The organism is Ureibacillus galli, from assembly GCF_014836845.1.
GTDB lineage: Bacteria > Bacillota > Bacilli > Bacillales_A > Planococcaceae > Ureibacillus > Ureibacillus galli.
Map to the genome: position 1 here is coordinate 1 of NZ_JACSQA010000028.1, position 44,441 is coordinate 44,441.

Annotated in this window: 48 protein-coding genes and 1 pseudogene; 40 read left to right on the plus strand and 9 right to left on the minus strand. The window is 35.5% G+C overall.

Features of this window, described 5'->3' with window-relative positions; all coding sequences use genetic code 11:
• Positions 1-106: 106 nt before the first annotated feature.
• Positions 107-524 (minus strand): annotated as a pseudogene (locus H9636_RS14965) (universal stress protein).
• Positions 525-535: 11 nt separating this feature from the next.
• A complete protein-coding gene (locus H9636_RS14970) occupies positions 536-1,969 on the minus strand; it encodes a SulP family inorganic anion transporter (protein ID WP_191708377.1) in 1,434 nt (477 codons plus the stop codon).
• A 121-nt stretch (positions 1,970-2,090) separates the two neighbouring features.
• Here H9636_RS14970 and H9636_RS14975 point away from each other — a divergent pair, with 121 nt between their 5' ends.
• Entirely contained in the window at positions 2,091-2,639 is a 549-nt protein-coding gene (locus H9636_RS14975; protein WP_191708378.1) for a recombinase family protein, read from the plus strand.
• 65 nt (positions 2,640-2,704) lie between these two features.
• Here the strand turns inward: H9636_RS14975 and H9636_RS14980 are convergent, their stop codons facing one another.
• The gene (locus H9636_RS14980) at positions 2,705-3,463 is read right to left on the minus strand and encodes an SDR family oxidoreductase (protein ID WP_191708379.1); all 759 of its coding nucleotides are present in this window, start codon (positions 3,461-3,463) and stop codon (positions 2,705-2,707) included.
• Between the two features lie 150 nt (positions 3,464-3,613).
• Here H9636_RS14980 and H9636_RS14985 point away from each other — a divergent pair, with 150 nt between their 5' ends.
• The 8 genes from H9636_RS14985 (at position 3,614) to H9636_RS15020 (ending at position 11,778) form a co-directional block, all read left to right on the plus strand.
• Positions 3,614-4,177 carry a TetR-like C-terminal domain-containing protein gene (locus H9636_RS14985; protein WP_191708380.1) on the plus strand — a complete coding sequence of 188 codons (564 nt, stop codon included), beginning with the start codon at positions 3,614-3,616 and terminating at the stop codon, positions 4,175-4,177.
• An 86-nt stretch (positions 4,178-4,263) separates the two neighbouring features.
• On the plus strand, positions 4,264-5,976 hold the full coding sequence (locus H9636_RS14990; RefSeq protein WP_191708381.1) for an ABC transporter ATP-binding protein: 1,713 nt from the start codon (positions 4,264-4,266) through the stop codon (positions 5,974-5,976).
• Positions 5,977-6,075: 99 nt separating this feature from the next.
• The gene (locus tag H9636_RS14995) at positions 6,076-6,885 is read left to right on the plus strand and encodes a helix-turn-helix domain-containing protein (protein WP_191708382.1); all 810 of its coding nucleotides are present in this window, start codon (positions 6,076-6,078) and stop codon (positions 6,883-6,885) included.
• Positions 6,886-7,118: 233 nt separating this feature from the next.
• Positions 7,119-8,084 carry an iron-hydroxamate ABC transporter substrate-binding protein gene (locus tag H9636_RS15000; RefSeq protein WP_191708383.1) on the plus strand — a complete coding sequence of 322 codons (966 nt, stop codon included), beginning with the start codon at positions 7,119-7,121 and terminating at the stop codon, positions 8,082-8,084.
• Positions 8,085-8,161: 77 nt separating this feature from the next.
• Positions 8,162-9,169 carry a FecCD family ABC transporter permease gene (locus tag H9636_RS15005; RefSeq protein ID WP_191708384.1) on the plus strand — a complete coding sequence of 336 codons (1,008 nt, stop codon included), beginning with the start codon at positions 8,162-8,164 and terminating at the stop codon, positions 9,167-9,169.
• The gene (locus tag H9636_RS15010; RefSeq protein ID WP_318241033.1) at positions 9,162-10,193 is read left to right on the plus strand and encodes a FecCD family ABC transporter permease; all 1,032 of its coding nucleotides are present in this window, start codon (positions 9,162-9,164) and stop codon (positions 10,191-10,193) included. The genes H9636_RS15005 and H9636_RS15010 overlap by 8 nt, the downstream gene beginning before the upstream one ends.
• A 10-nt stretch (positions 10,194-10,203) precedes the next feature.
• Complete coding sequence (locus H9636_RS15015) at positions 10,204-10,989, plus strand: ABC transporter ATP-binding protein (protein ID WP_191708385.1); 786 nt, start codon at positions 10,204-10,206, stop codon at positions 10,987-10,989.
• Positions 10,990-11,004: 15 nt separating this feature from the next.
• Complete coding sequence (locus H9636_RS15020) at positions 11,005-11,778, plus strand: alpha/beta hydrolase (RefSeq protein ID WP_225230255.1); 774 nt, start codon at positions 11,005-11,007, stop codon at positions 11,776-11,778.
• Positions 11,779-11,829: 51 nt separating this feature from the next.
• Here H9636_RS15020 and H9636_RS15025 read toward each other — a convergent pair whose 3' ends face one another.
• Positions 11,830-12,240 (minus strand): YugN family protein, encoded by a 411-nt coding sequence (locus H9636_RS15025; RefSeq protein WP_191708386.1) that lies wholly within the window; start codon positions 12,238-12,240, stop codon positions 11,830-11,832.
• Between the two features lie 104 nt (positions 12,241-12,344).
• Positions 12,345-13,133, minus strand: a complete 789-nt coding sequence (locus tag H9636_RS15030) for a serine/threonine protein kinase (protein WP_191708387.1) — start codon at positions 13,131-13,133, stop codon at positions 12,345-12,347.
• A gap of 386 nt (positions 13,134-13,519) precedes the next feature.
• On the opposite strand from H9636_RS15030, the gene H9636_RS15035 reads away from it, so the two are divergent.
• Both H9636_RS15035 and H9636_RS15040 read left to right on the plus strand, forming a co-directional pair.
• Positions 13,520-13,945 (plus strand): MarR family winged helix-turn-helix transcriptional regulator, encoded by a 426-nt coding sequence (locus H9636_RS15035; protein ID WP_191708388.1) that lies wholly within the window; start codon positions 13,520-13,522, stop codon positions 13,943-13,945.
• Between the two features lie 51 nt (positions 13,946-13,996).
• The gene (locus H9636_RS15040; RefSeq protein ID WP_191708424.1) at positions 13,997-15,154 is read left to right on the plus strand and encodes an MFS transporter; all 1,158 of its coding nucleotides are present in this window, start codon (positions 13,997-13,999) and stop codon (positions 15,152-15,154) included.
• A gap of 380 nt (positions 15,155-15,534) precedes the next feature.
• On the opposite strand, the gene H9636_RS15045 is transcribed toward H9636_RS15040, so the two are convergent.
• Positions 15,535-16,191 carry a hypothetical protein gene (locus tag H9636_RS15045; RefSeq protein ID WP_191708389.1) on the minus strand — a complete coding sequence of 219 codons (657 nt, stop codon included), beginning with the start codon at positions 16,189-16,191 and terminating at the stop codon, positions 15,535-15,537.
• A gap of 330 nt (positions 16,192-16,521) precedes the next feature.
• On the opposite strand from H9636_RS15045, the gene H9636_RS15050 reads away from it, so the two are divergent.
• From H9636_RS15050 to H9636_RS15080, 7 genes are all read left to right on the plus strand, one after another.
• Positions 16,522-16,965, plus strand: a complete 444-nt coding sequence (locus tag H9636_RS15050) for a hypothetical protein (protein WP_191708390.1) — start codon at positions 16,522-16,524, stop codon at positions 16,963-16,965.
• Between the two features lie 160 nt (positions 16,966-17,125).
• Complete coding sequence (locus H9636_RS15055; RefSeq protein WP_191708391.1) at positions 17,126-17,617, plus strand: DinB family protein; 492 nt, start codon at positions 17,126-17,128, stop codon at positions 17,615-17,617.
• Between the two features lie 238 nt (positions 17,618-17,855).
• Positions 17,856-18,689, plus strand: coding sequence for an alpha/beta fold hydrolase (locus H9636_RS15060; protein ID WP_191708392.1), 834 nt, complete (start codon positions 17,856-17,858; stop codon positions 18,687-18,689).
• Between the two features lie 198 nt (positions 18,690-18,887).
• Complete coding sequence (locus H9636_RS15065) at positions 18,888-19,604, plus strand: carboxymuconolactone decarboxylase family protein (protein ID WP_191708393.1); 717 nt, start codon at positions 18,888-18,890, stop codon at positions 19,602-19,604.
• A gap of 16 nt (positions 19,605-19,620) precedes the next feature.
• On the plus strand, positions 19,621-20,307 hold the full coding sequence (locus H9636_RS15070; RefSeq protein WP_191708394.1) for a CoA transferase subunit A: 687 nt from the start codon (positions 19,621-19,623) through the stop codon (positions 20,305-20,307).
• On the plus strand, positions 20,300-20,935 hold the full coding sequence (locus H9636_RS15075) for a 3-oxoacid CoA-transferase subunit B (RefSeq protein WP_191708395.1): 636 nt from the start codon (positions 20,300-20,302) through the stop codon (positions 20,933-20,935). Before H9636_RS15070 ends, H9636_RS15075 begins: the two co-directional genes overlap by 8 nt.
• 13 nt (positions 20,936-20,948) lie before the next feature.
• Positions 20,949-22,139: a thiolase family protein gene (locus H9636_RS15080; protein ID WP_191708396.1), complete on the plus strand. Its 1,191-nt coding sequence runs from the start codon at positions 20,949-20,951 to the stop codon at positions 22,137-22,139.
• Between the two features lie 19 nt (positions 22,140-22,158).
• Here H9636_RS15080 and H9636_RS15085 read toward each other — a convergent pair whose 3' ends face one another.
• The gene (locus H9636_RS15085; protein ID WP_191708397.1) at positions 22,159-22,479 is read right to left on the minus strand and encodes a DUF3870 domain-containing protein; all 321 of its coding nucleotides are present in this window, start codon (positions 22,477-22,479) and stop codon (positions 22,159-22,161) included.
• 140 nt (positions 22,480-22,619) lie between these two features.
• Between H9636_RS15085 and H9636_RS15090 the strand changes: the two genes are divergently transcribed.
• The 7 genes from H9636_RS15090 to H9636_RS15120 all read left to right on the plus strand — a co-directional run bounded on the left by H9636_RS15090 (position 22,620) and on the right by H9636_RS15120 (position 28,142).
• Entirely contained in the window at positions 22,620-23,951 is a 1,332-nt protein-coding gene (locus tag H9636_RS15090; RefSeq protein ID WP_191708398.1) for a short-chain fatty acid transporter, read from the plus strand.
• A 59-nt stretch (positions 23,952-24,010) separates the two neighbouring features.
• Positions 24,011-24,625: a hypothetical protein gene (locus H9636_RS15095; RefSeq protein ID WP_191708399.1), complete on the plus strand. Its 615-nt coding sequence runs from the start codon at positions 24,011-24,013 to the stop codon at positions 24,623-24,625.
• 19 nt (positions 24,626-24,644) lie between these two features.
• Positions 24,645-25,526 (plus strand): 3-hydroxyacyl-CoA dehydrogenase NAD-binding domain-containing protein, encoded by an 882-nt coding sequence (locus H9636_RS15100; RefSeq protein ID WP_191708400.1) that lies wholly within the window; start codon positions 24,645-24,647, stop codon positions 25,524-25,526.
• Positions 25,516-25,773 carry an alcohol dehydrogenase catalytic domain-containing protein gene (locus H9636_RS19490; RefSeq protein WP_191708401.1) on the plus strand — a complete coding sequence of 86 codons (258 nt, stop codon included), beginning with the start codon at positions 25,516-25,518 and terminating at the stop codon, positions 25,771-25,773. The genes H9636_RS15100 and H9636_RS19490 overlap by 11 nt, the downstream gene beginning before the upstream one ends.
• 141 nt (positions 25,774-25,914) lie before the next feature.
• Positions 25,915-26,568, plus strand: a complete 654-nt coding sequence (locus H9636_RS15110) for a zinc-binding dehydrogenase (protein ID WP_191708402.1) — start codon at positions 25,915-25,917, stop codon at positions 26,566-26,568.
• Positions 26,569-26,582: 14 nt separating this feature from the next.
• A complete protein-coding gene (locus H9636_RS15115) occupies positions 26,583-27,266 on the plus strand; it encodes a cyclase family protein (RefSeq protein WP_191708403.1) in 684 nt (227 codons plus the stop codon).
• Positions 27,267-27,614: 348 nt separating this feature from the next.
• Positions 27,615-28,142: a DUF2179 domain-containing protein gene (locus H9636_RS15120; protein WP_191708404.1), complete on the plus strand. Its 528-nt coding sequence runs from the start codon at positions 27,615-27,617 to the stop codon at positions 28,140-28,142.
• Positions 28,143-28,244: 102 nt separating this feature from the next.
• Here the strand turns inward: H9636_RS15120 and H9636_RS15125 are convergent, their stop codons facing one another.
• Entirely contained in the window at positions 28,245-28,868 is a 624-nt protein-coding gene (locus H9636_RS15125) for a DUF1643 domain-containing protein (RefSeq protein ID WP_318241035.1), read from the minus strand.
• Positions 28,869-29,177: 309 nt separating this feature from the next.
• Here H9636_RS15125 and H9636_RS15130 point away from each other — a divergent pair, with 309 nt between their 5' ends.
• The 8 genes from H9636_RS15130 to H9636_RS15165 all read left to right on the plus strand — a co-directional run bounded on the left by H9636_RS15130 (position 29,178) and on the right by H9636_RS15165 (position 37,384).
• Positions 29,178-30,416, plus strand: a complete 1,239-nt coding sequence (locus tag H9636_RS15130; RefSeq protein ID WP_191708406.1) for a Zn-dependent hydrolase — start codon at positions 29,178-29,180, stop codon at positions 30,414-30,416.
• 31 nt (positions 30,417-30,447) lie between these two features.
• Complete coding sequence (gene hydA / locus H9636_RS15135; RefSeq protein ID WP_191708407.1) at positions 30,448-31,866, plus strand: dihydropyrimidinase; 1,419 nt, start codon at positions 30,448-30,450, stop codon at positions 31,864-31,866.
• 27 nt (positions 31,867-31,893) lie between these two features.
• Entirely contained in the window at positions 31,894-33,261 is a 1,368-nt protein-coding gene (locus tag H9636_RS15140; protein ID WP_191708408.1) for an NAD(P)-dependent oxidoreductase, read from the plus strand.
• 17 nt (positions 33,262-33,278) lie between these two features.
• Positions 33,279-34,559, plus strand: coding sequence for an NAD-dependent dihydropyrimidine dehydrogenase subunit PreA (preA, locus tag H9636_RS15145; protein ID WP_191708409.1), 1,281 nt, complete (start codon positions 33,279-33,281; stop codon positions 34,557-34,559).
• A gap of 55 nt (positions 34,560-34,614) precedes the next feature.
• Positions 34,615-34,827, plus strand: coding sequence for a hypothetical protein (locus tag H9636_RS15150; protein WP_191708410.1), 213 nt, complete (start codon positions 34,615-34,617; stop codon positions 34,825-34,827).
• 168 nt (positions 34,828-34,995) lie between these two features.
• Positions 34,996-35,781, plus strand: a complete 786-nt coding sequence (locus H9636_RS15155) for a DUF2087 domain-containing protein (RefSeq protein ID WP_191708411.1) — start codon at positions 34,996-34,998, stop codon at positions 35,779-35,781.
• 28 nt (positions 35,782-35,809) lie between these two features.
• Positions 35,810-36,154 (plus strand): GIY-YIG nuclease family protein, encoded by a 345-nt coding sequence (locus tag H9636_RS15160; RefSeq protein WP_191708412.1) that lies wholly within the window; start codon positions 35,810-35,812, stop codon positions 36,152-36,154.
• Positions 36,155-36,361: 207 nt separating this feature from the next.
• Positions 36,362-37,384, plus strand: coding sequence for a hypothetical protein (locus tag H9636_RS15165; protein ID WP_191708413.1), 1,023 nt, complete (start codon positions 36,362-36,364; stop codon positions 37,382-37,384).
• Positions 37,385-37,515: 131 nt separating this feature from the next.
• On the opposite strand, the gene H9636_RS15170 is transcribed toward H9636_RS15165, so the two are convergent.
• Positions 37,516-37,866 carry a thioredoxin family protein gene (locus H9636_RS15170; RefSeq protein WP_225230256.1) on the minus strand — a complete coding sequence of 117 codons (351 nt, stop codon included), beginning with the start codon at positions 37,864-37,866 and terminating at the stop codon, positions 37,516-37,518.
• A gap of 167 nt (positions 37,867-38,033) precedes the next feature.
• Here H9636_RS15170 and H9636_RS15175 point away from each other — a divergent pair, with 167 nt between their 5' ends.
• From H9636_RS15175 to H9636_RS15205, 7 genes are all read left to right on the plus strand, one after another.
• Positions 38,034-39,029, plus strand: a complete 996-nt coding sequence (locus H9636_RS15175) for a M23 family metallopeptidase (RefSeq protein ID WP_404817764.1) — start codon at positions 38,034-38,036, stop codon at positions 39,027-39,029.
• 193 nt (positions 39,030-39,222) lie between these two features.
• The gene (locus H9636_RS15180) at positions 39,223-39,750 is read left to right on the plus strand and encodes a YceI family protein (protein WP_191708416.1); all 528 of its coding nucleotides are present in this window, start codon (positions 39,223-39,225) and stop codon (positions 39,748-39,750) included.
• A gap of 241 nt (positions 39,751-39,991) precedes the next feature.
• Positions 39,992-40,975, plus strand: a complete 984-nt coding sequence (locus tag H9636_RS15185) for a ring-cleaving dioxygenase (RefSeq protein WP_191708417.1) — start codon at positions 39,992-39,994, stop codon at positions 40,973-40,975.
• A 17-nt stretch (positions 40,976-40,992) separates the two neighbouring features.
• Entirely contained in the window at positions 40,993-41,586 is a 594-nt protein-coding gene (locus H9636_RS15190; protein ID WP_191708418.1) for an NADPH-dependent FMN reductase, read from the plus strand.
• Positions 41,587-41,743: 157 nt separating this feature from the next.
• Positions 41,744-42,682, plus strand: coding sequence for a ring-cleaving dioxygenase (locus H9636_RS15195; RefSeq protein WP_191708419.1), 939 nt, complete (start codon positions 41,744-41,746; stop codon positions 42,680-42,682).
• A gap of 10 nt (positions 42,683-42,692) precedes the next feature.
• A complete protein-coding gene (locus tag H9636_RS15200) occupies positions 42,693-43,307 on the plus strand; it encodes a flavin reductase family protein (protein WP_191708420.1) in 615 nt (204 codons plus the stop codon).
• A 23-nt stretch (positions 43,308-43,330) separates the two neighbouring features.
• Positions 43,331-43,939 (plus strand): alpha/beta hydrolase, encoded by a 609-nt coding sequence (locus H9636_RS15205; protein ID WP_191708421.1) that lies wholly within the window; start codon positions 43,331-43,333, stop codon positions 43,937-43,939.
• Positions 43,940-44,441: the final 502 nt, after the last annotated feature.

Here is a 44,441-nt window from a genome sequence, read left to right on the forward strand (position 1 = left end):
AAACTATTACTTTTATTTTAAAAGAAAAAAGACTGTAGGCAAACTCGAAATTTCGAGTTTGTCTACAGTCTGAAAGGGCGTCTCAAATAAGACGCCCTTACTTTGTTTACTTTACTATTAATGCGGGACAATTTACCCGTTTCATTACTTTTTGACTAACACTACCTAGTACCATTTCTCGTAAGCTGTTTAAGCCACGACTACCAATAACAACTAAATCACTTGCTGTTCATTGGCATATTTTATAATTTAAGGTCCTGGAGTACCATGTAGAATAATCACCTTATAAGAAGTACTTGATTCGCGTAACAGTTGTTCTATTTTGGATAATTTTTTACGACGTTCAAAATTTAACGTGTCACTAGAAGAAGAATGTAATACGTCCAACTTTGCCTTTTCTAAGTCTGCAACATAAACTACATCAATGATAGAATCTTCTGAAAAGAATCGATTTTTATCGTCTCTTTTGCAACGCGGACAGCATTTTCAGAACTATCTGCCGCGAGTAAAAACTGTTTATACATGCGAATCCCCTTTAATGAGATGGCGACATTCCTTGTAATTTTGAAATGATTTTTTTACTTGTTGCATCTAATTCGATGATTTCAATTTGAATCTCTTTTTCCCTTAATAAATCTTCCACTTTTAATAGCGCACCAACGCCGGAATCATCCCAAATTCGGCTATTTGAGAAATCAAGTTGAATTTGTTTGCTCGTAATTTCAGCGTTTTTAAAGTAGTCAACAAAAGTATCAGTTGAGGCGAAGAAAAGCTGTCCATATACAATATACCTGTTTCCTACTTTTTTAATTTTGACTGAAGAAATTTTTACGACGAAGAAAATCGTACTTAAAATCACTCCAGCAATGACTCCTTTTGATAAATCATGGGTCCAAACAACGATGACAACAGTTGTTAACATGACGATGACGTCCGTTCGAGGCGCTTTAACCAAATATTTAAAGGAGCTCCAGTCAAAGGTTCCAACACTGACCATAATCATAATTCCAACAAGGACGGGCATTGGAATTTTAACCACTAAATCTCCGAGAACGATAATTAAAAAGATTAAAAATAAGCCCGCTACTAATGTGGATAGACGACCCCTACCACCAGATTTAACATTTATAACAGATTGGCCGATCATGGCACACCCTGCCATACCACCAAAGAAAGCAGTAACAACATTGGCAATACCTTGACCACGAGCTTCTCTATTTTTATTACTTTCCGTACTAGTCATATCATCGACAATTTGGGAAGTTAATAATGATTCAACTAAACCTACAATAGCGAGGGATAATGAGAACGGGAAAATAATCTGTAATGTTTCAAAATTAAATGGAACATTAGGTACGAGAAAGGATGGCAAAGTTTGAGTTATGGATCCTAAATCCCCAATTGTTCTTAGTTCAAAGCCGCCATATATCGCAACGATTGTTAAAAGAACGATTGCAATGAGTGGAGCTGGAATGACTTTTATAAAACGTGGTAACGTATAGACAAGAAGAAGTGTTATACCGACGAATACATACGTCATTGTTGAAATGCCGATAAAATGAGGAACTTGGGCCATAAAAATTAATATTGCTAAAGAATTAACAAAGCCAATCATAACGGCATTTGGAATAAATTTCATCAACTTTGCAATTTTAAAAACACCAAAAAGAATTTGTATTAATCCGGTTAAAATCGTTGTTGCAAATAAATACTGTAATCCATAGTCCCGAACTAATGGAACCATTACAAGAGCCATCGCGCCTGTTGCTGCAGAAATCATTCCCGGTCTTCCACCCGCGAATGCAATCGTAACAGCCATTGTAAATGATGCATAAAGACCTACCATAGGGTCCACGCCAGCTATAATAGAAAAGGCGATTGCTTCTGGAATGAGTGCAAGTGCTACGACAATTCCTGATAAAATATCGCCACGCACATTACCAAACCATTGTTGTTTTATACTTTGCATGGTATTCTCCTTTACATAACTAGTTGCTTGCTTGAAATTTAAGCAAAAAAATTCTTTGATTATCATAACACCTATATTCCTAAAAGGGAACCTTTTTGGGAAATGGTTTGGGAGCGATAAAATGATTTACGGTTATATTAGACCTCTTTATAATGATCTCCAATGTGAAAATCAGTTACATGTACTAAAAAGTTGTAATGAAATTTTTCGTGAACAACATGGATCTCCGAAAAAACGTATAGCCCTTGAGCAATTGCTAATGTTACTACAAGAAGGAGATACAATTATTGTTGAAAGAATGTTTGTATTAGCAGATACAACAAGACATTTGATGGAACTATTAAAAATATGTAAAAAAGATCGGGTAACGATACGATTTTTAAAAGAGGGTATTGAAAGTAAGGGGAAATTAGATTTTTCATTACAAGAAATGATGGATGTTATACTGGAATTTCAATTAGACATTGTAAAACAGTCAACGACAATCGGACTAGCCCATGCTAAAGAACAAGGTAAATTAATTGGTCGTCCTAAAAAATCGAATGAAAGTATTCAAAAAGCGATTTCAATGTACCATTCAGGGAAATACTCATTGCTCGATATAAAAAATGAAACAGGTATCAGCAAATCAACCCTTTATCGTTATTTAGAGTCGGTGGAAAATAAATAATTAAAAGAGTGTAGGCAAAGGAACAATCTCTTTACCTACACTCGTAAAATTTATTTAAATAATGCTTAGTAAGCAAGCCAACCAGCATCTGCAGCAATCACTTGGCCGTTAACGAAGCTTGATTCATCAGAACCTAAGAAGATTGCTAATTGAGCAATTTCTTCCGGTTGACCAACCCTTGGCATTGTAGCATTTCCCGTCATTTGACGACCAGCACCAAATTCAGAAATGTTTGTCATAGAAGCGCTAATATTTGTTGCTACTCCACCTGGAGCAATACCATTACAACGAATGCCGGAGCTAGCATACATATAAGCAGTATTTTTTGTTAGACCAGTTACTGCGTGTTTAGAAGCAGTATAAGCTGCACCAGCACGTGCCCCACGTAATCCACCTGCAGAAATATTATTAACAATCACACCATGACCTTGCTCTAGGAAAATGTTCGTTGCAATACGCATTGCACGCATAACACCAGTAGTATTTACAGCAAATACACGATCCCATTTTTCATCAGATATTTCACCCACAGGCTCCATACCATCCATAATTCCTGCATTATTTACTAAAATATCTAGTTTACCAAAGGCATCTTTTGTTTCTTTGAATAAATTTTCTAAATCTGCTAATTCAGCAACATTTGTACGATTAGCTATTGCAATGCCACCATTTGCATTAATCGCGTCCGCTACAGCTTTCGCACCATCGAAATTGTAATCTGATACAACGACTTTCGCACCTTCTTTTGCATAACCTTCTGCAATCGCTTTTCCCATACCTGATGCAGCGCCAGTAACGATAGCTACTTTATCTTGTAATCTCATATTTAAAATCCTCTCCGAAATTTTATTGAACATCTGTACAATAAATATTATAAATGTATTAAGTAAACGCTTTCAATAAGCAAAAACATGTATACTGTTCATTAATGAACACAATTTAAATTTTTTGTTTATAAAGAGGTGAAATAAATTTTGTCGCAAGTTGATTTACGTATTATAAAAACAAAGGAAGCTCTTCATACAGCTTTGCTTACCTTATTGAAAAATAAACCGTTAGAATCTATTTCAATTTCTGAAATATGTAGATGTGCCAAAATTAACAGGGGAACATTTTATTTACATTATTCTCAAGTAGGCGATTTATTTGAAGAGTATTTTAGAGAAATGATGGAGGATTTAGCCAACTCCTACCAAGAACCTTATCGTCATGTTGTAAAAATTAAGACAAGTGAATTGGATCCGTCGACGATACGAATTTTTCATCATATTGAGAAGTATAAAGAGTTTTACCGCATTGTTTTTTCTAAAAATGTGCCTTTAACTTATTACTATTTACTTTTTGAGGAAACTAAGCGACTATTTACAGAAGATGCCAAAGAACATTTTCATGTCGTTGAGGGTATTGATCCGAACTTTTACGCATCCTATCAGGCAAATGCTATTTTAGGAATGATTATTCAATGGTATAATGATGGATTCCAACAAAAGGCAAGCGTTTTAAATGAGCAGTTAGTAAAAATATTGAACTTAAAATAAATTTAAAAATTAATCTAACAATTCAACAACATATAAGATAAAATAGTGGGAAAATACTTCGTAAACCGAAATGAGAGGAGACATCTATGCTTTCAAAGTTTTTTTCGTATTACAAACCACATAAACGTTTATTTATCGTCGACTTTACGAGTGCAATCATTGTAGCAATTTTGGAACTCGCTTTCCCAATTGCTGTTCAATGGTTTATTGATACATTATTGCCTACGAATGAGTGGGGGACAATTGTTAAAGTAAGTATTTTATTATTACTTGTTTATGTATTAAGCACCTTTTTAAATTTTATCGTAAACTATTTAGGCCACAAATTAGGTATTAATATTGAAACGGATATGCGCCAGGATTTATTCAATCACCTACAAAAACAATCCTTCCGTTTCTTTGACAATAATAAAACGGGCCATCTTATGAGTCGTATTACAAATGATTTGTTCGATATTGGGGAATTTGCCCACCATGGTCCGGAAGATTTTTTTATCGCTATTATGACGTTTATCGGGGCATTTGCGATTATGTTCAATGTTAATTCGACTTTAGCATTGGTAGCTTTAGTTGCCGTACCATTTTTAGTTTGGATCGTAACCTTTAGCAATAAGAAAATGAATGCAGCTTGGAAGGAAATGTATGGGAAAATTGCCGAAGTAAACGGTCGTGTGGAAGATAGTGTTTCCGGTATTCGAGTAGTACAATCCTTTACAAATGAAGCTTTTGAAATGGAACGTTTCCGTGAACAAAATGGATTATTTAAAAAAGCAAAGCTATTTGGCTATAAAGTAATGGCAGGAACCCATTCGGGTATTTATATGATGACTCGACTATTGACTTTAGTCGTATTAGTTGTAGGGGCATGGTTAAGCTTTAATAACCAATTATCTTATGGGGAACTTGTTAGCTTTGTGCTTTATACGAATGTGTTAATTAAGCCTATCGATAAAATTAGTGCGTTACTTGAGTTGTATCCGAAAGGGATGGCTGGTTTTAAACGATTCCAAGAGCTGTTAAGTGAGCAACCGGAAGTTCAAGATAAAATAGGCGCTATTGACGTACCTTATTTACAAGGTGACATTAAGTTTGAGAATGTTACATTTGGCTATGAAGAGGATAAAACGATTTTAGACAATATTTCCTTTGAGTTAAAAGCAGGCGAAATGACAGCATTCGTCGGCCCATCGGGTGCAGGGAAAACAACAATTTGTTCGTTAATACCACGTTTTTATGATGTAAAAAGTGGTTCTATTTCGATTGATGGAATCGATATTCGAGATATGACGAAACGTTCTTTACGCGAACAAATTGGAATTGTACAGCAAGATGTATTCCTGTTTACAGGAACGATTCGAGAAAATATTGCTTATGGAAAACGAGGAGCCACAGAGGAAGAAATTCAGCATGCTTTGAAAAAAGCCCATTTAGAAGAGTTTGTTCAAGGTCTATCAGAAGGTCTAGAAACTCAAATTGGAGAGCGTGGTTTAAAACTTTCAGGAGGGCAAAAACAACGTCTTGCCATTGCGCGAATGTTTTTAAAAAATCCACCAATTTTAATTTTAGATGAGGCAACTTCTGCGCTGGATACTGAAACAGAAAAAATTATTCAAGACTCATTGGCAGAACTGGCTGAAAACAGAACTACTTTAGTTATTGCCCACCGTCTAGCGACAATTAAAGATGCGGATCGTGTCATTGTTGTTACTCCAAATGGAATTGAAGAAGATGGATCCTATAATGAATTAATAGCGGAGAATGGTATTTTCGCCCGTTTACATCAGCATCAATATAGTTAATCGGAAGGAAGAATCCGCCTTTTTTACAGGTGGATTCTTTTTTTAAAAGGATTATACTTAAAATGAAACATAATGTATAGAAACAGAAGGTGTTTTACAATGCATTATCCCATTCAATTAATAACGGAGTATTATGCCCAAGCTTCCGTTGTATTTACAGATATGTTTATGAATTCAATGCCGAAGGGAAGCAGAGATAGTGGTCGTTATACAGGAGCAAAACGTGCAGGAATCATTATCCCGTTAAACGGTAGTGCAAAGTTTAGTTTGAACAGCACACCTTATTACATATCAGCAGGAACGATAGTCCATGCAGGGCCACAAATGGAAATTGACATAGAAGTAATCGGTGAAGAAATATGGCAGTATGCGGTTATACACTATCAAATACAGGGAGACGATATTAGCAAATTTCCATATTTTAATCAGCATTTTTCACTCACAATCGATGATAGTGCACTTCTTTCTGAACTTACCCATCAGCTAATGCAAAATTACATAAAACCGACCAATATTTCACAAATTACTTGTAAACAATTATTTTTAAAATTGCTGGAAACAATTTTAATCAGTTCCACAAAAAAAAGTGATAATGGTAACTTGATGGACAAGGCTGTAAGGCTATTACATGACCAGTATGTTGAGCCCATTACAATACAAGAAATTGCCTCCCAGTTAGGTATTGAAAGAAGACGATTTGCTTATTTATTTGAAAGGCATACAGGTTTGTCACCTATTCAATATTTAACTGAAATTCGAATAAGGAGAGCAAAAATATTACTCCAAAGTGGATATTCGGTTGCTGAAGTCTCCGAAAAAGTAGGATATATAGATCATTTTTATTTTAGTAGAGTCTTTAAAAAGCAAACAGGTTTATCACCATCAAAATTTAAAAATAGTATGAGTTAAAGCTGCTTCATTTATTGAAACAGCTTTTTTATTTCCTTCAATTCGGCAAAAGTCCATAAAATTTGTAAATATGTCCATTCCTAAAATACATTCCCTTTGTTAGAATTACACTTAATGAGAATGATAATCAATTGCATCTTGTATGTTTAACGGAATAGCTTCTTGTTTTATCACAATCATAAAAATTTTAGAAATGAATGTTAAATAATACAAAAAAATAGGAGTGTTATAACGTGAAAAGAAGATGGATATTTGGTGCAGCAGCACTATTATCAATAGTTTTAGCAGGTTGTGGATCATCTACAGAAGAGTCTTCTCAATCAAGTAAATCTGCCGCAACTGAGGTAACTGCAGAGGCTACTACTCAAACAATTAACTATTTAAATAAAGAATATACAGTTTCAACTGAAGTTAAAAACATCGTAGCAGCAAGTTTAGAATCAATGGAAGATGCAGCGATGTTAGGAATAAAACCTGTCGGAGTTTTACAAGTTGGAGGCAAAATTCCATCCTATCTAGCTGAAGAACTAACAGGGGCACAGTTAATTGGTGACAAAATGGAACCAAACGCGGAAGCAATCTTAACTTTAAATCCTGATGTCATTGTAGGGTCTTCAAAATGGAAAGAAGATATCGTTGAGAAAATGAATAAAATTCAAACGACGATCCCATATTCTCATATTTCAACTAACTGGAAAGAAAATTTAACTGTTCTTGCTCAATTAGGTGGTAAAGAAAAAGAAGCAGCACAAATGATTGCTGATTATGAAGAAAAAGCAACGCAATCAAAGGCAAAGGTTCAAGAACAATTAGCAGAACAAACGGTATTAGTGATTCGTATTCGAGGAGGGGTAATGTATATTTACCCAGCAGATGTCTACTTAAATCCCGTATTATATGAGGATTTAGGAGTTCCAGTACCCGAAGTAATCGCTCAAGTTAAAGCACAGGCTGAAATTTCTTTAGAAACATTAGCGCAAGTAAATCCAGATGCAATTTTCCTGCAATTTGAGACATCTGAAAATGCAGACGCTCCACAAACATTAGAAGAGTTACAAAGCAACCCTATTTTTAAAAGTCTTAAGGCAACACAAAACAACCAAGTATTTGTGAATGCAATTGAACCATTAGCCCAAGGAGGAACAGCTTGGTCGAAGATGAAATTTTTGGATATCACGGTGGAAAAACTTCTTCAATAAATAGATAAAGGCAGTAGAGTGGATTAAGTTAGCTCTACTGCCAGTTTTTCTGATTCTAAAAGAAAAAGGTGTGTACATTGAAATCTATTTTTATTCGGCCATATACGATTTTAATCTGTTCTCCCATTTTCATATGTGCTGTGGTGTTAATTTCTATTCTATATGGTACTAAAGATATTAGTGCCATCACTGTATGGGAAGCGATTTTTCACTTTGATGCTAGTAATATCGATCATCAAATTATTCGAACAAGCCGCTTGCCAAGGGCGATTGCCGTTATATTAGTTGGAGCATTTCTAGCAGTAGCTGGTGCTGTTATGCAAGGTATTGCCCGAAACTATTTAGCTTCCCCTTCTTTAATGGGCGTCAATGATGGTTCTGCTTTTGTTATTACGTTAGTAATGGTGTTCTTTCCAGGATTACCTAATTATCAAATGATTTTATTATCAATGTTAGGTTCAGCTTTAGGAGCAAGTCTTGTATTTGGCTTTGGTTCTTTCATTCGAAATGGTCTTTCTCCTGTAAGATTAGCCATTATTGGGACTGTAATTGGGACGTTTTTAAGTAGCGTTGCAACTGCAGTCGCCATGTATTTTCAAGTATCTCAAACCGTTAGCGCTTGGTATAACACAAAAGTACATATGGTCGATTTAAATATGTTATTTCTTTCAATCCCCTTTGGACTGTTCGGTTTGTTATTAGCCATTGTATCAGCAAGGGCGATTACTATTACATCTTTAGGTGAGGATACGGCAATTAGTCTCGGCCAAAAGACAAAGATAATTAAACTTATTAGTATGTTATCAGTAGTTTGTTTAACGGGTACTGCTGTAGCCTTAGTAGGGAAAATTGCCTTTGTTGGTCTCGTTATACCGCATATTACAAGGTTTCTAGTAGGTGTGGATTATCGATTTATCATTCCTTGTTCAGCGGTAATAGGGGCTTTCTTTTTAGGGCTATGCGATTTAATGAGTAGATATATTAATTTCCCTTATGAAACGCCAATCGGAGTTGTCACTTCCCTAGTTGGTATTCCGTTTTTCTTATTTTTAATTAGAAAATTTGGGGGTGAAAGCCGTGGTTAAAAAATCATCCCGAAAGTTTTACATAACAATCGTTGTTTTTCTTTTTCTTATTTTTGTAGCTAGTTATTTACATATGACGAATGGTGTCTTTCATATGTCAGTGCTTGATGTTGTCAAGACGATTCTACGATTTGAAAAAAATGAACAGTTTGATTTAGTTATTTTTGAATTTCGCTTGCCACGAGTAGTGATAGCCGGTCTTGTTGGTATGGGGTTGGCTTTAGCGGGAACCGTCTTGCAAGGAATCACAAAAAATAGTCTAGCGGATCCAGGCATTATAGGGATTAATGCTGGTGCAAGCACTGCTGTTGTAATTTTTATGTTCTTCTTTCAAGTAAGATTAATGGATGCTAGCTTAAATAGCTGGGTTTCTATATTAATGATGCCGATATTCGGATTTGTAGGTGGCACTATTGCAGCAGCCCTAATTTTTCTATTTGCAGCAAAGAAACGGCAACTTGATATGCAGCGACTTATATTAACAGGAATTGCCATCAATAGTGGGTTTGGTGCTCTAACAATGTATCTTTCATTAAAAATGAACGCTTCTGATTATGAATCGGCAGCCCTCTGGATGGCGGGCTCTATTTATAACGGGAATTGGATTTTTATTCTATCGATGCTCCCATGGCTTCTTTTATTTGGTGTTTATGTATATAAAAAAGCCCACTTACTTGATTACTTTCAATTGGAAGACAGTCAGATTATTAGTTTAGGAATTGAACTAGAAAAAGAGAAAGTAAAATTGCTTCTAGCAAGTGTTGCTTTAGTAAGTGCTTGTGTTTCGGTTTCGGGAAGCATCGGATTTATTGGATTAATGGCACCCCATATTGCGAAACAACTTTTAGGCATTCATCATCGATACATCATTCCTTCGAGTGCCCTAATTGGTGCAGCCCTACTTATTTTAGCTGACTTTATTGGTAAAACCGTTTTTGCACCGGCAGAACTAGCCGTTGGTATAGTCGTTTCCATAATAGGGATTCCTTACTTTTTATATTTACTTGTAAAGGCGAAAGATTAGGAGGTTGAGTATGGTTACTGCATTTCAAATTGACAATTTAAGTTCGGGATATGAGAAATCGTTCATTTTTAAAGGACTTAATGTGGTCATTCCAAAGGGAAAGATTACAACCATCATTGGACCGAATGGATGTGGCAAATCCACCTTACTAAAAACAATCGGTCGAATTTTAAAAAAAGAACATGGGGAAATTTATTTGCACAATCAAAATTTGGATGATTTATCGACAAAGGAAATTGCGAAACAATTAGCGATACTCCCCCAATCACCTAGTGCGCCATCTCAATTAAAAGTCGAAGAATTGATCTCCTATGGTCGTTATCCTCACCGGAAAAATGTTAATCGCCTATCAAAAAAAGATATAGAGATGATTGAATGGGCGATGGAAGTTACAAATACAGTAGCGTATAGACAGCGGGAGTTAGCTCAATTATCCGGAGGGCAACGTCAACGAGTTTGGTTAGCAATGGCTTTAGCTCAAGAAACGGAGATTTTACTGTTGGATGAACCAACTACCTATTTAGATATGGCTCACCAATTGGAAGTATTAAACATTATAAAAAATCTAAATGAAAAGCATAGTTGTACGATTGTTATGGTTTTACATGACATAAACCATGCTGCCCGGTATTCCCATGAACTAATTGCAATGAAACAAGGTGAAATAATAAGATGTGGAACGCCTGAAGAGATTATCAATGAAGAAGTGTTAAAAGAAGTATTCCAAATTCAAGCTAAAATTTTGCGGGATGAAGAGACAAGCACACCTATATGTTTTTCTTACGATATTATATAAGGAAGGTGTTATCACTTGATTGGAAGTTTAAAATTGCATCATTTCTCCATTGAATCAAACTATACAAATTATAAATATGATATTTCTGTATATGTACCACCTATTCAAGCTCCAATGGATGGTTTTCCAGTTATTTATGTCCTCGATGGACTTAGTTATTTTCCACTAGCTAAACAAATTGTTCATTTACAATCTCGTAATACCATGAAAACAAAGGTAGAAAGTACTATAGTCGTTGGAATATGTCATCAGGAAGAGACGATGCATAGTCGCCGCTTTTATGACTTTACAGCACCTGCAGAAAAGTACCATTTTCCTGCCCATACAAAAGGGAAGTTGAATCATATTAAGGAAGTAGGGGGAGCAGAAAACTTCAGTTCCTTTATAACAGAAGAATTAAAACCAATGATTGAATCTCAATATAATATTAATAAGTCACAACAAGCTATCTATGGCCATTCTTTATCAGGTTATTATGTCCTTTGGAGTTATTTAACGAGACCAAATGAGTTCCAAACTTATATTGCTGTTAGTCCCTCTATTTGGTGGAATGATCGAGAATTATTTTGTTTTCTTCAAAATAGTGATATAAAAAATCTTGGTCCGATATATATTATTGTAGGGGAGAGGGAAGGATTTATGGTGGAAGATGCTGTACATTTTTATAAGGAACTTCCTACAAGGATCAATCAACAGTTATTCATCGCAACGGATGAAAATCATGCCTCTGTCGTTCCCGCTACAATGAGTAGAGCTTTCAGGTTTTGTTTTGAAGTAAACAATCGATAATTTAACTATATATAAACACCCTATAGGATCATTTCGCCTATAGGGTGTTTTTTAATTAATATATTGGAGTACTTTATCAACAACTTGTTCTCCGGCTATAACCCATTTATGTTTATTTTGAATTTCGGCATCCTTATCCACGGGATCTTGGAATTGACTAAAACCAGTAGCTTCTAATAAAGAACTTTCATCAAAATCTAAGCCAAGATTTACAACGTGTTTGATGACATAGGGAGTTTGGAATTGAATTTGCGCCTTACTTGAATCAAGCATACCGCTTGTTACAACAAAGGGGAGGCGCAAGTAAATCGTTTCTTCATTTTTCTTGTATAGAATGGTATCAAAAAACCCTTGATCATAATCCCAATAGCTTCCTAAACAAAATCCATAACGTTTAATTTTATCCCGCAAAGAGCCAAATTCTACTTGTTTCCCTTCAAGTTCGGATTCAAATTTTAGCATTTGTGGTTTCCTCCTTTGTTTCTCCTAAAAGGATAGACAAAAATTGAGGAGCAAATACATTGTTACATTTATTTTTGAAATTTTTTGAAATAAAAATCAAATATTTATTCATGAACTTGGCTAATGGATTTTAATGGAATGGATAATAAAGCATCTTCGGTACTATTAAATGGAGAACGAATTAAAAGTAATCGTTCAATAAATTCTGTTATAGGTGGGGGTAGCTCTAATTCTTCCTGCCAACTCCGTTCCTTTTTTTTCGTTGGAGTAAAGTTTGAATAAAGTAAAAACAGAAGAAAATGACCAATAAAGTAAAGATCGCTAATGTAATTTTCGGCACGCTTAGGATTGTTGATTTCCTCTAAACGAACATCTTTCATGTAAGTAGACAATCCGAAATCAATAATATATAACTGATCATCTTTTAACAAAATATTAGGAATACGTAGATCCCGATGGACGATTCCCTTTTTATGGATTTTTAAAACGATTTCGAGAAGTTCCTTTGTTATATGGAGAGAGCGATCGATGGAAAAGTGCATTCCATTATTGAAAATGGCTTTTTCAAAGGTTTGCCCATCCACATATTCCATTATATAGAAGGGTATTTTTTCAATTTCTCCACAAAATAAAACGGAAGGGACGTTCGATAAATCGATTTCTCTCAACATACTGATCTCTTGGGAAAACTTCTTTCGTAGTTTTTTCTTCTGGGTATGTTTTGCCTTCATTCTTTTAAGAACAAATTTCTCTTTTGTAATTGCGTCTTCAATTAAATAGGCAACACCATAAGAACCTAAGCCAATCATTTCGATAAATTGGTAAGTTGTTTGTTGATTAATATAATCTTTTACAATCTGGTCATACTTCTTTTCCGAAAAATAATGGAACATTAGCTACTGAAAAAGCTACGAGAGCTGAAGAAACTTCTAGAACTACGCTTATAACCTTTTTTATAGTGTTTATGACCATAATAATTATGTTTATGAGAATAATGTTTACGACTACTACTTGAATAGCGGCGACGATGACCATGGCCATGATTTCCGCCCAATAAACCTTTTAAAATTTTATCTAACATCCAATCATCCCTTTCTAATTAGAAATTTAAGAAAAAATGTGTTGATAATTATTATACGAATTTCTTATTAGTAAGTTTCGGTTTTAAAAAGAAGAAAAACAATTTATTAATATTTGGACACAAACTGGACAATTTAAAAAAAATATTATAAAGTATATTAGTTAGTTAAGCTAACTATCTATTTTTGGAGGGATATTTATGAGCGAAATAAACCGGACACTTTTTGATAGTTATAGAGACCTGTATCGTCCTTACGTCAACGTGGTAAATAGTCGACTGGCAAAATTCAATTTATTTTCCACACAATGGTTAGTATTACGTTTAATCAGCTTAAAGGGATCCTGTACATTAGTAGAAATTGCGAAGGAAACGCGCGTTGAAAAACCAAGCGTTACACGTACTATTCAAAAGTTAATAGAAATTGGATACATTGAAACGAGACAAGGGGAAGATCGAAGAGAGAAATACGTTCTTTTAACAGAGCGCGGAACAGAAGTATATAAAGCGATACAACTTGAGTTATCTTCATTATTTGAAGAATGTATTGAAGGTATACAAGAGGAAGAGTTACATATCGCTAGAAAAGTATTGGACCGTATTTTACAAAATGTTTTAAAAAGATAGGAGCGTAAAAAAGTGTTAGAAAAAGAGTCATTATGGACTAAAAATTTTATCATGATATCATTAATCAATTTTATTGTCACATTAATTTTTTATTTACTCATCGTCGTTATTGCCGGTTATGCAGTAGATAAATTTGATGCATCAACTAGTACAGCCGGTTTAGTATCTAGTATCTTTATTATTGGATCACTATTTGGACGATTATTAACGGGAAGAATTATTACTTCTGTTGGAAGTAAAAGAACTTTACAAATAGGTTTATTTGCATTTTTTATAACAACATTTGCCTACTTTATTGCTTCAAATATACCCTCTTTAATTGTACTCCGTTTATTACATGGGATGTCGATGGGAATTATCGGTACAACGACAGGTACTTTAATTGCACAAATTATCCCTCCTACTCGTCGTGGGGAAGGGATTGGTTATTTTAGCTTGAGTGCTGTGTTAGCTACAGCGATTGGACCTTTTATAGGAATATTACTCACACAAAATGCTGAAAGTTTTAACACAGTCTTTATTTTTAACGCCGTTTTAGTTGTCATATGTGTATTAATGTACTTTACCGTAGATTTAAATAAAGTAAATACAATGACGAAGGCGAAGTTAGAAACAGTAGATAAAGGATTTAAAATAAGTAACTATATTGAACCGAAAGCAGTTTCGATTTCCTTTATTGCGTTATTAGTTGGTGTTGCCTATTCGGGTGTCATGTCATTCCTATCGTTCTATGCCGAAAGTATACATTTAATAAAAGCGGGAAGTTTTTTCTTCCTAGTTTATGCGATTGTTATTTTATGTACACGCCCTATTACAGGTCCTTTAATGGATCGCAAGGGAGCGAACGTAATTGTTTACCCAAGTTTAATAATCTTTGCCTTCGGTATGTATTGCTTTAGTCAAGCGTCAAATTCGGCTATCTTTTTAATAGCTGCCGCTTTAATTGGAATTGGGTATGGTAACTTTAGCTCTATTGCTCAAGCGCTCGCTGTAAAGGTAACTGAACCCCATCGTTATGGGTTAGCCACTTCAACTTACTTTATTTTTCTAGATTTAGGATTAGGAATAGGACCCTATATTTTAGGGTTAATAGAACCGCATACAACTTATCGAGTATTGTTCTTTGCTATGGTTCCTGTGATTTTATGTTCGCTCGTTTGTTATTATTTCCTAGTTGGTTTGAAGGAAGCTAAATTAAAGATACATTAAGCAAAAAGCTTAGTATTCACAAAAATTGAAGTGGGTACTTGGCTTTTTTTTTCCCATAAACACTTTTATAAGTTCTTTGCTCAATGGGGTTCATAACGTCTACTTGTATTCCTATGGTTGTAGCAAAGAATTGTCCTAGTATCGATGATGCCTAAAATAATCATTACTATCTTTAGCAATAATATAAAGCTATACTTTTTTTCTTGTGTTAACTTATGAGAGAAAAAGGGCATTATTATTATTCAATTTCAAATAAAAAAGTAGTGGCAAGTAAAAAATAGTTCGAAACTTTAGGAGCAAAAAGATAAATAAATTGAAAAAGCATATCAAAAAAGTAGTATTAATAAATTTTTATTTAATACTACTTTCCTTTTTTTACTTTACAAAACATATTTACAAAAATACTCAGCCATTTCTTCTTTCGTTAAATTAAGTTTACGCATTATTCCTAAGCAGTTGGACAGGATGATATCAACCCCTTCAGAGTGTTCAAAGTGAATGCCATATTCTGACTGTAAAAATTCTGCGAAATCCCATTTTTCAAAAGAGTGGCGTTTATCCCCGTTATAATAGCTTTCCATTTCGGTATATAAATCTTTAAAAAACGGCTCAAACAATTCACTTTTTTTCATTAAATGACGATACGTGCTATTACTTGTAGGTACTTTCGCTGCATAAACGTCTTTTGAAATAATTTGGATTATATCTTCCGCATTGATATATTCACTTGTTGTTTCTTCTATGATCCAGATAGCGCATTGAAATAACGGGTGGGATTCGAAGGAGTGAACATTTTCTAATTTCTTTCGAAAAAATTTCTTAAGAATAACCCCTTCCTCGGAAACATAAAGCACTTCATAGTGAAAGGTTGTATCTAAATCCCAATGATTGTATTCCTCAAGTATTGCATAGCTTTCACCAAAAAGTATATCCGTTTGCATGTGGGTTGGTTGAAAGTCGTAATAAGTAGAGCCTTCTACCGCATGCCCAAAATACTTTAAATAGACGTCATGGACATCCTTTTTACTTGGATTCACAAGACATAGACTATATTTTTCTTTTGGAATGACAAATTGAAGAATAAAATTCAGCTCCTTCTAAGTTGTTCGCCTAATAGCGTTTGGCGGAATTGAAAGAAAAAGCAATGTCGTTAAAACATATTCAAGAAAATGGATAATATTCGTAAGTACATATTGAATTATATGGGATTTATTAAGTGGATTAGATGAACGATTTTAAGGGGGAAAAGACAAACTAAATGAAAAAAGTTTTCAAAGAAAATTGCCTATTAGGGATACTCAACCCATGCCTATCTTTTATTCCTACATAAATTAATGTTAGCTCATAAAAGAAGGGAGGATTTTGCAATGCGTCCTATTGATTTTAATGATGAGTCCCCACAACGTCAATCATTCCCAGGAGGGTTCCCAGGATTTCCAGGAGGAGGTTTTCCGGGTGGAGGATTTCCAGGATTCCCGGGTGGCGGAGGTCCAGGAGGAGGGTTTCCAGGAGGAGGTTTCCCAGGAGGAGGCCCAGGTCAACTTCAAGCTCCAACTTCACCACCACCAAGCTTTACACCGCAAATGACTACATTTCAACAACAAGAATTCGCTAGCAGAGGTGGAGTAGGTGGAATAAGACGGTGTTTCTTCCGAAATACTTTTATTTGGTTAAGAAACGGTAATAGTTTTTGGTTCTTCCCTATGATTGCTTTTGGAAATCAAATTATTGGATTCCGATGGAGAGGAACGAGAGGTTGGGTGTATGATTCCATCAATCGAAATCGAATACTGTTCTTCCAATGCTTTTAATTAACATTCTCTATTCACCCACCTCCTAAAAGAACGGAATACCCCATTTCAAAGGTGAGATGCTTAGGCGTCTCCCTTTTTAATTTGAATTTGGGGTTCTAAATCATTGTTCAATAGAATAAGTGAATAAGAAGGCAATTTGTACTTGAGGAGGATGGAAATGGAGATTAAAAATGTCCGTGAAGAAATTTGGAATAGTGTAACGGGTCTAACAGATGCACAATTAAACGAGGTAGTAGAAGAGGGGAACTGGAGTATAGCACAAGTACTAGAACATTTACATTTAATGGAGAAAAATGTCGTAAGATTAATTCAGCATGCTTTGAACCAAAATGAATTCGAAGTGCCGGGGACATTTCCTGTTCAAATGGTGGCAGACCGGACTAAAAAAATTGCTGCTCCGGAAATTTTAAATCCTTCGAATAATTTTCAAACATTAGAAGAGTTAAAAAAGAAATTATCCCAATCTAGAGATTCATTAGAAAAAGTAATTCAGAATTTAAGTGAAGATGAGCTTAATGGAAAAACTTTCGAGCATCGTCGTTTTGGAGTATTGTCTATAAAACAATGGATTTCCCTTGTTGGATACCATGAAAAGCGTCATATCGGACAAATAGAAGAAATAAAAAAAGAATTAGAAAAGGTTGTTTAAATTTCGGTGTTAAATATTTGTATTCTGGAGTAGGATCTGTTGTTCGGATTCCTACTTTTTTCTCCCCCTATAAAAATAGTATTTTTTTGATACGCTAAGATCGAATAAAGGTTGATAGCTGCACTGCTAAAAATGAATTTGTAATTATATTAAAATAATAAATTAATGGTAGAAAATGAAATTTGACAATTAAAAACGCTGAGTGTAAAAATAATTCTAATATTGAGGAGGGGTAGATGTGGAGACAAATGTAGTGAATATTAATGGGGGACCATTATTTTATGCAGATTATCCAGGAGCTCAAGGAACAGTTGTAGCCGTTCATGGGTTAACGGGTAATCATAAACAAATGCATTATTATGCGGAACTGCTAAAAGACGATTATCGTTTTATTTCGGTCGATTTAAAAGGGCGTGGAAATAGTGGACCAGCTTCAGAAAATACAAGTATTGAACAACATACACAAGATATTCTTGCACTTTTAGAACAGTTGGAGATCGAAAATCCTATATTAATGGGTTACTCCATGGGTGCCTTTATTATGGCAAATGTTGCACGTAAACGATCTGATGTGAAAGGTGTCATCTTATTGGATGGTGCGGCAACTGCAACGGATCATCAACGGAACATTATTGAACCTTCGTTAGGTCGAATTAGTAAGTTATACGAAAATGCCCAAAGCTACATAGAGGAAATTAAAGGGATATATGGTCGTCTCGGCGTGGAATGGACTGAACATCTTGAAAGTGTTGGTCATTATGAAATTGCCAATGTGGATGGCTACTGGAAAAATAAATCAGATGAAATAAAAATTCGTCAAGATTTAGAGAGTTTCTTTGACTATAATCCTTCACAAGTCTTTTCAAAAATTCAATGCCCAATTTTATTAATTCACTCAGAAGGTAACATTGGTACGAATCCAGCCTTATTTTTAGCAGAGCATTACGGTGAAACTCTACAATTTGCTAAAAATATTCATAAAGTTACATCACAAAGCAACCATTATACATTGGTATTTTCTAATCGACCTGAAGTAAATAAAGCAATCGTTCAGTTTCTAAAAAATTTGTAAAAAAGAGTTGAAATTTGGCGAAAATTATGCAAATATTATATCAAATCATAAATGTATAGCCTATCGAAGAGGCGTAAGGAAACGAACTTTCCTTTTATAACCGATTCGAATAGTTGGCTGCATTCCTCAAAGCGACATACGTTTTTTCGTTGTCGGGAGGAGTGTGGCCATTTTTTATTTTCTAAGGGGGAATATCACGTGTCATTAGGACTCGACTACTTTAAAAAAGTATATGGCGTAATTCCTGGATGGGTCCAAAAAATGTACGACTACAATCCAGAAATGTTACAACATTATACTGCTCTTCGAGGAGCTGCAATGTCTGCTGGCGCTTTATCAGTTAAAGAGAAAGATATTTTATTAGTTGGGATGAATGCCGCACGATTATATGCACGAAGCATGGTTTATCATACAAAAGGTTCTATAGATGGTGGAGCTACGTTAGAAGAGCTTGCGGAATACTTATTAGTGGCATATCACTACGGAGGTGAAAAAGCATTACAAATCGGATTGCAATCCTTCGAATATGCCTTAGAGTTAACGGAAACAAAATCTATAAAAATATCACATGAAAGTAAGGTTTCAGAGATTATTCGTTTTTATGGTGAGTTTGCAAAAACAGAACAAAGTAGATCCTATTTTGAACAGTTGGCTACCCTTTCTGATTGTACAGATGTAAACGTTTTAAAAGCGAAATTGCTTGAAACAAATTGTGTTACAACACAAATGAAACATATTTTAATGACGGGTATTTATACAACAACTTTAAATAACGAAGAAACGGATGTTTGGGCTAAAAAGGCAAGAGATGTAGGCGTCCAAGAAGCACAACTAGCCGAGTTAGGATATGCTTGCCTGTTAACTGCAGGAATTCCATCTTGGTTTGAGATTAGTGATGCGTTAATAGAGAAATAACGGGGTGATGACAACAATGGAAATTTTCAAAACAGAAAAAGAGGCGCTGGCTACTGTTCAAAGCAACCAAACGATTATGGTAGGTGGTTTTGGACTTGTTGGAGCGCCCTTAACGTTAATCGATGCATTAGTGGAATTAAATGTAAAAGACCTAACAATTATAAGCAATAACTTAGGTGAGCAGGGAAAAGGATTAGGAAAACTGCTTCTACAAAAAAAGGTGAAAAAAGCAATTGGCTCCTATTTCACTAGTAATCGTGACGTTGGTGAAGCTTATCAACGAGGAGAACTTGAAATTGAATTAATGCCACAAGGGACATTAGCTGAATCCATTCGTGCAGGTGGAGCTGGAATTGGTGGTTATTATACAAAAACTTCCGTTGGAACAGATCTTGCAAAAGGAAAAGAAATAAAAGTAATTGATGGAGAAGAATATGTTTTTGAGAAAGCTTTAAAAGCAGATGTTGCAATCATTCGAGCACATAAAGCGGATACACTTGGAAACTTAATTTACTATAAAACGGCAAGGAACTTTAATCCAATAATGGCTACAGCGGCACAATACGTTGTTGCTGAAGTGGATGAAATTGTAGAAGTTGGTCAATTAAAAAGCGATGAAATTGTCACACCCCATCTTTTTGTTGACGGAGTGATCGTTGCTAAAAAAGTGTTAACAAAGGAAGGTGTAGTTGACAATGGCTAACCCAATACAAGAATTAATTGCAAAAAGGGCAGCACAGGAACTACGAGAAGGAGAAGTCATCAATTTAGGAATTGGTATTCCGACTTTAGTTTCAAAGTATGTAGAGGATAAAAAAGTATTTTTCCACACGGAAAATGGCATGCTCGGTGTGGAAGATGTGTTAGAAGAAAAGATGGATCCAAACTTAGTGAATGCTGGAAAACAACCGGTTGGAGAAGGGGTTGGATCATCCTTTTTTAATAGCGCAGATTCATTTGGCATGATTCGTGGTGGACATATAGATGTCGCTATTTTAGGAGTACTACAAGTTGATAGGGAGGCTCATATCGCAAACTGGGCAGTACCTGGAAAAAATATTATCGGTGTTGGAGGGGCGATGGATTTACTAGAAGGTGCAAAGAAAGTAATCGTCACGACTACACATACATCTAAGGATGGAAAAAGTAAAATAATGAAGGAATGTACTTATCCTATTACTTCTAATAGAAGTGTGGATATGATTATTACTGAATTAGCGGTATTTCGATATTTGGACGGCAATTTGCATTTAACGGAATTAATGCCGGGAGTAAGGCTTGAGGAAGTTGAAAAAAATACAGAAGCGGAGTTTATAAAATCGCTTGAATAGGAGGAAAGGCGTTATGAAGGAAGTTGTAATTATCGACGGAGTTCGTACTGCGATTGGGAAATTAGGTGGTTCATTAATAAATGAAACAGCTGATTATCTTGCTGAAAAGGTAATAAGTGCACTCGTAGAACGAACAGGGATCGATCGTAGTGAAGTAGATGAAGTCATTTTAGGACAAGCAAAACAAAGTGCAGATCAATCAAATGTAGCTCGCGTTGCTGCTTTGCGCGCAAACATACCTATCGAAGTACCAGCTTATACCGTACATCGTCAATGTGGGTCGGGTTTACAATCGATTAATAATGCCGCTCAACAAATTGCTTTAGGGTTAAGTGATATCGTTATTGCTGGTGGAACAGAATCGATGAGTACCGCTCCTTATTATATTCGAAATGCTCGTTATGGTTACGGAGCAGGCAACGGCTTAATTCTCGATCCGAATACAGAAAGTCAACCGGGGTCACAACCTGAGCATTATAACATTCAAACGATGGGGGAAACAGCAGAAAACCTCGCACAGAAGTATAAAATATCTCGTGATGACCAGGATGCCTTTGCTCAATTAAGCCAAGACCGTGCCCACCACGCTATTGAGGAAGGTCATTTTGAAAGTCAAATTATCCCGTATGAAGTGAAGGAGAGAAAATCAACGTCAGTATTTTCCGTTGATGAACATCCGCGACTTACTTCTATTGAAAAACTATCAACATTAAAACCTGTATTTCGAAAAGATGGTTCTGTTACAGCGGGTAATAGTAGCGGGAGAAATGATGGTGCTTCAGCATTATTAGTCATGTCAAAGGATAAAGCAGACCAATTAGGTTTAAAACCTAAAGTGAAAATTATTGCTCAGGCTGCAGCTGGAGTAGATCCAACCATTATGGGGATTGGACCGGTACCTGCAACGTTAAAGGCATTGAAACAAGCCAATTTAACGATAGAAGATATCGATGTTATTGAATTAAATGAAGCGTTTGCAGCTCAGTCTTTAGCAGTTATCGAAGAGTTAAATTTAGATATTCAAAAAGTGAACCCAAATGGAGGAGCCATTGCATTAGGTCATCCAATTGGCGCAACAGGGGCTATTTTAATGACAAAATTAATTCACGAGTTAGAAAGAACCGGTAAACGTTATGGTCTAGTTACTTTATGTATTGCGGGGGGACTAGGAATTTCGACCATAGTTGAAAACTGCCAAATATAACATTTGGCAGTTTCTGATACTATTGTTTAATCTTCTCTAAGTATCGTTTTTGGGCAGATTTAATGGCTACAATGACAGAACCGGTTGATGGTGTTACATAATGCTCTTCAACACGGGAAAGTAATTCATCTATATCGGATGTAAGGTCAAAACCGACAAGCATACGTTTGAAAAAGTCTTGTGCGAGTCTTGTTACAAAAGTAAACTCAGCGTCGATAATTTTATGAGTCTCTTTATCGATTTCTAAAACAATCCCTGCGTGCTTGTACACTTCATACATAGAAGTGCCTTGAGGAGCTTTTGCATAAGCTGTCACAAGTATTGAAGATAAGTTTTGCATATTAGTTCCTCCAGATAGAGTATTTTTAAATATTTTACCATGTAAAATGAAAGTTTTTAGTAGATTTATAATTTTAAAAATAACGAGGGGATATTTTCGAATCAGAAAATGTAAACGCTTAAATATAAGGGGGAAATACCGTGGGAAAATTAACAAACTTCTTTACTAATTTAATGAAGAAATACATGCCGGATCCATTTGTATTTGCAATTGGATTAACAATACTAACATTTATTTTAGCGCTTTTAATAGAAGATATTTCTTTCACTCAGCTTACAACAGCTTGGGGTGATGGATTTTGGGATTTATTAGCCTTTACAACTCAAATGGCCGTTATATTAGTATTTGGTTATGTATTAGCAACCGCACCAGCAACGGATAAATTATTAAACAAGATTGCGAGTAAAGTTCAATCACCTAAAACAGCAGTTATCGTTGCAACGCTTGTAGGTGCTATCGGTAGTTATTTAAACTGGGGATTTGGTTTAGTCGTCGGTGGAATTATTGCAAAAAAGCTAGCTATACGGGTTAAGGGAGTTCACTATCCGTTAATTATTGCTGCAGCTTATTCAGGCTTTACATTTTATGGTTTAGGATTATCAGCTTCCATACCAATTTTAATTTCAACACCAGGTCATTTCTTAGAAGGGGAAATGGGGCTTATTAACTTGGCTGAAACGATTTTTAGTTTACCGATGATTATTCTAACAATTGTTCTATTAATTGTTTTACCAATCTTTAATGCTATGTTACACCCGAAGGATCCTAAAAATGTTATTGAAATTAATCCAGAATTATACGCTGAACCACAAGGGGAAAAGCCTAAATTATTGGAAGATAATACGTTTGCAACAAAATTAAACAACAGTAAAATTTTAGCTTATACGATCGGGATATTAGGTATTGTTTACTCAATTTTCTATTTCGTAAACGGAAATTCATTAAACTTAAACATTATTAACTTTATTATATTATTCCTTGGGATACTTTTACTTGGAACTCCGGCTCGTTATGTAGAACATATTAATGATGGAATTAAAACGGTATCAGGAATTATCTTACAATTCCCGTTTTATGCAGGTATTATGGCGATTATGGCCGCTTCTGGGCTAGTTGATACCATTGCTCATTTATTCGTTAATATTTCAACAGAACATACTTTATCATTTTGGGGATTAATTAGTTCCTTCTTTATTAACTTTTTTGCACCGTCTGCGGGTGGACACTGGACAGTGCAAGGTCCATTTATGATCGATGCTGCTCAATCATTAGGGGCATCTGTTGCACAGAACTCCATGGCCGTTATGTTAGGTAACGCTTGGAACGATATAGTTCAACCGTTTTGGATTTTACCGGCATTAGCTTTATCCCGTCTAAAATTAAAAGATATTATGGGATATTTAGTTATGATTATGTTATTTGTAGGTATTTTCTATATCGCTGCCATTTTATGTTGGTCTTATTTATTTTAAGAAAGGAAAGCCTTTGTTCCATGACAAGGGCTTTTCTTTAGAAGTAAGGGGTGTTTTTGTTGAAAGAAACAATACTACATTTTGTAAAGGACGGTATGTTAACTAGTAAGGAGAAATGTTTACTCTTAGTTGGATTATTCGCTGCAAGGCGTGAAGAACAAGAAATGCTTCAGGCTGTTGATGCGGCAGTAACAACAGGGAATGGGGTAGCCGAAATAGCAGAGTTAATAACAGCAGCAATTATCTCTCGTGGCATCCCCACTTGGCTATCAGGAATTGAGGCGATATCGAAGGCTATTGAATTAACGGATGAAAATTCAACATTACCGAATGAGGAAAACATTGCTTCTTTTGCCACAAAGGAAGAATGTATTCAATACTATCAAACTGAATTTAATGTTTTACCAAAATGGATTCAATACTTAGTCGAATATGCACCGGATACACTTTTAAAATATAGTAATCTACGATCAACTTCATTAAGAGATGGTTTAGTATCTCGCCTTTTAAAAGAACTGCTTTTATATGCTATTAACATTTGTGATGGGTATCCGAAGGGCATCGAGATTCACAAAACAAATGCATTACAACTCGGTGCTAATCAAAATTTATTGTGCGAAATAAAAGAACTGTGTGTTTTAGCAGTTGGTCTTAAGGCTACTATTCTTGATTAAGAAAAAAAGGAGCGTATAGATGAAAATATTAATTATCGGTGGCGGTTTTATGGGTACTGCATTAGCGACATATTTTAACGGCCACGGAGTAGACGTTTCAATCTATGAAACATTTGAAAAGAAAAGAATCGAATTAATGAACAATGAACAGCTATCTGATATTACGATACTTCAAGAACTTTGTTCGATTGAAGATTTAGATTTTATTATCGAAGCGATTCCTGAAAATTTGGAAGCTAAACAAGATTTATTCGCAAAACTTGAACATTTATTTCCTTCTAACGTTACGTTTTGCACGAATACTTCGAGTTATTTAATAAGCGAAGTAGCGAAAACAATGGAACAAAAAAGCCGTCTAATTGGTACCCATTTTTTCTCGCCGGCAAATATTTCACCTTTAGTTGAAGTGGTGCCAAGTGAACATACAGATCCAAAGAGAATAGAGGCTGTAATGGTTTTATTAAAATCGGTGAAAAAGAAACCGGTTTTATTAAAGAAAGAAATCGAAGGTTTTGTTGCCAATCGACTTCAAAGTGCTCTATCCAGGGAAGCAATGTCATTAGTTGAGAAGGGAATCGTATCTGCGGATGAATTAGATTTTATTGCAAAATGGAGTCTTGGGATTCGGTTAGCAAATACGGGGCCACTCGAACAACGAGATATAAATGGGTTAGACACCCATTTAGCTATTACGAAATACGTATATCCAACCCTTGAAAATCGCACTACCCCTTTACCAATTCTCGAAGAGAAATGTGCAAATGATTCGTTAGGTATTAAGACAAAACAAGGTTTTTATAATTGGGAGTCTATCGATGTAGAAGATTATCAATCGAAAAAGAACAATATTCTAAATCAAGTCATTGAAGTCGTTTCAGAGGGGGATCGAAATGAAATATAAAGCGTTAGTAAAAAATTCAGCTGCCAAGCATGATGTGAAGTTTGTTGAATATGAAGTACCGGAGTTAAAAGATCATGAATGTTTAATAAGGGTAAAAGCTGTTGGTATTTGCGGAAGTGATTTACATATGTATTATGGCCATGGAGGCTACGATTGGGTTACTTATCCATTAGTTTTAGGCCACGAAGTAACAGGGGAAGTAATCGCGGTTGGGAACAATAATGCAACAGAATATTTAAGTAAATGAGTTGTAATCGATCCTTATATAAGTTGTGGACAATGTGAATTCTGTCTTCGTGGCGAAACGAATCGATGTGATTTTAACGAGTATAAAACAATCAAAACGCCGATAGAAGCTTTACGTTATGGATTTAGAGAAGCTGGTGGAATGGCCCAATTGATGGTTGTGGATATAAAAAATATTATTCCAATTGATGAAAACGTATCGGATAGTGTGGCGGCGATTTCTGAAGCGCTTGCGGTAAGCTATACCGCTGTAAAAAAAGTGGAGCATTTTCACAGTAAACGAGTATTAGTTGTTGGACCAGGACCTATCGGACTTGGTGTAGGCGCTGTATTAATCGGTTCAGGTAACGAACAAGTAGATATGCTCGGTACTACTGTTGATGAAAATCGACTAAAGTTAGCAAAATCGATTGGAATAAAAATGACGTATATGTCAGAAGAAGAGATTTTAACAAAAGACTTTAATGGTTATGATGCAATCATTGACTGTTCCGGACATCCATCGGTTCCTCAAATGGCAATGAGATTATTAAAACGTGGTGGCCAATTAGTGCTTGTTGGTATTAACTCCGCATCATTCTCGATTCCGATGGATCAAATCGTTCGGGGTGAAATTTCTATTAATGGAAGCTATGGTATTACAAGAGGAAATTATGAAGAAGTACTAAAATTAGCTGCCATCCCAACATATCCGTTTGATAAGTTAATCGCAGAAAAAGTACCCTTTTCCCAATGTACGAAAGGGTTTGAAAAAGCATTAAATAAAGTCAGTGGTAAAGTTGTTATAACAATGTAGGAGGTAACTTACTGATGAAAATAATTGATTTAACTTTAGAAATTTATGATGGATTGAAATCTTATTTATCCCACCCACCAATCGTTATTAGACCAGAGTCCACTTTTGAAAATTCATTCCAACGTTATGTAGAACCGTGTGAAGGGTTTGAATCTCGTTTTTTAGAAATGTCTGATCATAGTGGGACTCATATTGATGCGCCGTTACATTTTATACGGAACAGTCAATCAACAGCAGAAATGGATTTAACCCGCTGTTACGGGGAAGCGATTTATTTAGATTTAACGCCGTTTAAACAAACAAAAGATGAAGTAACCTATGACATGTTGGAAAAAGCGATGGAAACACAAGGTATTAAAGTAAAACAAAATGATATTGTATTAATTCGAACTCGCACAGGACAGTGGGGAGAAGAAGGATTTTTTGAAGAAGGGGCGTTTGCTCCAAGTGCAGGAGATTGGCTAATCGAAAAACAAGTAAAATGTGTCGGATTAGATCTAGCAAATATTGATACCCATGATAATATGGCTCGTGAAGTGCATATGAAAATTCTACCTGTCCCTATTTATATCATTGAAAATTTAGTTAACTTAGATCAATTGCCAAAAGATAAACATTTTACATTTAGTGCACTACCATTAAAATTAAAAAATGCAACAGCTTCTCCCGTTCGCGCGGTTGCCATTTTGAACGATTAAATAATCATAAAAAAACACCTTCGTATGTTCGAGGGTGTTTTTCAAGTTTTACAAATAGTAAAATTAATATTAGACAGAACAAAATTTTCCCATATGAAAGTTTAAAGAGGAATTGTCTCATTTTATCGTGAATAATAAAGGAACTCCTTAGTATACCTATGTTGTTTGATTTTTGAAAAATAGGGAAAATTAAAGTAGGAATACTAACTTAAAGTACTGCTTTTTTCAATAATTTGTTTAAAAGATAGGCTGAAAATAGGGCTAGAACATAACCATTCCTACGAGTAGAATACTTAATTATGGATAAGGAATAGAAGTAAAACTCTTATTTTTAGTGAGGCGTTTCCAATGACCAATATTTTATTAATACTAGTGTTACAACTCGTATATGTACCGTTATTAACATTACGTACCATTTTTCTAGTAAAGAATTTAACGATGTTTGCAGCTGTTTTTGGGATATTAGAAATGCTCATTTATGTATTTGGACTTTCTTTAGTATTTAATGGGGACCAGAGCTTATTAGCTATGGTTGTATATGCAGTAGGTTTTGGACTAGGCATGTTTTTAGGAACAAAAATTGAAAATAAACTTGCCATTGGTTATGTGTATGTCACGATCAATACGCAAAATAAAAATCAAGAGCTAATCGATACATTAAGAATCAATGGATTTGCTATTACGACGTTTGTCGGAGAAGGTCGAGATAGCAATCGTTATAAATATGAAATTTTAGCAAAACGCAATCGAGAAAAAGAGCTATTTGACCTTGTTGAATCAATTGAGCCAAAGGCATTCATCATTTCCTATGAACCGAAGTCTTTTAAAGGTGGCTTTTTAGTTGATCGCATGAGGAAAATAGCAAAGATGAAATAATAGAAAGAGCTAGGAATTAAATCCTAGCTCTTTTTCTATTAAGTAGTGGTTTAGTGAAGTTTGTAAAATACCTCTCGCTTTGATTAATATATTAGGGGAATCCTAGCTCTTTTTTAATGAAGATAAATAGATGTGGTTATTAAATGCCTCTATCAATTGATGAAGTCGTTCAGCTTTGGCAGGACCATTTGGACATGGATGATAGTATTCGTTATTTTCAGATTGGATTCCAAAATAAGGAATCCCACTATCCTCGATTAGTTGGAGCCATTCTTTTTTTTCTTCCTCAAAAAATCTCCATCTACTTCTTTTTTCAACTCCCCAACCGATTAAGATCCAAGGATGTTGGGACATCTCTAGCAAAGAAGGTAAAGTAATGGTTGGATATTTACCTGATGTTTTTAAGTGTTCAAATAACTCAATTGCTTCGATTCCGGTTGCATTACGTACATAAAATAAATTATATAGGTGGAGCCTTCCTTCTAACTCGGAATGAGTGGCTTTCATAAATTGAACTAGTTGTTTCATGGTATTGTCTAATGTTGTTTCATCTGTATGGGAACCGTTCATAATGAGTTTTTTCTTTGCCTCGCCTTTTAAATGAGCCGAACCTGGATTTAACATCACAACAGCTCCTAATGACTTTCGGGAAGTTCCAAATTGAATAAAGGTATTTGTTCGGTAAACTTCCTCACCAATTAGCTGAAAAGTAGCAATTGCCCTCACATTTTCCAACCCCATAAACCCCCATGTAAACTTAGTGTTATTCATATTATTCTTCTAAACTCGAAATTATTAGCGCAAATTTACTATTTATAAAGAGAGATATAATGAATTTCCCTTCTTTTTTAAATGGAATAGTTTAAGGGCAAAAAATTTTCATTAGGACCTTTGAGTTTATTTAGAAATTTAGAACATGAAGAGGGAATTGAAGCTATTTATCGCTTTTAAATTCTAAGGAAGATAACGGAGCATATAATTAACAATAAACCCATATGTTACTAATTATAACATAGTCAATTGGAGGGTTGTTCGATGTACAAATGTAATGAAGCTCGATTAAAGGAATCGATCATTATGTTTAGTCGTTTTGGAGCCACTAAAAACGGTGGTGTAACGAGGCTTTCGTTATCAGCTGAGGATGTACAAGCACGAGACTATTTTTATGAATGTTGCCGGGACTTAGGATTGGAAATACGGGTAGATGATTTGGCCAATATGTATGCGACGCTTCCAGGAAAAAACAATCTACCTCCGATTGTGATGGGCTCACACCTTGACTCTGTTGTAAAAGGTGGGCGTTTTGATGGAGTGCTAGGTATTCTAACGGCACTAGAAGCAATAAAAACGATCAAGGAGAATGACATTGAACTGGATGTTCCATTAACGATTGTCAATTTTACAAATGAAGAAGGGGCGCGTTTCGAACCTTCTATGATGAGCTCAGGAATTTTATCTAATAAATTTGATAAGCAGAAAATGCTGCAATCAACAGATAAAGATGGCGTGACCTTTGAACAAGCATTGCAAACAAGTGGTTATGAAGGTGCTGAAGAAAACCGATTAAAAGAAGCCTCTGCCTATTTAGAATTACACATTGAACAAGGGCCAGTACTTGAAGCAGAACAGATAGAGATAGGCGTTGTAGAAGGTGTATTAGGTATGGTTTGTTATGAAATTCGTATATTCGGTGAGTCCAATCATGCGGGAACAACACCAATGAGCATGAGAAAGGATCCGTTGTTTTTGGCTAATAAATGTATAACAAAGCTTATAGATGATTTAGCAAAGGTTGACGAAGATCTCGTTTATACCATTGGGAGATTGAACGTTACTCCAAACATTCATACGGTTATCCCGGACAAAGTCATATTCACTATTGAAGCCCGTCATAAACTGCCAGAAAAAATTAGACAAGTAGAAGAAATTATACATTCCCTTCCAGCTTTTGATGCGGGCTGTAAAGTTGAAAAAGAAAAATTATGGGATCGGGATACTGTCCATTTTGATTCGTCCATTTGTGATCAAATTGAACAAGCTTGCCGTGGATATGGATATTCATCTAAACGGTTATATAGCGGGGCAGGACATGATGCTCAATTTATGGCATCCTATATCCCTTCTGCCATGATTTTTGTCCCAAGTATAAAAGGGAAAAGTCATTGTGAAGAGGAAGAGACAACCTTTGAAGATTGTGTTAAGGGAGCGGATGTTCTTTTAGAAACAGTATTAAACCTTCAAACGAAAATGGCAATGAAAGAAGCGCACATTTAGTTCAATAATATTTGGAATGGGAGAGGTTTAAATGACAAAGAAAAAAATCATTACTGGCGGTACAATTGTAACGGCTACGGATACGTATAAAGCCGATATCCTTATTGAAAATGAAAAGATTGTCCAAATTGCATCGGAGATTATCGACTCAGAGGCTGAAGTGGTTGATGCAACTGGAAAATATGTTTTCCCAGGAGGCATTGATCCGCATACCCATTTAGATATGCCCTTTAATAATACGGTAACCGATGATGATTGGGAATCGGGTACGATTGCTGCGGCGTTTGGAGGCACAACAACGATTTTAGACTTTTGCTTAACAGCAGGTGAAACCAAATTATCGAAAGCTATTGAAAAATGGAATGAAAAATCAAAGGGGAAAGCAGCCATTGACTATGGGTACCATTTAATGATTAGTGATTTAAATGAAGAAACAGAAAAAGAGTTGCCCCTTCTTTTAGAAAAGGAAGGCATTACGTCCATTAAAGTATTTATGGCTTATGCAAAGGAATTTCAAGCAACGGATCGTACATTATATAAAGCTTTTAAAATTGGAAAAGAGACAGGTGCCGTTGTAATGGTACATTGTGAAAACGGATCAGTAATAGATGAACTTGTTGAACAAGCAAAATTAGCTGGCAATACAGCACCTATTTACCATGCTCTAACACGTCCTCCTGAATTAGAGGGAGAAGCGACAAAACGAGCAATCGAACTAGCTCATGTAGCAGGAGCAACCCTTTATGTTGTGCACGTAACTTGTAAAGAAGCAGTAGATGAAATAATAAAAGCCCGTGAAAAGGGTTATGACGTCTATGGTGAAACTTGCCCTCCATATTTAACATTAGACCAAACGGCATTGGAAAAACTTGATTTTGAAGGTGCTAAGTATGTATGGTCACCACCACTAAGACCGAAATCTCACCAAGAACCTCTTTGGAATGCATTAAAAGCAAAACAACTACAAACAATTGGCTCCGATCAATGCTCTTTTAACTTCAACGGTAAAAAACAACTCGGATTAAATGATTTCTCTAAAATACCTAACGGCGGTCCCTTTATTGAAGATCGATTCAGTGTTTTATATTCAGAGGGTGTCGCAAAGGGACGCATTTCTTTAAATGATTTTGTCGATATGATTTCAACGAGTGCAGCAAAAATCTTCGGTTTATACCCTCAAAAAGGGACGATTGCAGTTGGGTCCGATGCAGATATCGTACTGTTTGATCCAAGGGTAAAACGGACTATTTCTGCTCAAACCCATCATATGAACGTTGATTATAACGCTTTTGAAGGATTGGAAGTAACGGGCGAGCCGATTAGTGTGTTATTGAGGGGCGAATATGTCATAAAAGACAAGCAATTTGTAGGTTCCCTTGATTATGGCAAATATATTAAACGCAAACTGGCAAAAAAATTAAGGGATGAAGAAGCTGTAATACCTAATTAAGCTCGAGTTTACTTTAGGGGGGATTAAATGAGTACACTTACTGGAGGACAAATTTCTTTAAATTTGATTGATAATTTTAAAGAAATTCATCCTGGTTTAACAAAAAGGGAAGCTATTGAAGAAGCCAATCGTTGTTTATATTGCTATGACGCACCTTGTATAAAGGCTTGTCCAACTAGCATTGAAATTCCTAAATTTATTAAAAAGATTGCAACGGGAAATTTAAAAGGCTCGGCTAAAACGATATTAGAAGCAAATCCTATCGGTGCTAGTTGTGCACGAGTTTGTCCGACGGAAGAGTTATGTGAAGGTGCCTGTGTTCTAAATAACGAAACGAAACCGATTTCAATTGGTCATTTACAACGTTATGCAACGGATTGGGCGATGCAACAAAGGGAACCGTTATTTGAAGTAGGAGAAAAAAACGGTAAAAAAGTGGCCATTATCGGTAGTGGTCCAGCAGGATTATCGGCAGCTAGAGAGTTAAGTTTACTAGGTTATGAAGTAACTATATTTGAAGCCCAACAAGAGGCAGGTGGATTAAACCGTTACGGTATTGTTTCATTCCGATTGCCGACGGAAGTTGTTCAGTGGGAAGTAGAGCAAGTAAAACAACTGAATGTCGACATTAAAACGAATACAGTTGTAGGGGTCGATATTACGACAGAGGAACTACTGAACCAATTTGACCGAGTTGTTGTAGCCGTCGGGATGGGTAATGTCCCTCATCTAGGGATTGAGGGGGAAACGTTAAAGGGTGTATATGACGCCATTGAATTTGTAAAAAGAACAAAGATGGATGAATTAACCGATGATTTAGTTGGTAAAAGGGTAACCGTTATAGGCGCGGGAAATACGGCTATTGATGCAGCTACAACGGCTGTCCGGCTAGGTGCTGCAAACGTTAAGATCGTTTATCGTAGAACGAAAAATGAAATGACGGCTTATCAATTTGAATACGATTTTGCTAAGCAAGATGGCGTGGAGTTCCGTTGGTTAACCACACCAACAAAAATTATAGGAAATGAACAAAATGAAGTGGTTGGTTTAGAGTGTTTAAAAATGGAGTTAGGCGAAGTGGGTGTAGATGGAAGACAAAAGCCAATCCCCGTCCAACAATCTGAGTTTGTTTTAGAAACGGACGTTGTCATTAAGGCGATTGGCCAATCAAGACATCTTCTATTAATAGAAGGGTTTGGTTTAGAACATTCAAAGGGTGTAGTAGAGGTAAATCCAGAAACCTATCAAACTTCCAAAGAGAAAATTTATGCATGTGGTGATGTCATTTTTGGAAATGGTCAAGGGGAGGCAATGGTTGTGACTGCTGCTCAGCAAGGGAAGGAAGTCGCAGAAGCCATTCACCGTTCATTTGTACTACAATCGGAAATTGTGTAATAAGGGAGGAACTATTAATGGCAGATTTACGAATCAGTTTTGCGGGCATTAAATCACCCAATCCTTTTTGGCTTGCTTCAGCACCACCGACCAATTCGGGATACCAAGTACAAAGGGCCTTTGAAGCTGGCTGGGGAGGGGCCGTTTGGAAAACGTTAGGTGAGCCAATTATTAATACGACTTCCCGATTTGCAGCCCTCAGCTTTAATGGTCAACGGGTAGCGGGATTTAATAATATTGAGCTCATTACGGACCGCCCTTTAGAAGTAAATTTAAAAGAAATATACGAGACGAAAAAACGTTTTCCTAATCATGCGATTATTGCCTCCCTTATGGTCGAACCAAAACAAGAAAAATGGCATGAAATCGTAAAGCGGGTTGAAGACGTTGGGGTTGATGGGTTGGAGTTGAATTTTGGTTGTCCCCATGGAATGGCTGAGCGCGGAATGGGAGCTGCTTCTGGACAAGTGCCAGAGCTAGTTGAAAAACAAACCTATTGGGTAAAGGAAGTAGCTAAAACACCAGTTATCGTCAAACTCACTCCTAACATAACGGATATTACTATTACAGCAGAAGCAGCCGTTCAAGGTGGAGCCGATGCCATTAGTATGATTAATACAATAAACAGTTTAATGGGTGTCGATTTGGACACGTGGAACACGATCCCTCATGTTGCAGGAAAGGGTGCCCATGGAGGATATTGTGGTCCTGCTGTAAAGCCAATTGCCCTTAATATGGTAGGGGAATGTGCAAGAAATCCGCTTATTGATGTTCCAATCTCTGGTATCGGTGGTATATCCAATTGGCAAGACGCCGTTGAATTCATTTTAATGGGCGCTACCGGTGTCCAGGTATGTACAGCAGCAATGCATCACGGTTTTAGCATTGTGGAGGATATGTTAGATGGTTTAAACAATTACCTTGATAGTAAAGGAATCGCCTCCATAATGGATATCGTCGGAAAAGCTGTTCCGAAATATTCCGATTGGGGTGACTTAGATTTAAATTACAAAGTGGTAGCACGCATTAACAACGATGTGTGCATCAACTGTAATAAATGCCATATATCTTGTGAAGACACTTCTCATCAATGTATTGATATGTTGAAAAACGAAAACGGAGAACCGTATTTGAAAGTACGGGAAGAGGATTGTGTCGGATGTAATTTATGTGCGATTGTTTGCCCTGTTGAAGGTGCTATCAATATGGTTGAATTGAAACAACCTTTACCCAAAATGACGTGGAATGAAAGACAATCGAACATAGCCCGTTTCAAGATAGATAAAGTAGCGAAGTGACAATAGAGTCTTTTTAGTTTTGGATGAATATGAAACCTTGAAATGGGGTGAAGTTATGTCAGATCATTTACAATATTTAGAGGAGAAGAGAAAGATTGATAGCTATTTTGAAAAAGGCTATCAAATTGTAAGTATTTTCGAGAACTTAAGTGGCACGTTCGTTGACTTTGTCACAAGTAATGATAGCGGTGAGCGGGAAATCGTACAATTGCAATTACTTACAGCGGAATCTCGAAAATATATTGCATCAAAATTAATCATTAATTAAAGGGTAAGGAATAAACATATAACAAAACTTGTACGGATTCTTTTCATCCGTACAAGTTTTTCATCCGTACAAGTTTTTTTATTCGATTGACAAAACGTAAACAATTCATTAATATGTTTGTATAATAATAAACAAAATAAATTTTCGTTTATATAAATACAATTACTTATGAAAGTTTTTAGCACGGGAGGTAAAGAAGTGAACCAGTTGGAACCATTTTGGAATGCAACTTTGGATGAAATTAAACGTGGATATACCGAAGACCAATATAAATATTGTTGTTTACTATGTGGAGAACAAGTTGAAAAGGGAATTATATATCCTCAAGAACAAGTTTTATATGAAGCAGAACGGTTTATTCGTTTGCATATTGAAAAAAATCATGACTCTGTATTTGATTATTTAATTAGTTTAGATAAAAAAATAACTGGGTTAACGGAGCATCAAACAATGTTATTAAGCCAATTTTATGCTGGTAAAACTGATAAAGAGATTCAACAAGAAATGGAAATTGGCAGTAGTTCCACAATTCGACATCATCGTTTTATGTTAAAGGAGAAGGAACGTCAGGCTAAAACATTTTTAGCTATTATGGAATTGTTAAAAGAAAAGGATCAATATGCACCTGCATTTGTGGAGCCCCATAAACATGCCACGATGGTAGATGATCGTTATGCTGTGACAACTGAAGAACAGTCTAAAATATTAGAAAAGTATTTTCTGGAAGGGTTATCTGGTCCTTTAGCGAAGTTTCCTCCTAAGGAAAAGCAACGCATTGTAGTATTGCGTGCGATTGCTAACCGTATTGATCCAAATGTAACTTATACAGAAAAAGAGTTAAATGAATTATTAAAAACGATTTACAGTGATTATGTATTGATTCGGAGATATTTAATTGAATATGGATTTTTAGATCGGAAATTAGATGGAAGTATGTATTGGTTGAAAAAGTAACATGATTAAATGAATGTAGGTGGTACGGATGGATAGAAAAAAAGAGCTGAAGCAACAGTATCAAGAGGTTGCCATTGTGGCGGGGGTATATGAAATAAAAAACAATGTAAATGGAAAAGTGTTTATCGACAGTACACGTAACTTAAAAACAATTAATGGTGTGAAATTCAGTTTGGACAATCAAGTTTTTAAAAACAAAGCACTCCAAGTTGATTGGACGCAATTTGGAAAAGATGCCTTTACGATTAATGTATTAGAATCATTAAAAAAAGATGAGAACGATCCGTATTTCAATGAAAAGGAAGCATTGAAGGAATTAGAACAAAAATGGTTGGAAAAGTTAAAACCATTCGGCGAGCGGGGTTATAACTAACGATATAGATGGTGATTTAAAAATGAGCTAGTATTAAAAATTGTGGTAAAGGGGTGTCGCTGTACTTTATAGATGCCTCTTTTTTGTTGTCGATAAAATAAGGAAAATGTAACAAGAAAGCGACAAAAATTTTTTCAATTCATTCATTTCATATCGGATTGTTTCGTAATATATAGAGACATTATTTGGTAGGAGGAGTGTATTTCTTTGAAAATTTTCCGCTTTCTCTTAATCGCCTTCAGTTTGTTTTTAGTAGGTTGTGAAGAGTCAGTGGAAGTAAAACCAGTTGTAACGTTAGAGACGAAACCATTAGTAGAAGCCAGTTCTATTGTAGAAGTTTCTGAAGTAGATACAAAAAAATTGGAGACTTCCAGTGACGAAGTTCATTTACTAGGTAATGCTTGTTATAGTAATGAGATATACATTGAAGGGGAAGGCACTTGTGCCTTGGAGATTCAATGTACAGATAATGATTCCTGTATTGAATGGGGAAATCGTATCATTAAAAATCTTGAAGAGGACTATGGTTCCCTTGTATATGAAGAATCTGTTGCAACTGGGAATGAAGGGGTAACTGTGCTCACTACTTATAATGTCGACCATGTCCAGGAGGTCATCTACACAGATCAAAATATTTCTGATGAAGATTTAACTTATCATGAGAACTTATGGTATAGCTTTAGTTGGCTAATCCCTGAAGATAAACGGAAAGAAATTAATCGTTTTGAAGTCTTTAACAGCGGAGATACCCTCGCTTATGTCTCCCTTTATGATCCGTATGGAAAGTATTGGACCCTCGGGATGAATCAAAAAGATATTGAACTTGCCTCCGAAACCCTTGTTACATACTTACATGAATATGCCCATTTTCTTTCGTTAAATGAATCTCAAATTAATTATTGGGTTCCTGAGAAACGGTGTAAGTCCCTTTATTTAATAGAATCAGGATGTTTTTATAAAGATGCCTATTTAACCTATTTCTATAAACAATTTTGGGATTCGGGAGGACATGGCAAATTGGAAGATTTTTATGTTTCAAAATATGCAATGTATTCCCCGGAAGAAGACTTCTCTGAATCGTTTGCCCACTTTGTTTTAACTCAAACTCCAAAGGGAGAAAATGTAAAAGAAAAAAAGATATTATTCTTTTATCAATTTGAGGAGTTGGTACAATTAAGGACAGAAATTATAGCCCGTACTGCAACATGGTTAATTCGAAGTGTTATTTAATAACATCCGCAAAAAATCCCCTTCGCCTACTGCGTTGGGGATGTTGTTTTTTTGCCTAAATAAATCCGTTCAAAGGTAAGTGATATTATATTGTATAGTTATAATACCCTCAATTAGAGAAGTTATAATTGTTAATTTAAGCCATCAATAAATGATTCAATTTCTTCTTGAGTTTTTCGATCCTTACTCACAAAACGTCCGCTTTCCTCACCATCTTTATAAGCAATAAAACTTGGAATACCAAAAACATCTAATTGAATACATAAATCAATAAATTCATCCCGGTCTACTTTGAAAAATTGATATTCAGAAGCATATTTTTCTTCAATGGATGGCATAACTGGGTCGATGAATCGACAATCTTTACACCAATCTGCTGAAAACATAAAAATTGTTTTGCCTGTTGATTTTAGCTTTTCAAATTGTTCTACGGATTGTAAATTTTCCACGATAAAAGTCCCCCTAAAATAATTTTTTCTCATCTTACCATACATATGTAATATTTTCCTATAAGGAAACTAAGGAATTGACAAAAACTTCTTCAAATAATATTCCACAAATCGAACAAATTATTTATCTAAGTACTGTATTTCCCTAACTCATGGATTAAAATTTTTCGGACATTCTAATGACGAAAGGAGGTTTCTGTTTGGTCCGAATATTAATTTCCTTGATCCTAATCATTTTTGTTGTTAATACGATGTTTTCTAACATTGGAAGTGCAAGTGAAACAACGTCTCAGGAAGAACTGATGAACCAGCGGATGGCATTGTATATACAATTTCAAGATCACATTGTACCATGGTACCACTTGGCTGCTATCGATCAATATGAAAGAAACATCCAAGCCGTTCGTCCGGATATACCAAAACGAGACAGTACGATAGCTATTCAATTTTCTAAAGAATATTGGGCTGGCGCTTTCAATCCATTGTCAGACGATACTTCACCTTTAACAATAAAATATTTTGGCGGTTTAGGACTTGATGGAAATAGTGATGGTGTTGCAAGTCCAGATGATGATGAAGATATTATGTTTACGATGTCAAACTATTTAAGTCAATATGGACCAACTATTGAAGATTTTAAAATTGCTTTATGGGAATATTATCAAAGCGAACAAGTGGTCAATCAAATTTTAACTATTGCTAAACTTTATAAACATTTTGATACAATTAATATAGATACACATGTTTTCCCTGTTCCTGTCCGTGGTTATAATTACAGCTATAGAGGAACATGGGGTGCCAATAGAGGCTGGGGCGGAAGACGTATACATGAAGGTACAGATATATTTGCAGGATATAGTACCCCTGTGCTATCAACATCTTATGGTGTAGTTGAAGTAATGGGGTGGAACGAATTTGGCGGTTGGCGCATAGGGATACGGGACAACCATAATACGTATCATTATTACGCTCATCTTTCTTATTTTAATAAAGACTTAAAAATAGGAGATATTGTTGAACCAGGAACATTAATCGGCGGTGTCGGTAGTTCTGGGTATGGGAAAGAAGGAACATCGGGTAAATTTCCACCACATTTACATTATGGAATGTATAAGTTTAACGGTCGTACAGAATGGGCGTTTGATCCTTATCCTTCTTTAAGACAATGGGAAAAATATTCAAGACAACAAAAGTAGTAAAAAAGCTGCCTTTTTAGGTGGCTTTTTTATTGGAAATAAAAAATTTTGATAAACGGTTGACAACTTATTAAAATTTATGTTAAATTTATCTCGAATTAAAGATAATCAACTTCGAAATGATTTGAACTGATTATTCGATTATTTTTTTAAAATAACATCTCGAATTCGAGATATAATGGAGGAAATAAAAATGGCAAAATTTATTATTGATCAATCTCATTCAAGTGTTGGTTTTGAAGTAAAACATATGATGGTTTCAAAAGTAAAAGGACAATTTAATAGTTATACGGCTGATGTAGAAGCGGCTGACCTAACAGATTTAACTACAGCGTCGATTTCGTTCGAATTTGATGTTGCAAGTGTCAATACTCACAGTGAAGACCGTGATAATCATTTGAAATCTGCTGATTTCTTTGATACAGAAAAGTTTCCTAAAATTACTTTTAAATCTACTAGCATCACGAAAGATGGAGATGACTACAAAGTAACGGGTGATTTAACTATTAAAGGTGTTACTAAACCGGTAACTTTTGATGTGGAATTTGGTGGTAAAGGTACAAACCCTTGGGGCGTTGAAGTTTATGGATTTGAAGCGGAGGCAAAAATTAACCGTGAAGAATTTGGATTAACTTGGAACGCTGCTCTTGAAACTGGCGGTGTACTAGTTGGTAAAGATATTAAAATTAAAGTTGAATTAGAAGTTAACCCTGCTGCATAAGCAATGTGCAAAATGGGTAATCTGACTCTTAAAAAGGTTACCCATTTTTTAAACTAAATCCGCCGAAAACTTGCTTATTTGACATAAAACGTATAAAATGCTACTGTTATCTCGAATTGAAGATTCTAGTCAATTTTTTTGAATAAATTAACTAAAAAAAATCACACTAAAGATAGTTTGGAAAAACTATTTTATTTTTTATAAAAATATCTCGAATTCGAGATAAATAGGAGGAATTAAAATGAATGAATTAAAAGGGTTGCATCACGTTACTGCAATAACAAGTAGTGCGGAAAAAATTTATGAATTTTTCACTTATACATTAGGACTTCGATTAGTAAAGAAAACTGTAAATCAAGATGACATTAAAACATACCATCTTTACTTTACGGATGATGTAGGTAGTCCAGGGACAGATATGACATTTTTTGATTTTCCAGGTATTCCAAAAGGGGTTCACGGTACAAATGAAATTTCTAAAACATCTTTTAGAGTTCCAAATGATAAAGCGTTAGATTATTGGATTAAACGTTTTGATCGGTTAGGAGTAAAACATACTGGTATAAAGGAACAGTTTGGTAAGAAAACAATTTCATTCGTTGATTTCGATAATCAAGCTTATCAACTTATTTCAGATGAATTTAATGAAGGAGTTGCTTCTGGAACGCCATGGCAAAAAGGTCCGATTCCTTTGGAGTATGCTATTACTGGTTTAGGTCCGATTTTTGTTCGAACATCTTACTTTGACTACTTTAAAGAAGTACTAGAAAAAGTATTTTTCATGCGAGAAATTGCTCAAGAAGATTCGTTCCACCTATTTGAAATGGGAGAAGGAGGAAATGGGGCACAAGTTGTCGTAGAGTATAATACAGTCCTTCCGCAAGCAAGACAAGGTTTCGGAACGGTTCATCATACAGCGTTCCGAGTGGATGATCGGGCAGAATTAGATGATTGGCAAAAACGTTTACAAGGATTTAATTTACCGAATTCAGGATATGTTGAACGATATTATTTCGGTTCTTTATATACAAATGTGGCTCCTTCGATTCTTTTTGAATTAGCTACAGATGGCCCCGGATTTATGGGGGATGAACCATATGAAACGTTAGGTGAAAAATTGTCCTTACCACCATTCTTTGAGGAAAAACGTGAAGAAATTGAAAGTTTAGTAAGACCTATTGATACAGTACGCAGTACAAAAACATTTGAAAAAGAGTATGAATAAGGAGGTGAAAAGTAAAAATGGGATTTCTAAATAAATTATTTGGTACTGAACATAAGGAGGAAGAAACAATGGCAAACTTAAATATCGGAATTATTTTAGGATCTACTCGTGAAGGTCGTGTTAGTCCTCAAGTAGGTGCTTGGGTAAAAGAATTAGCAGATAAACGTGGCGACGCAAATTATACAATTATTGATATCGCAGATTATAAATTACCGTTTTTAGGTGAAGCTGGTGCGGATAATTCCGGTGTAGCAGCTTGGTCTGAAGCGATTGCAAAACAAGATGGTTTTGTATTCATTGTACAAGAATATAACCACTCTATTACAGGTGCGCTTAAAAATGCACTAGACTTACTTCGTGAACAGTGGAACAACAAAGCGGCTGGTATCGTATCTTACGGTTCCGTAGGCGGTGCTCGTGCAGCGGAACATTTACGTGGCATTTTAGGTGAATTACTAGTAGCTGACGTACGTGTACACCCAGCTTTATCATTATTTACTGACTTTGAAAACGGTACAGACTTCAAACCGAAAGCTGTTCAAGCAGATTCAGTGAATCAAATGTTGAATCAAGTTATTTCATGGTCTACAGCATTAAAAACAATTCGATAAAAAGAATGTAGATGTGTGTATGGGTGGCTTCGCCCATACACATGTTTATAAACCTATTTGTGGAATCATTAAGTTGTATGAAGTTTGAGCAAATCCTTTAAACTATTTCGTTTGAAGGATGTGCTCAGACGTTATGCACGCATTGGAGGAAAATGAAATGAAAAAACAGACAGCAGGAATACATCATATTACCGCAATTGTTGGCCATCCGCAGGAAAACGTTGACTTTTATGCTGGAGTACTAGGTTTACGACTTGTGAAGAAAACCATTAACTTTGATGACCCAGGTACGTACCATCTATATTTTGGAAATGAAGGAGGAAAACCGGGATCAATTATTACGTTTTTCCCTTGGGTAAACGCTTATAAAGGGCAAATTGGTGATGGACAAGTGGGAATTACAACTTATGCTGTTCCTGTAGGTGCAATCGAGTTTTGGAAAGAACGATTAACGAAATTTGAAGTTGAATATACATTAAATGAAAGATTCGGAGAAACATTTCTTCAATTTGATGATCCCCATGGATTGCACCTTGAAATTGTTGAACGTGAGCAGGGGGAGTTAAACCATTGGACATTCGGTGGTGTGACGAAGGATGTTGCTATTAAAGGGTTCGGTGGAGCTGTTTTATTCTCCGCTCGTCCAGAGGAAACGGCATCAACATTAGTAGACGTAATGGGACTAGAACTGGTAGGTATAGAAGGAGACTATACAAGGTTTAAAGCTTCGGGTAATATTGGAAATATTATTGATTTAAAAATGATTACAGGTATTAGAGGTTCTATGGGAGTAGGAACAGTCCACCATATTGCATGGCGGGCTAAAGATGATAAAGACCATCTCGAATGGCAAGAGTATGCAATGGATCATGGTCAGCACGTGACGGAAATTAAGGATCGAAATTATTTTAATGCGATTTATTTCCGTGAATCGGGTGAGATTTTATTTGAAATTGCAACTGACCCACCTGGATTTGCCCACGATGAATCCTATGAAACAATGGGTAATCAACTAATGTTGCCTGACCAATATGAACATTTACGTGACCGATTAGAAATGTCACTTATTCCAATTCAAGTACGGCCGATTAATTAGGGGGGAAAACATGATTGCAATTCAACCGAAAAACAATAGTGAACGTGAAAATTATAAATTATTAACAGGCACCATTATTCCTAGGCCGATTGCTTTTGTAACAACGATTTCAGAAGAAGGAGTGGTTAACGGAGCCCCCTTTAGCTATTTTAATATCGTGTCCGCAAATCCTCCGTTAGTTTCGGTAGCTATACAAAGACCAAATGGGAATTTAAAGGATACAGCACGTAACATATACAATAATGGCGAATTTGTTGTGCATATTGTAGACCAAAACAATGTAAAACAGGTGAACGAAACTGCAGCTAGCTTACCTTATAATGAAAGTGAGCTTGAAATAGCAAATTTGTCTCAAGTTACAAGCGATATGATAAATGTACCTGGTATAAAAGAAGCGAAAGTTAGATTTGAGTGTAAACTTGTCCAAGCGCTACCTTTAATTAATGAAGAAAATCCCGGAAGTGATTTATTTATAGGAGAAGTTGTTTTATTTCATATAGATGAATCAATTTTTGATCAAGACAAAGGATATATTGATGAACGTAGTTTAGATGCGGTTAGTCGTTTAGCAGGACAAAATTATGCCACTTTAGGTGATATATTTTCTATTGAAAGACCAAAGTGATTGTTAATAAAGGAGAAAATGGAATGCAACATATATTTAAAGAAGGAACAAGCCCTAATAAACCTGTTTTACTTCTATTACATGGTACAGGTGGGGATGAAAACGACCTACTGCCAATAGCAGATATTATAGATTCTGAAGCTTCTGTACTTAGTGTTAGAGGAAATGTTTTAGAAAACGGAATGCCTCGTTTTTTTAAACGTCTGGCTGAAGGTGTTTTTGATGAAGAAGATTTAATTTTTCGCACAAATGAACTAAATCAATTTTTAGATGAAGCTGCTAACCAATACCAATTTGATCGTCATAATATTGTAGCAATCGGTTATTCTAATGGGGCAAATATAGCTGCAAGCTTACTGTTTCACATCCAAGATACGCTTAAAGGCGCTATTTTACATCACCCGATGGTTCCGAGAAGAGGGGTACAGTTACCGAATCTAGAAGGGACAAATATTTTTATTGCAGCTGGGGTAAATGATCCAATTTGTCCTCAACAAGAATCTATTGAACTGAAGGAACTTTTAGAGAGTGCCGGTGCAAATGTTCAAGATCATTGGGAAAATAGAGGGCATCAATTAACGATGTCTGAAATTCAAACGGCTAAAGCATGGTATGAAAAAATTTATTTATAATGAGATTATCCCCATCAAAGTTGATGGGGATAATTTTTGATTAGATGGTTTATGGGATTAGAAATATTATTACTATAGGAAGAAAAACTATTATTTTAATTATAATATTTATAAATGAATAATTTTAAGAAATAGTGTTGACATGTTTTATATAAGAGTGTAATATATTAAAAGTCGCTGATGTGACTTCGATAATATATTAAATGATTAAAAAAGTTATTGACTTTCATTTGATATATTGATATAATTTAAAAGCTGTCCGGCTGACTCAGCAACGCGAAATATTTTCGGAAAAAGTTGTTGACATCAAATCGGTAGCGAGTTATAATATAAGAGTTGCTGTTGAGAAACGGCATATGCAATGAACCTTGAAAACTGAACAACAAAACGTTAATGAATATAGTTTCAACTTAATTGTTGAAACGAAATTTTGGACATCATTATGATGCCAGCAAAAATTTGAGCTTTATCAAATTTTCTTTTATGGAGAGTTTGATCCTGG

What these genes read in the sequence shown, in the direction of transcription:
- H9636_RS14995 (WP_191708382.1), top strand. Translation starts at nt 6,076, where the DNA reads ATGCATTATCCCATTCAATTAATAACGGAGTATTATGCCCAAGCTTCC.
- H9636_RS15140 (WP_191708408.1), top strand. Translation starts at nt 31,894, where the DNA reads ATGAGTACACTTACTGGAGGACAAATTTCTTTAAATTTGATTGATAAT.
- H9636_RS15110 (WP_191708402.1), top strand. Translation starts at nt 25,915, where the DNA reads ATGGCCCAATTGATGGTTGTGGATATAAAAAATATTATTCCAATTGAT.
- H9636_RS15130 (WP_191708406.1), top strand. Translation starts at nt 29,178, where the DNA reads ATGTACAAATGTAATGAAGCTCGATTAAAGGAATCGATCATTATGTTT.
- H9636_RS14970 (WP_191708377.1), bottom strand. Translation starts at nt 1,969, where the DNA reads ATGCAAAGTATAAAACAACAATGGTTTGGTAATGTGCGTGGCGATATT.
- H9636_RS15180 (WP_191708416.1), top strand. Translation starts at nt 39,223, where the DNA reads ATGGCAAAATTTATTATTGATCAATCTCATTCAAGTGTTGGTTTTGAA.
- H9636_RS15195 (WP_191708419.1), top strand. Translation starts at nt 41,744, where the DNA reads ATGAAAAAACAGACAGCAGGAATACATCATATTACCGCAATTGTTGGC.
- H9636_RS15015 (WP_191708385.1), top strand. Translation starts at nt 10,204, where the DNA reads ATGGTTACTGCATTTCAAATTGACAATTTAAGTTCGGGATATGAGAAA.
- H9636_RS15035 (WP_191708388.1), top strand. Translation starts at nt 13,520, where the DNA reads ATGAGCGAAATAAACCGGACACTTTTTGATAGTTATAGAGACCTGTAT.
- H9636_RS15070 (WP_191708394.1), top strand. Translation starts at nt 19,621, where the DNA reads ATGGAAATTTTCAAAACAGAAAAAGAGGCGCTGGCTACTGTTCAAAGC.
- H9636_RS15080 (WP_191708396.1), top strand. Translation starts at nt 20,949, where the DNA reads ATGAAGGAAGTTGTAATTATCGACGGAGTTCGTACTGCGATTGGGAAA.
- hydA (WP_191708407.1), top strand. Translation starts at nt 30,448, where the DNA reads ATGACAAAGAAAAAAATCATTACTGGCGGTACAATTGTAACGGCTACG.
- H9636_RS15200 (WP_191708420.1), top strand. Translation starts at nt 42,693, where the DNA reads ATGATTGCAATTCAACCGAAAAACAATAGTGAACGTGAAAATTATAAA.
- H9636_RS15115 (WP_191708403.1), top strand. Translation starts at nt 26,583, where the DNA reads ATGAAAATAATTGATTTAACTTTAGAAATTTATGATGGATTGAAATCT.
- H9636_RS15030 (WP_191708387.1), bottom strand. Translation starts at nt 13,133, where the DNA reads ATGTTCCATTATTTTTCGGAAAAGAAGTATGACCAGATTGTAAAAGAT.
- H9636_RS15040 (WP_191708424.1), top strand. Translation starts at nt 13,997, where the DNA reads ATGATATCATTAATCAATTTTATTGTCACATTAATTTTTTATTTACTC.
- H9636_RS15205 (WP_191708421.1), top strand. Translation starts at nt 43,331, where the DNA reads ATGCAACATATATTTAAAGAAGGAACAAGCCCTAATAAACCTGTTTTA.
- H9636_RS15170 (WP_225230256.1), bottom strand. Translation starts at nt 37,866, where the DNA reads ATGAGAAAAAATTATTTTAGGGGGACTTTTATCGTGGAAAATTTACAA.
- H9636_RS14975 (WP_191708378.1), top strand. Translation starts at nt 2,091, where the DNA reads ATGATTTACGGTTATATTAGACCTCTTTATAATGATCTCCAATGTGAA.
- H9636_RS14990 (WP_191708381.1), top strand. Translation starts at nt 4,264, where the DNA reads ATGCTTTCAAAGTTTTTTTCGTATTACAAACCACATAAACGTTTATTT.
- H9636_RS14980 (WP_191708379.1), bottom strand. Translation starts at nt 3,463, where the DNA reads ATGAGATTACAAGATAAAGTAGCTATCGTTACTGGCGCTGCATCAGGT.
- H9636_RS15025 (WP_191708386.1), bottom strand. Translation starts at nt 12,240, where the DNA reads ATGCTAAAATTTGAATCCGAACTTGAAGGGAAACAAGTAGAATTTGGC.
- H9636_RS19490 (WP_191708401.1), top strand. Translation starts at nt 25,516, where the DNA reads ATGAAATATAAAGCGTTAGTAAAAAATTCAGCTGCCAAGCATGATGTG.
- H9636_RS15055 (WP_191708391.1), top strand. Translation starts at nt 17,126, where the DNA reads ATGGAGATTAAAAATGTCCGTGAAGAAATTTGGAATAGTGTAACGGGT.
- H9636_RS15160 (WP_191708412.1), top strand. Translation starts at nt 35,810, where the DNA reads ATGGATAGAAAAAAAGAGCTGAAGCAACAGTATCAAGAGGTTGCCATT.
- H9636_RS15075 (WP_191708395.1), top strand. Translation starts at nt 20,300, where the DNA reads ATGGCTAACCCAATACAAGAATTAATTGCAAAAAGGGCAGCACAGGAA.
- H9636_RS15085 (WP_191708397.1), bottom strand. Translation starts at nt 22,479, where the DNA reads ATGCAAAACTTATCTTCAATACTTGTGACAGCTTATGCAAAAGCTCCT.
- preA (WP_191708409.1), top strand. Translation starts at nt 33,279, where the DNA reads ATGGCAGATTTACGAATCAGTTTTGCGGGCATTAAATCACCCAATCCT.
- H9636_RS15100 (WP_191708400.1), top strand. Translation starts at nt 24,645, where the DNA reads ATGAAAATATTAATTATCGGTGGCGGTTTTATGGGTACTGCATTAGCG.
- H9636_RS15185 (WP_191708417.1), top strand. Translation starts at nt 39,992, where the DNA reads ATGAATGAATTAAAAGGGTTGCATCACGTTACTGCAATAACAAGTAGT.
- H9636_RS15190 (WP_191708418.1), top strand. Translation starts at nt 40,993, where the DNA reads ATGGGATTTCTAAATAAATTATTTGGTACTGAACATAAGGAGGAAGAA.
- H9636_RS15120 (WP_191708404.1), top strand. Translation starts at nt 27,615, where the DNA reads ATGACCAATATTTTATTAATACTAGTGTTACAACTCGTATATGTACCG.
- H9636_RS15050 (WP_191708390.1), top strand. Translation starts at nt 16,522, where the DNA reads ATGCGTCCTATTGATTTTAATGATGAGTCCCCACAACGTCAATCATTC.
- H9636_RS15150 (WP_191708410.1), top strand. Translation starts at nt 34,615, where the DNA reads ATGTCAGATCATTTACAATATTTAGAGGAGAAGAGAAAGATTGATAGC.
- H9636_RS15155 (WP_191708411.1), top strand. Translation starts at nt 34,996, where the DNA reads ATGAAAGTTTTTAGCACGGGAGGTAAAGAAGTGAACCAGTTGGAACCA.